The following is a 57671-nucleotide window of genomic DNA, read 5'->3' as shown; positions in this document are numbered from 1 at the left end:
CCGATCAGCACGGTGTTGTACGGCTTCAGCGTTTCGCGCATGGCCGTCAGCTCATTAAGTGAAGCCGTAGCTGGCAGCCAGAAGTGTTGCACGGGTGCGTAGTCGGCTACCATGCGCTGGAAGAATGTGGTGTCTTTGGTGCCGATGGTGAGCGTGGCGAGCCGTAGCGTGTCAAGGCGCTGCAAGGGCAGCAGCTTGTTCTGGTTGCGCAGCAGCGTCACGCTTAGCTCCGAGAGGCGGCGCGTGAGGTAGTTGGCGTGGGGCGTGTTGAGGTCTTGGTAAAGGTTCTTGAGATTGATCGGCTTGTAGTGATTCAACCCAGCCCACTGCTTCAAGGCCAGCACTTTGCGGCAGCGCGTGTCAATCTCTTCCTGGTTGATCAGACCTTTGTTGATGGCTTCGCGCACCATGCGCAAGGCCAGCGGAATGTTGCGCGAAAACTCCAGAATATCGTTGCCGGCCAAAATAGCCCGCACATCCGCGTCGCCGGGCGGGTACTTGCTGATGACGCCTTTCATGTTCATGGCGTCGGTGAAGACCATGCCTTCAAAACCTAGCTTTTGCTTCAGCAATCCCGTCACGATGGGCTTGGAAAGCGTGGATGGCATGCCCGTGCTATCGAGCGCCGGAATGTTGAGGTGAGCAATCATGACGCCACCCAGCCCGCGGCGCATCAGGCTGCGGAAGGGAAATAGCTCCAACGTATCAATGCGGCGCTGATCAACGCGGATGAGTGGCAGGGCTAGGTGCGAATCGGTGTCGGTGTCGCCGTGGCCGGGGAAGTGTTTGGCTACGGCCAGCACGCCCGCATCCTGCATGCCTTTCATGTATTGGTAGCTTTTCTCGGTCACGTTCTCGCGGTTTTCGCCCCACGAGCGGAAGCCGATAACCGGGTTGTTGGCGTTGTTATTCACATCGACCACCGGCGCGAAGTTGACGTGCATGCCGAGGCGCTTGAACTGCCGCGCGATTTCCTGCCCCATCGTGTACAGCAGCTGGTTGTCGCGGATGCCGCCCATGCTCATCTGGTACGGGAAGCGCGTGGTGCTGTCGAGGCGCATGCCTACGCCCCATTCGCCATCCATGGCCACCAGCAGCGGCACTTTGGCCTGGCTCTGGTAGCGGTTCACCAGCTTGCTTTGCCGCACGGGGCCGCCCTGGAAGAAGATCAGTCCGCCTACGCCGTACTGCTGCACCAAGGTCGAAACGGAGTCTTCGTCGATGCGCTTGCGGTTGGAGTAGGCCGCTACCATGAACAGCTGCGCCACCCGCTGATCAGGCGTGAGCGTCTTCATCACCGAGTCAACCCAGTGCGAGCTAGCTAGCTGTGGGGCGAAGGGCACCGGACCATTTTTCGGTTTGGCAACCGCCGCTTTTGCTTTCGCCGCTTTGCTACGCGCACTTGCCGACCTAGGTGCCGGCTTGGCAGCCGTTGTCTGCCCACGATGGGCGACTGTATGAGCCGTTTTCTTTTTTGGAGTTTGCTTTTTGGATCGTTGAGCTGAGCTGAGAACAGCACTCAACAGAATCAGCAAAAGCAGGAAAGAGGAGAGGGAACGAGAGAAAGACAAGGCAGTTCGCGGTGTTCAGGTAGTGTGAATTGCGAAAATAGCCTAATTACAGGGAAAGGTTAGAAAAAACGTAGGAACGCGCCACGGCGCGTTCGTCGTTGAAAGGTCCGCGTTGAACAGTCTTTCATGTAAAGACAACCAGCTTCAAGCGGCCCGGACGACGAACGCGCCGTGGCGCGTTCCTACTTGTTCATTTGGTTGAAAAACTCGTCCAGCTCTTGGCGGGAGGCGTTACGTCTGGTTTCCGAAGTGCCATAGCCGACTTCCAGCTCACCGGCCGCTACGCGCTGCATAATAGAATCGGCAAAGTCATTGAGCGGCGCGCCCCAGGTGTGCAGGCCGGCGCCACCTAGGTCGGTGTTCACGGCTGGCGGCACGATTTCAATCACCTGAATGCCGGTTTGGGCCAGCTGGTGGCGCAACGACAGCGTGAACGAGTGCAAAGCCGCTTTCGTGGCGCTGTACACTGGCGCGAAGGCTGCCGGCGCAAAAGCCAGCCCCGACGAGACGTTGATGATAGCCGCATTGGGCTGCTCCCGCAGCAGCGGAATGAAGAGCGTAGCCAAGTGAATCGGTGCATCGAAGTTCGTGGCAATTTCCTGGCGGTGGCCGCTCCAATCCTGGGCGTGTTCGTCGTTGGCGAGGTGCATTCGGCGCTGAATGCCGGCGTTGTTGACTAGCACGTTGAGCTGCGGAACTTCGCGTTTAACCCATTCAAACAACGCCACGCGGTCGGCTTCGTCGGCTAGGTCGCAGGCGTGGGTGCGCAGGTGCGGGTATTGCTGCTGGGCCTCTTGCAGCTTCTCGACGCGGCGGCCGCAGATGATAACGTCGCTGCCGGCTTTCAGAAAGCGCTCGGCCATTGCCCAGCCGATGCCGGAGCCGCCCCCGGTAATGAGAACTGTGTTTCCTGCTAGGTTCATAAGGTGGTATTCTGAATAAATGAGGGGAAAATGTAATACGGTTTACAACTAGCAAGAAGTTGTGGTTGCTGGCCGTGCTGAAAGCTTGCGTCAATAAACTCGAATCTAGGTTCAGGCGAGCAGATGCTTCATTCACAGGTCTATCGTGAATAAGGTTACCTCAGCGCGCGGGCCAAGCCGGATGGGCAGCACGCTGGTGCCTACCCCTTGCGAAACGTACAGCGGCGGTTGTTGCGCGGTGTACCAGCCCGCTACGTAGCGGCCGCTGCCCGGCGGCAAGTACGGCGCGAATCCTAGGAAGGTGACCTGCCCACCGTGCGTGTGGCCGGCCAAAACCAAGTCGATAGGGGGTGCGGCGTGATACTGCGTCACAATGAAGTCGTAGTACTGCGGGCAGTGCGTGAGCAGCAGGTGGTAGTCGGCGGGTTGGTAATCGGCGATGGTTTTAGCGTAATCGGCCGCGCCGCCAACGAGGTCGTCGGTGCCGGATATGGCAATGCGCTTGTTTTGGAGCAGGAGCGAAGTGGTTTGGTTCACCAAAAGCTGGCAGTTGTGCCGTGCATACACTTGGCGGAGCTGTTCCAGATCGACGTGGCTCCAGTAGTCCCAATTACCTAGGACAGCAATTTTTGGTATGGTGGCATCCAGCAAACCGAGCAACTCATCGAGGTTGCCAAGCTTAGTAGCATCATCCAACGAGTCGCCGGTAAGCACCAGCAGATCCGGGTGTAGCTGGTTGATTCGCTGACACATCCGCCGCAGCCCGAAATGCACTGACTTCAGGTGCAAATCAGAAATCTGGACGATCTTCAAGGTCGCAGTCGGTTGGGGGTTCTTGCGAAGCTGGAACGTGGTGAGCTTGATAAAGAAACCGTCGAAGAAAACGGTACCTGCTGCGCCAATCGTCGCCAAAGCAGCTAGGGTGTGGCGCAAAAATCGGCGGCGGGTTTGAAGCATAGTAGGGCCGCTTGGCTATTCTACAGCTTCCAACTGCGTTTGCAGGCTCATTTCCAGCCGGTCCAGCTCTAGCTGCACCCGCCGGATAGCCTCGGCGCTGAACTTGCCATCTTTGTGCAGGTGCACCAGCAGCGCGCGTTGCTGATTTGTCACTTCAATACGGTTTTGCAAAAACTCCTCAAAGCGGTTCTGGTCCGAGTTGTCGTCATTGGGGTCGGCTGCGCCGGATACGCTTTCATGCAGGCGGTTCACGCGTCGTTCCACCATTTCTTTCAGCTCCAGCAACGTCGCGTCGTTGGGCTCGTCGGCTAGCTTTTGCTCGACAAAAGCCAGGGCGCTGTTCTCGATTTCCAGCCGGAGCTGCTGCTGCTCGGCTATCAGCTTCTCCTCCGGTTCCTGCACGTTCAGCCAGCGAATAAACCAGGGTAGCGTGAAGCTTTGCAAGACCAACGTCACCAGAATAACCACGAACGTGATGAAGAGTAGCACGTTGCGCTGCGGGAAAGGCTGGCCGTTCTGTAAAGCCAGCGGCAACGCCAGCGCCGTCGCCAATGACACTACGCCGCGCATCCCAGCCCAAGAGGTAATAAAAAGGCCTTTCAGATCAAGCTTGTGCGCGCCACTTTTGTTGCGTAGCCGTCTGAGAAACAGCAGGAAATAGGCGCTCGGAAAAACCCAGACGATGCGGATGATAATTGCCACGGCGCTTACCAGCAGGCCGTAGCCAATGAGCGTGGAAAGGCTAGCTTGCTCGGAGCCTTCCAGGATATGCGGTAGCTCTAAGCCAATGATAATGAACACAAAGCCATTGAGCAGAAAGCCCAGCACGCTCCAGAAGCTGCGGCGCTGCAAGCGCGTGTTGGTCTGGTAAATTTCGAGGGAGCGCCACGAAACGACCAGCCCCGTGAACACCACCGCCAGCACGCCGGAAGCCCCAAAGTGCTCGGCCCCGAGATACGCCAAGTAAGGCGCCAGCAGCGTGAGCGTGGTGGCAATGGTCGCATCGGCCACTTTCGTCTGCACCCACGAAATAGTGTAGCCAATACCTAGCCCAATGAGAACACCGCCGCCCGCCACAAGCAAAAATTGCAGCCCGGCGTCCCAAATCGCGAAGCCGCCACTCACTACGGCTGCCACCGCGTAGCGGTACGCAATCAGGGCGGAAGCATCGTTCACGAGGCTTTCGCCTTCCAGAACCGACGTGATTTTCTTCGGCAAACCTAGCCCTTGCGTGACGCTGGTAGCGGCCACCGCATCAGGCGGCGACACGATGGCCCCGAGCACGAAAGCCAGCGGCCAGCTAAAGCCCGGAATAAAGTAGTGCGCTACGCAGGCCACCACCGTGGTGGTGAAGAAAACCAGCCCGATTGCCAGCAGCGAAATCTCGGCGCGGTTGGCTTTGAAGTCGTGCCACGATACGTTGAAGCTAGCCTCGTAGAGCAGCGGTGGCAGGAACACCAGAAAGATAATGTCGGGGTCGAGGGCTACACTGGGCAGCCCCGGGATAAACCCAATGACCAAGCCGGCCAGCACCAGCAGCACCGCATACGGCAGCCGAAACCGGTGCGCAATAGCCGAGAGCACAGCCATTACTACCATCAGCAGCAACACAATTTCGAGGTTCTTCATGCTGCCGAATACGCAATTGCGCGGCTGCAAGGCTAACCTGCCCATAAGCTGGCATTGTTCTGGTGCTCGGTTTTGCCGCGCCGACCGGGTCGCGCTGCTGCGCAAAACCTAGGTTTCTGCAGCGTTCAGGAAACCTGGGTCAGCTACTTTTGCGCCGCCAGCCATATGGAGCCGGCACGAATGCGCGTTATCAACTCTCGAAACCTTTCATTCTAACGAATCCTAGCCTTGACTATCAACACCATCCGCTTTGACTTTATGCCGTTGCTAAAACGCTGGGGAAAGTGCGCCGCGAGCGGCTGCGCTGCCCTGGTTCTGCTGCTCACGCTCAGCCACGCGGCGCAGGCTCAGTACCAGGTGCGCGGCGTGACCTTGGACAAGGAAACCAACCAGCCGCTGCCGTTCGTCAGCATTGCCGTGAAAGGCACCACGATGGGCACGGCCAGCAACGAAAACGGAGAATTTAGCCTGAACCTACCTTCGCTGCCGCGCACGCTGATTGTGTCGGAAATCTCGCACGTGCGCGATACGGTGCGCGTGACCAGCGGCGACAAACCGCTGCAGATAGCTTTGGCTTCGGCTTCCATTACGCTGCCGGAGGTGAAAGTCGGTAGCTATGCCTTCCAGCTCGCCGACCGCGCCTACGAGCAGATGCGCAAAAACTACAGCCAGAAGTTCTACGGTAAGGCCTTCTATCGGCAGGTGACGCGCATCGACAACGAGCCCACCGAGATTCAGGAAATGGTGTGGAACGTGAAGTCGAACAACTCCCGCATCGAGGGTACCAGCATTGCGCAGGGGCGCTACGCGGCCAAGCAGGCACTCATGAGCTTTAAGGATTTCTCCTTCTACACCAAGGTGTACGGGCTCTACGATCCGGCCATGGACAGTACTACTTCGTTGTCGCTGCTGAGCCCGAACACGGTAAAGAATTACTACCTGGAGATTGTGGGGATTCTGGAAAGAGGGGAGGGCGGCATCGCGGAAATCTCGTTCGAAACCCGGCCGGAGGTGAAGAATTACTACGCGAAAGGGACGATCTGGATCGACGTGGATACCTATAAAGTAGAGCGCTTCCGCATGACAACCCCGAATTTTTCGGGGCAGTCGAATAATCCGGCATTCAAGTTCAAGGACAAGGAGATGCAGATCGACATGACATTCCAGAACACGCCGGACGCTGCTTCGCCCCTCGATCATATCAAGACGACCCTGAACTTCGTGATTGAGCGGCCCGGCCAGACGCGCACCAAGATGAACGTGTCGGCCTTCACTTTCTTCTACGACACCAACCAGACGCCCACCAACATCGAGTACGCCCGCGCCTCGCGCGACACCAAAGACCTCGACGACATCCGAAGCGTGAAGTACGACCCCGAGTTCTGGGCCAACAACGCTGTAGTAAAGCGCACGCCGGTGGAAGATGAGGTCATTAAATCATTCGAGCAGAAAGGCGCTTTCGGCACCATGCTCCCGCCCAAGCCCGCGAAGGCGCCCACCCGGAAATTGCAGTAGAACATGTAGCGCGAAGCGGGAGCTTGGCTAACGCCTTCCTACGGTTCGCGCTACATTTCTTCAGGGCGCTGAGTTGTATAGGCAGCGGTAGCGTACGAAATTGCGCCTCTATACTTTGTGCTTATGAACTCCTCTCTGGCTTATTTGCTGCTTTTCTTACTGCCACTGAGTGCATTAGCACAGAAAACTTCGGTTACGTCAACCCAGAAGAAGCCCGCAGGAAAGCTAGCTCCTAAGCCGCTGTACCAGGACCCGGTTTATGACGGCGCCGCCGACCCGGTTATTATCTGGAATAAGAAGGCGAAAAAGTGGTTTATGCTCTACACCAATCGCCGGGCAACAGATAGCACCGCCAAAGGCGTGACGTGGGTGCACGGCACGCGCATCGGTATTGCCACCTCGCGCGACGGCGCCCACTGGACCTACCGCGACACGGCCAATATCGACTACCGTCCGAAGGCTGGCTACACGCACTGGGCGCCCGATGTGGTGGAAGATAAAGGCATCTACCACATGTTCCTGACCTACGTGCCGGGCGTGTTCACCGACTGGAATCATCCGCGCAACATCCTGCACCTGACCAGCAAAGACCTGCTCAATTGGCACTACGAAGCCACTTTGCCGCTGGCCAATGACAAGGTCATCGATGCCAGCGTGTATCAGATGGTGAACGGAATGTGGCGCATGTGGTACAACAACGAGAAAGACGGGAAGTCCATCTACTACGCCGACAGCCCCGACCTCTACCATTGGCAGGATAAAGGCCTGGCGCTCAAAGAACGCGGCGAAGGTCCGAAAGTATTCTGGTGGAAGGCGCAGTACTGGATGATTATTGATAAATGGCAGGGCCTGGCAGTGTACAGCTCTACCGACTTGGTCAACTGGAAAGCGCAGCCTGAACGCCTGCTGGAAGCGCCCGGCACCGGCCGCGACGACCAGGCCATCGGCGGCCACTGCGACGTGGTGGTGAGCGGCGACCGGGCCTACCTCTACTACTTCACCCACCCCGGCCGGGCAAAGGCCAAACCCGCCCCCGAAAACAGCACCGCCGCCAAACGGAGCGTGATTCAGGTAACGGAGCTGCGCTACCTGCGGGGAAGAATCACCTGCGACCGGAACGCGCCTACCTACGTGAAGCTGCTGCGCCCGGAGAAGCAGATAAGCGGTTATTAGCCTCAAAATCAAAAAGCTAGGTTGGCGATAAAGGCGAACGAGCAGGATTGGCGCGATTTTGATATAGAAGCGCTCGACATGCTTTATCCTTTATCCCCAGCGATGGAACAAGATTACGACAATCCTATTGCTCGCTTTCAGGTGGGTCAGCCCATCATCTGTGTGAATGCCAAGTGGCCGACGATGGTTGCCACTGCCAACTTACAAGTACCTGCGTCGGGCGCCGTGTACCACATTCGGGCTATCGAGCCAAAACCCTGGGGGTTCGGCTTGCTCCTGGCAGAAATCAGCAACCCTATTATGAAGCTTAGCAGCGGCCGCGTCGCCGAGCCCAGCTTCGACGAAGACCGCTTTATGCCCGTTTTAGATTAGTCTGTATAACCTAGGTTGTATAAACAGTAAATAAAAAGAACATCATTCCGAGGCCACGAGGAATCTCGCGTGCAACGGTAATCCTGATAAGTGGAGTTACTACTGCACGCGAGATTCCTCGTGGCCTCGGAATGACGTTCTTTATAATAGGTTGGTTTAAAACAGACTACGGATTCGTAGACCACATGCCGGCTTCCTTAATGAAGATGCGGCGGTTTAGCTTGAGCTGAGCGATGATGAACTCGGCCAGATCTTCCGGCTGCATCACTTTCTCGGGGTTGCCATCGGTAAGCTTGTTGCTGATAGCTAGCTCCGTAGCTACCGTGCTGGGCGTGAGGGCACTTACGCGGATGTTGTGCTTGCGCACTTCCTGCATCAACGATTCCGTGAGGCCCATAACCGCAAATTTGGAGGCGCTGTAGGCGCTAGTTACGGCCGCGCCACGCTGCCCGGCAGTGGAGGAGATGTTGATGATGTCGCCGGTCTGGCGCTCAATCATCTCCGACAGCACGGCCCGCGTAGCGTAGTACACGCCCATCAGATTCACCTGAATGATCTTCTCCCACTCGGCCGGCTCCATTTCCAGGAACTTGCCGAAGGTGCCGATGCCAGCGTTGTTGATCAGAATATCAATCGGACCTAGGTTCTGCTTGACCTGCTCAACTGCTTGGTTTACAGCTTCTATGTTGGCCACATCAGCCGTTACAATAGCGGCTTTTACTCCTAGCTTTCGTACTTCGTCGGCTACTTCGGTCAGCTGGCTTTCGGTGCGGGCCAGCAGGCCCACGTTCACGCCTTCGGCAGCGAGTGCCAGCGCCACGGCCCGCCCGATGCCTTTGCCGGCGCCCGTTACCAAGGCATTTTTGCCTTTTAGTGATTCCATATTCTGTTTTGGTAAGTCTTAAAACAGGCTTTACAACCTGGTTTGTGCGCGAAGGTTTATCAGGATGTAGCGCGAAGCTCCTGCTTCGCGTATCGTTGAACGACAATCGCTGCTATAACCTAGGTGCAAGTCGTGCAACGATACGCGAAGCAGGAGCTTCGCGCTACATGCTAACGGTGCGCGCTATATTCTTACAAGCCAACGGCGGTTTTCAACGCATCACCTAGGTGCTCGGCCGCGCCGGTGTCGCCGTGCACGATGGCGGAGGCTAGCTTGGGCGCGTACTTCATGGCCACTTTCGCGTTGAAGACCAGCACTTCCGGGTCCGTAAGGGCTTCTATCACCACGGGGCGCGTGGCTTGCAGGGCTTTTTGCCACGCGGCTTCCACCTGATCGGGGCTGTCGATGCTGATACCAATAAAGCCCAGCGACTCCGCATACTCGGCGTATTTGAAATCGGGCAGGTCCTGCGACTCGTGGAACTTAGGCTCGCCCTGCATCAGGCGCTGCTCCCAGCTCACGAAGTTCAGGTCTTTGTTGTTGAGCACCAAGATGATAATCCGAGGGTCGGCCCACTGGCGCCAGTAGCGCTGAATGGTGATAAGCTCCTCATTACCATTCATCTGCATGGCACCATCGCCGGCGAAGGCAATAGCGAGTTTATCGGGGTGCGCAAACTTAGCGGCAATGGCATACGGCACCGCGCAACCCATCGTCGCCAGCGTACCCGACACCGAAAACTTCATACCCGGCCGCATTCGAATGTGTTGCGCCATCCAACTGGAGCTGGAGCCGGAGTCGGCCGCCATGATAATATCATCAGGTAGCAGCGGCGAAAGTTTCTCAAAAACCAACCTAGGGTTAAGCGGATCAGCTTCTTCCGCGGCCGACTTTTCGATCAGCTGCCACCACTCCCGCACATTCGCCTCGATCTGCTCGCGCCACGAGCGGTCTTCTTTGCGTTTTAGCAAGGGCAATAAGGTGCGGAGTGTTTCGGCGCTGTCGCCGGTGAGCGGCACCTCCATCGGGTAGCGAATGCTCAGCATCCGGCCATCAAGGTCAATTTGCACGCCGCGGGCCTGGCCTTCTTTGGGGAGGAATTCGGCGTACGGAAAGCTCGACCCAATCATGAGCAGCGTGTCGCAATTCTGCATCATCTCGTGCGAGGCATTGGTGCCGAAAAAGCCAATGGAGCCGGTTACAAAAGGCAGCTCATCAGCCAGCACCGATTTACCTAGGTAGGCTTTCGCCACACCCGCACCGAGCACATCGGCTACTTGCGTCACTTCCTGCTCAGCATTCTTGGCACCGATGCCGATGAGAATAGCCACCTTCTTGCCGGCGTTCAGCACGTCGGCGGCTCGTTGTAAATCAGCGTCTTGCGGCAGCACGCGGGGCGTTAAGTAGCCAATGCCGGAGTGAATCGTCTGGTGCTCGTGCTTGGGCTCCTCGTAGGTTAGCTCCTGCAAATCGTTGGGCACGATAACGCAGGTAACCGTCCGCTCGGCCTTGGCAATGCGCACAGCCCTATCGACTAGGTGGCGCACCTGGCTAGGTTCGGTGGCCATCTGGATGTATTCGCTGGCTACGTCTTTGAACAACGACATCAGGTCAACTTCCTGCTGGTCGCTGCCACCCAGCGAGGTCCGTGCTTTCTGGCCCACGATGGCCACCACCGGCTGGTGGTCGAGCTTGGCGTCGTACAAACCGTTGAGCAAGTGAATGGCGCCGGGGCCGGAAGTAGCCATGCAAACGCCTACTTCGCCCGTGAATTTTGCGTGAGCACACGCCATGAGCGAGGCCATTTCCTCGTGCCGCACCTGAATAAATTCGACCTTGTCCTTAGCCTTGCGCAAGGCGCCCATTAGGCCATTGATACCATCACCCGGATAGCCAAAGATTCGTTTAACACCCCAATCCGACAATCGCTGAATCAGGAACTCGCTTACCATTTGTGACATGAGAAAAGCGCTTTTGGGAGGTTTTAGTTGAAAGTGGAGGCAGTAGCTGGTTCGCTGTCAGTCAGGTAAGCTACGAACCAGAGCCTACGGCCCAGCCTACGAAGAGTTAGACCAGAAGCTAGGTTATCTTGGCGAAGCTCGACGGTATAGCTTGCCTGCAAAAAGCTATTTGTAACATCTGGTAACCCAAGCATAACCGCCAATCCTACTTTGGGGCGCTACGGATTGACGCCGCCGGCTTACCTTCGCTTATGGCTTATTCTCTTTTGCTGTTCGATTATGATGGTACGCTGTGCGATTCACGCCAGGCCATTTATCACAGCCTTCAACAGTTTTTCCTGACGTACAACCTGCCCACGCCGCCCGAGGCGGATGTTCAGCGCACCGTCGAAATGGGGCTGTCGGCGCCCGTGACGCTGCAAGTGCTACAGCCCACGGCCACGCCCGCGCAAATAATCGAGTGGGTTCCGATCTACCGCGGCATCTATGCCGAGCAGGGCGAGCCTTTGGTGAAGCCGTTTCCGGGTGCCCAGCAGGTGCTGGCTCAGGCCGCCGCGCAAGGCTTTACGCCGGTGGTATTCAGTAACAAAGGCAGCCGCGTGCTGGAAGCTTCGTTGGAACGCTTTGAGATGCTGCCGTTTATATCGTTACTGATCGGCGACGGCAGCTACCCCGATAAACAGCTGGAGCTGAAACCTAGCCCTATGATCTTCCAGCAGATCATCCAGCCGCACTTTCCCGAGGTGCCGCTCGACGAGATACTGATGATTGGCGACACGCAGTCGGACCTGCTGTTTGCCCGCAATTGCGGCATTGATTCGTGCTGGGCCAGCTACGGCATGGGCGATGCCGCCGAGTGTCGGGCGCTTGGGCCAACCTACGAAATCAGTGGGCTGGCCGAACTAGACGCGGTGCTGCAAGGCAAAACGGTTTCGTAGAAACCTAGGTCATGCAACCGCAAGCGCTTGTTAATAAGCCCGTAACGGAGTGGAGTGAGATTGAGGTAGCCACCGTGCGCGGCAAGTCGGCGCTGATTACCTGCAAAAATATTCAGCCGCTCAAGATTCTGAACCCCGGCTCGGTGGCTGCGGGTTGCTACGTCGTGCTGTCGAGCTACGGCGGCGGCATGGTAGCCGGCGACAAAATCTGGCTGCGGCTGCATTGCCAAGCCAATACCCGGCTGTTGCTCAGCACCCAGGCCAATACTAAGATTTTTCGGTCGGTAGATGGCGCCGTGGCCGAGCAGGTGCTGGTAGGCGAGCTGGTCGGCAACGGGCTGGCCGTGGTATTTCCCGACCCGGTTGTGTTGCAGGAAAACAGTCGCTACCGCCAGGTGCAGCACTGGAACCTAGGTCCTGGCTCTTTGCTGCTGGTGGCCGATTGGCTGCACTCTGGCCGCATGGATAGCGGCGAGAAATTCGCGTTCGACTCCTATTGTTCGGAGCTGAAAGTCAGTGTTGCCGGTCGCCCTGTCGTGCTCGACCGGTTCGTATTCAACCCCGACGAGCACATCGCCACGTCGCCGGCCAACTTCGATCAGTACCAAACGGTGTTGTCGCTGTACTTGGTGGGCAACCCGGATGATGCTCGTTTCGTGTTACTTGCGGAAGCCCTCATGGCGCTCAAGATGCCGGAAAGCACCGAGCTGCACTTTCAGATGACGGCCAAAGACTACCTCGTTTCCGTGTCGAAGGTGAAAGAGGGTGTGTACCTGGCTCGCGCTTTGGCCAAGAGCCGACTGGCGCTTGATCCGCTCATTAGCCAGCTTATGCAAGCGCTGGCTCGGGAGGAGTTGTTTGGGTACAATCCTTTGAAAAGGAAGTATTAGCAACGTAGGGAGGAAGCTGGCAAACAGCTTAAGCAAAGCGGAGTGTTGGTAGAGATTCCCGCCCAAAAAGCTAGCGCCAGAACGATGTAGAGACGCAATATTTTGCGTCTCATCGTTGAACGATGGTATTATCTATAGTCTACTAATCACCTAGAATGACCTAGGTAAACAACATCAGCAACGAGAGACGCAAAATATTGCGTCTCTACACTCGCCGACGTTCTAAGCCACTCCCATTCTTGCGCTTCCGGTGTTAAGCTGGGCGAAGGCGATACTTATCTCACGATCAATCTCTTGCGTAATGAGTAGGCGCTCTTCGTGCATGGAGGTGCGGTAGGAGCGAGCCGCGGGAGTTTCCGGCGAGGCTTCCCACTGCGACAGCGCCGTGAGGGTGCCGATGCGCTGGATGGAAAGCGCAATACGGTGGTGAATGGCCTGCCACACGGCCGGTCCTTGCTCCGGTTCGTGTTCCAGGGCCAGTTGCAGATCCAGGATGCGCATGGACACGGCGGCCAGCCGTTGAAGCTCCAACTGATCCTCCGCCGAGAAGGCGCGGGCCTTCTGGTCAATCAGGCACAACACGCCAATGGGCTGGCCGGCCACCGTCTGGAGTGGGTGACCGGCGTAGGCTCTTACGCCGCGTTCTGCCAGCAGCTCGGGGCGTACCCAGGAACAGGGAAAAAGCTGTAGATCAGGGAGAACCGTGGTGCCGGGCTGGTACACTGCGGTGGCGCAGATACATTCTTCGCGAGGAAGCGAAGCGGCCAGGTTCGGCAGCCCGGTGGTGCCGGCATGTATGACGTCATCGGCATCTACCAGGGAGAGAAGCACGGTGGGCGCCAGGAAGATCTTGGCAGTTAAGCGGGCAACCTCCTGATACACTTGCTGGCGGCTCTGCACCATCGCCTGGTAGGGGCGTAAGGCTGATAAGCGCTGCTTCTCAGTGTCGGACGATGAAACTCCTTGCAATAGCATAGGCACGAAATGCAATTTTGCTATTAAAATATGAAAACCTTTTAACAGCTAAGCCCGTATAACGCGCCGCCATTTTCGGATTCATCTGCCACAAAATTCGCGCCTATTACAGATAAGCTCAAGCGCTAAGTGCTTAAAAATGTGTTTACTATATAGTATTATGCAGTAAAAAAGCTCCGTAGAAATAATCTACAGAGCTTATGCTTGGTTCGTTTTGGGACAGGGGTATGCAGGCCTCTTACCGCCTGTCTTCGCGCACCGACTGCAAGGCGCGTTCTTTGGCCGTCTTAATATGGTCGATAATGGCCTCCAGATTGAAGCCGTGCAGGGCGCGGGCAAAGACAAAAGGGCCTTCGCCCCGCATCTTTTTCGAGTCGCGCTCCATCACACCTAAGTCGGCATTGACCATCTCGGCCAAGTCTATCTTGTTGATAACCAACAAATCAGCTTGCGTAATGCCGGGCCCGCCCTTGCGCGGTATCTTGTCGCCGCCCGATACGTCGATGACGTAGATGGAGTAGTCGACCAGCTCGCGGCTGAAGTGCGCGGCCAGGTTGTCGCCCCCGCTTTCCACAAACAGGAAATCGAGTCTATAATTGAAGCGCTGCATGAGGCCTTCCAACGCATCCATATTCAACGAAATATCTTCCCGAATAGCCGCGTGCGGGCAGCCGCCGGTTTCCACGCCCACAATACGGTCTTCACTCAGGGCGCTGTTGCGGATCAAAAATTCGGCGTCTTCGCGGGTGAAGATGTCGTTGGTCACCACACCTAGCTCGTGGTCGTTGCGCATCCGCTCGCACAGGGCTTTCAGCAGCGCCGTTTTGCCGGTGCCCACCGGCCCACCGATACCCACGGTAAAAGCGCGCTTGCGAAAGTTGCGGTAGGAGGGCAGGCGGCGGGTTTCCCGCTCGTTGTAGTCGCCGGGCGACTCCAGCACCTCGTGGGAGTGACCGTGCAGCAGCAAAGCTAGCTTGTCGACAAAAGCCATCTGTCTGAAATTTTGAGTGTTGAGTTTTGAATGTTGAATTGGGCTAAATAGAGCACCGCGCCTTCTGCGTCTCCTCTGCGGCTTCTGCGGGAACCCTCGTCAGAACGTCAGTGAACTGCTTAATTCTGAAAGAGTTTGGAATAAATATCCTCGTGGAAAACCTGCGCTGTATCCAGCAAAAAAGCCGACCTCGAAGCCTCCAGGTACTCTTTGGCAGAATAGCGAGCCAGCAGTTCTTCAAAGATGGAGTAGAAATCGTGCTGCAACTGATGGCCAGCCATTGGCCCCACAAACCCTAGCCGGATGGCCGCGCTGAGCTGGTCGCGCAGGGCCATGTGGAGGAACATGGTTTGCAGATTGGGTACAGAAAAGCCAGCGCGGGTCAGACCCAGGGCAAATACCAGGGTGAAATGTAGCGGTAGCTGTTTGTCTGAAAACCAACCACCTAGGTTCCGTAGCTGCGCCGCGGGGTAAAACGATTCGAGCAGCTTCAGCCAGTTTTTGCCCTGCACAAGACTGGCCCGATGGATCGTCGGCACGAGTAGCATGGCGTCGTACGCTTCCACGATGTCGCGCAGCTCCGGACCTAGGTCGGATGAACCTGGCTTTCCGCACGAATTAATAAACGGCAGCTCCATGCTGGCAACTTGCTGCAAGTAGGAATACAGGTAGTTGCGCAGCCCAAACGGCGTCTTGAGCAAACCAAAGGTGATGCTGCTCTCCAACCCATAGGAATACGCAAACGAGCCCGTCGGAATGGCCGAGTCGACGAGGTGAAGCAGGCGAGCAAATTGGGTCATAAGGCGGTCGTAGCGCGAAGCTCCCGCTTCGCGCATCGTTGAACGACTGAAGCTAGGTGCCGTTCCAACGATTATCGTTCAACGATGCGCGAAGCGGGAGCTTCGCGCTACATTGTTCTAAAACAGATTATACAACTGCCCCAGCGGCAGCTTCGTGGCTGGCTCACAGGTCAGGTGCACGCCGTCGACGGTCACTTTGTACGTCTCCGGGTCAACTTGAATGTTGGGCAAATAGTCATTCAAGGCCATATCCTTCTTTGACACGCTACGGCAGTTTTTAACGCCTACTACTTGCTTCTGCAAGCCATAATGCTGCTGCACGTGTGCCACCGCTGCCTGCGAGACAAAGATCATCGAGGTCTTACCAATCGCTGGCCCAAACGAGCCGAACATGGGCCGCGAAAAGTACGGCTGGGGCGTCGGGATGGAAGCGTTGGCGTCGCCCATTTGCGACTGCACGATGATGCCTCCCTTGATAATCATCTCGGGGCGCGAACCGAAGAAATGCGGTTTCCACAGCACCAGATCGGCTAGCTTACCTAGCTCCACGGAGCCGATTTCCTCCGAAAAGCCATGGGCGCGGGCCGGGTTGATGGTGTACTTCGCCACGTAGCGCTTCACCCGGAAGTTATCGGCTTGGCCGTGGGCATCTTCGGGGAGCAGGCCGCGCTGCTGCCGCATTTTGTGGGCCGTCTGCCAGGTGCGCGTCAGCACTTCGCCCACGCGGCCCATGGCCTGCGAATCGGAGCTGATAATGCTAAGCGCACCTAGGTCGTGCAGAATATCTTCGGCGGCAATCGTCTCGCCGCGGATCCGGCTTTCGGCGAAGGCCACGTCTTCGGGGATGTTGTTGTCGAGGTGGTGACACACCATGAGCATGTCGAGGTGCTCGTCGATGGTGTTCACCGTAAAGGGCCGGGTCGGGTTCGTAGACGACGGAATAACGTTCGGCTCCCCGCAGATTTTGATGATGTCAGGGGCGTGGCCGCCGCCGGCGCCCTCGGTGTGGTAGGCGTGAATCGTGCGGCCTTTGAACGCGGCAGTAGACGTTTCTACAAAGCCGCTTTCGTTCAGCGTATCGGTGTGAATGCACACCTGCACGTCGTACTGGTCGGCGATGGTGAGGCACTGGTCGATGGCTGCGGGCGTGGTGCCCCAGTCTTCGTGCAGCTTGAAACCTAGGGCACCAGCCTCTACCTGCTCAATCAAGCCTTCGGGCTTGGAGCTGTTGCCTTTGCCTAGGAAACCGAAGTTCAACGGGTAGGCTTCCGTGGCCTTCATCATCATCTCGATGTAGAATGCGCCCGGCGTGCAAGTAGTGGCTGTGGTGCCCGCCGCCGGCCCGGTGCCGCCGCCCACCATCGTCGTGACGCCGGAAGCTAGGGCCTCGTTGATCTGCTGCGGACTAATGAAGTGAATGTGGCAGTCGATGCCGCCGGCCGTCAGGATCTGGCCTTCGCCGGCTACCACTTCTGTCGTGACGCCCACCACCATGCCGGGTGTCACGCCGGGCATGATGTGAGGGTTGCCGCCTTTCCCAATCCCGCTGATACGGCCGTTTTTGATGCCAATATCGGCTTTGTAAATGCCAGTATAGTCAATCACTAACGCATTGGTGATGAGCATATCCAGTGCATCGGCCTGCGACACGCCCGCTGCCTGTCCCATGCCGTCGCGCAGAGTTTTGCCGCCTCCGAACTTGCACTCCTCCCCGTAGATGCAGTAGTCTTTTTCGACTGCCACGATCAGGTCGGTGTCGCCGAGGCGCACTTTGTCGCCTACCGTGGGGCCGTACATATCGGCGTAAGCGCGCCGGTCGAGGGGGAGAGACATAGGCAATGTGTTTTCTTTCTGCGTCTGAAAGCAATTAGATGATTGTTCAATTCAGTAATTATAACCGATGTTACGCACTGCATTGGCTGATTGCCTAAAAGAGTTCTTTTCGAAGTAGAAAAAGCCGCTTTCCTGCACGTATGAGCTATGAGTATGTAATATCAGTTAGTAATTTTAATGATCTAAGCTTGCCTATTTTGATAAATTTTGTTATAGATAATATAAAGTATATTAATGATAAAACCTACTATAATAATATTAATTGAATACACAAAAGGATTGTATTCTCCTTGCATACTCGCTTCTTTCATGTTCAATATCCATGGTAGAAAGTCATTTTTAATTGATTTAAATGAAGATGGTTCTAATATCAATCTTTCACAGAGAATGAGTATATTGACCAAGTATAATAACCCAAATCCTAATTGAACTCTTTTTTTGTATAACGCAACCCTAACAAATAGAATTAAAGATAAAAATATTAATAAAGGGCTAAACAAAAAAAATAAAACTTGAACCATAGCCGCGTCTGATATATCAAGCAGAACTGTGTTTAGATCGGTAATCAGCATTGCCTTGTTATTTCAATTAGATGATTGTTTAATTCAATATTTATAATAACTCTATTTAATTCTCTAATTTGGGACTAGCACCACTGAGTCCAGCGAATAGAAGAATCAATCCACAGGCAATGATTGATAGCATCACATATATTAAGCCTAGGTAATTACTTCTTTTTATGTAGCAGAAAACAAAGCCACTGATACATAAGGTAAAAACAGGTAGGCTCCATAAGGCCAAAGCTTCATTTATCTCAAACCAGCGATTAGGTTGTTGTTCAATTCTAGTTAGCCAAGCTAGGATTGGGAGAAAGTAAAAAACGCTTACTGCTAAAACTAGAGGTGTAATCCAGGTGTAGAACGTGCTAATCAGTTTGGATCGGTTCATAACTTGATTAATTATCGAGCTAACTTTTCCATTGCCGCTGCTTTATTCTCCTCTCCCAACTTACCATCAATCAACCCATTCCCACCATACACAATCTTTTCTCCAGCTAGCGCTACCAGCGTCACGCGCTTCCGCTCGCCGGGCTCGAAGCGCACGGCGGTGCCCGCCGGGATATTGAGCCGGAAGCCGTACGCCTTTTCGCGGTCAAATTGCAAGGCTAGGTTCGTCTCGAAGAAGGGGTAGTGCGAGCCAACTTGCACTGGCCGGTCGCCCATGTTGACCACTTCTAGCTCCACGGTGGCGCGGCCTTCGTTCAGGATGATGTCTTCGCTACCGAGCAGGTACTCGCCGGGAGCGGCGTTGATGAAGTTATCGGGTGAGGGCGTCTGCGGCTTTTTGGTGAGGCCGGAGCCGTAGAGAGCTAGCTCGGGCGAGCCTTCTTCGCGGCAAATGGGGTGGTGCACGGTCACGAGCTTGGTGCCGTCGGGGAAGGTGCCTTCTACCTGCACTTCCACCAGCATGTCGGCCACGCCCTCCAGCACATCCTGCCGACCTAGGATCTTCTTGCCTTTGTCCATGAGCACCGCCACCCGCTCGCCGTCGCGGATAAACTCCAGCAGCTGCGTCGCGAGCAGCGCCACGGCTTCGGGGTAGTTTAGCCGCAGGCCGCGGGCATAGCGCTTCTGGGCCACGAAGCCGGCTTGGTGCAGCACGAGTTTGTCGAGGTCTTTGGGCGAGAGATGCATTTTGGAAGTGTTGAGTGGTGAGTTTTAAGTGTTGAATGATAATCAACGAATTCGAAAATGCCTATTTAGAACGTCCTGCTGAGCTGGCCGAAGCATCTCTCCCGCTTCGCCAGAGCGGCGCGGTAAGCTCGTTCAATAGCCCAGGGTTTAAACCCTGGGCTACGGAGCGGAACAAGTTATACAATCAGCAGAGAGGCAATGAAGCGGGAGAGATGCTTCGGCCAGCTCAGCAGGACGTTCTTTAGTAGCCTAGCTTTCAAAACTTAACATTCGCATAGACCATCCAACTGCCGTAGCCGATGCTGAGCAGGGAGGAAATGACAATGACGGTGCTGGTGAGCACCCGGCTGATGCGCATGCGAGGCGTGAAGGGAATATTCATGAGGGCCGCCGCCCCAAACATACCTACCACCGAACCTAGGCCGAAGACTAAAATATAGGCAAGAGCTTGTAGCGGATCAGGTAACTCGCTCATTACCAATAATACTAAAGCTCCGCTGCCTGCCAGTCCGTGCAACAACCCAATGGCGTAGGCAAAGCTGTGCTGGTACTTCACCTGCTGACCTAGGTTGAAGTTGGCTTTGTTTGTGAGGCGCCCGATGCCCATCGTAATCAAAAGCAGGCCTACCGCCGCTTCAAAGTAGCCGCTTTGCAGAAAGGTGACTTTGCCCAGCATGATAATGCCTCCGAAAATCACCAGCGTGGTGGTGTGGCCTAGGCCCCAATACAAGCCATCCTTCACCGCCAGCAGCATGTTGTCGCGCTTGGCGACGAGCTGGCTTACGGCGAGCAAATGATCGGGCTCGAAGGCGTGGCCCATGCCGACTACGAACGCAAATAGAATGGGTAGTAAAGCCTGCATGCAGCGGAAAAAGCGAAAGTCAGTGCGGCTAAATATAGGAGATGTTCGGGCAGAATGGCTGCTATTGAACGAGGTAGGAACGCGCCACGGCGCGTTCGTCAGCTGCGCCGCTGGAACGATGGGCGGACGCTTGCCACGGGTCGTTCAACGATTGAACGCGCCGTGGCGCGTTCCTGCAAACCCAGAAAAAAACAATAAAACAACCTTCAAAAACACGTTAGAGACTGTAGTTGTGTTTCTGGTAAATATCTTAAAAACAAACACTTGCTTAAATAAAAATCCACTTTTGAAATAGTAACAATAAACAGAAATGATTTTCGACTCCAACGCAAACGTGGGTAGTTGCAACACGAAATTCTGCCTCATGTGTGCTGAGGCGCTCAAGAATTCAATCGAAACCCACTGCTCTAGTACAACCGCCCCGACGCTTAGCACCGCTTCAGCTTCGGACCACAGTAACAACCTTCATGATCCTAAATAAATACAGCCGCATCTACACGCAGGACGACAGCCTGCCGGCTTCACAGGCCATGCTCATCGGCTCGGGCCTGTCGGATGACGATCTGCGCAAGCCATTTGTGGGCATTTGCTCCACCGGCTTCGAGGGGAACACCTGCAACATGCACCTCAATGGCCTGGCTGATGATGTGAAAATAGGGGTGGCCGCGCAGGGTTTGGTCGGGCTGCGGTTTAACACGATCGGTGTGAGCGACGGTATTACCAACGGTAATGCGGGTATGCGCTTCTCGCTGGTGTCGAGAGAAATTATTGCCGACTCGATTGAGGCCATGGCCGGCGCGCACTATTACGATGCGCTGGCTTGCGTGGTCGGCTGCGACAAGAACATGCCCGGCGCCCTCATCGCTATGGCTCGCCTCAACCGGCCGGCGCTGATGGTGTATGGTGGCAGTATCCGGGGCGGGGAGTTTAAGGGGCAGAAACTCAACATTGTATCCTGCTTTGAGGCTTACGGTAAGAAAGTAAACGGCCAGATTTCGGACGAAGATTATAAAGGCATCATCCACAACGCTTGCCCTGGTCCGGGGGCATGTGGGGGCATGTACACGGCCAACACCATGGCGGCTGCCATCGAGACCCTAGGTCTGAGCGTACCGGCCTCGTCGTCGTTGCCCGCTGATAGCCCAGCCAAAGTGCAGGAGTGCCTCGATGCCGGCGTGTACCTGCGCCGCTTGTTGGAGCTGGATCTGAAGCCCCGCGACATCCTAACGCGCGAAGCTTTCGAGAATGCCATGGTGGTTATCACCGTGCTCGGCGGCTCGACCAATGCCGTGCTGCACCTCATTGCCATTGCTCACGCGGCTGGTGTGAAACTGACGATGGAGGACTTTCAGGCCGTGAGCAACCGCGTGCCAGTGCTAGCCGACCTCAAGCCCAGCGGCAAGTACCTGATGGAGGATCTGTCGAAAATAGGGGGCGTGCCGGCCGTGCAGCGCACCTTGCTCGACTACGGTCTGCTCAACGGCGACCTAATGACGGTGACCGGTCGCACGCTGGCCGAAAACCTAGCCGACGTAAAGCCCCTTGGTGCTGAGCAAGATTTGCTGCGTCCGCTGGATAACCCAATCAAAGCGGATGGCCACATTCAGATGCTGTATGGCAACCTCGCTACCAAGGGCGGTGTGGCAAAAATCACGGGCAAAGAGGGCTTGCGGTTTGAAGGCCCCGCTATTGTGTTCAACTCGGAAGAAGAACTGAACCAGGGCATTACCGACCACAAGATTCAACCGGGTCAGGTCGTCGTGATTCGCTACGTGGGGCCGAAAGCAGGTCCGGGCATGCCGGAAATGCTGAAGCCAACTTCGGCCATCATGGGCGCCGGCCTCGGCGACAAAGTAGCGCTGATTACCGATGGTCGCTTTTCGGGTGGCACGCACGGCTTCGTGATTGGCCACGTTTGCCCCGAAGCCTACGACGGCGGCGGCCTAGCCCTGGTGCAGGACGGCGACTGGATTATTCTCGACGCGACCGAGAACACCATTAATGTGCAACTCTCCGACGATGAGCTAGCTGAGCGCCGCGCCGCTTGGCAACGTCCGCCGCTGCCGGTGCGGCAGGGCGTGCTGCTCAAGTACATCCGCACCGTGAGCGACGCCAGCCACGGCTGCATTACCGATTTACTCGAAGAAGATTATGTTAACGAAAGAGCAACCATCCCCAACCTTGCTTGAGCAAGCCCCCAAAACCATTTCCGGCGCCGAAGCAACCTTGCTCGCGCTGCTGGAAGAAGGGGTGGACACGATCTTTGGGTATCCGGGTGGGGCCATCATCCCCATCTACGATGCGCTATACGACTTCAAAGAGCAGCTAAACCACGTGCTGGTGCGGCACGAGCAGGGCGGTATTCACGCGGCCCAAGGCTATGCACGTTCGTCGGGTCGGGTAGGGGTGGTATTTGCTACCAGCGGCCCCGGCGCTACGAACTTGGTTACGGGCCTAGCTGACGCTCAGATTGATAGCACGCCGCTGGTATGCATCACAGGGCAGGTGTTCGCGCACCTGCTCGGCACCGATGCGTTCCAGGAGACTGACATCATTAACATCACGACGCCCGTTACGAAGTGGAACTACCAAGTAACGGATGCAAGCGAAATCCCCGAGGCGCTAGCCAAGGCGTTCTACATCGCCCGCAGCGGCCGTCCCGGTCCGGTGCTGATTGATATTACCAAGAACGCCCAGCAGCAGAAGTTTGAGTTTCCGGGCTACACGCCTTGCTCGCACATCCGCAGCTACCGGCCCAAGCCCATCGTGCGACCCGAGTACATTACGCAGGCGGCGGCGCTCATCAACCAAGCCCAGCGGCCGTTTGTGCTGTGGGGTCAGGGCGTTATCCTAGGTGCAGCGGAAAAGGAATTTCAGGCATTTATCGAGAAAAGTGGTATACCGTCGGCTTGGACCATCCTAGGTGATAGCGCTATTCCAAACGACCACCCGCTGAACGTGGGCATGCTCGGCATGCACGGCAACTACGGCCCGAACGTGCTGACCAACGAGTGCGACGTGCTGATTGCCATCGGTATGCGCTTCGATGACCGCGTAACCGGCCGCCTCGATAAGTACGCTAAGCAAGCCCAAATCATCCACCTCGACATCGACCCAACCGAAATCGGGAAGAACGTGGCCGTGACGGTACCAGTGTGGGGCGACTGTAAGGAAACCCTGCCGCTGCTCACCGAGCTGGTCGAAGCCAAAACGCACGACGAATGGCTAGGTCGCTTCCGCGACTACCTAGCGCAGGAAGTGGAAGCTGTCATCCAAGAAGAGCTGTTCCCGACTTCGGAAGAGCTGACCATGGGTGAAATCGTGCAGCAACTCAACGAGTTGACGGGCGGCGAAGCCATCATCGTGACCGATGTAGGCCAGCACCAGATGGTGGCCTGCCGCTACGCCAACTTCAAGAAGACGCGCAGCAACATCACGAGCGGTGGCCTAGGTACCATGGGCTTTGCCCTGCCTGCTGCCATCGGCGCCAAGTTTGGTGCACCCGAGCGCCCAGTAGTTGCCATCATTGGCGACGGTGGTTTCCAGATGACGATTCAGGAGCTAGGTACCATCATGCAAACGGGCGTTGATGTCAAGATCATGATTTTCAACAACCAGTTCCTCGGTATGGTACGCCAGTGGCAGGAGTTGTTCAACGACCGGCGCTACTCCTTCGTGAACATCGCCAGCCCCGACTACGTGACGGTGGCCAGCGGCTACGGCATCGCCGGCCAGCGCGTGGCCGAGCGGGCCGACTTGCGCCCTGCTATTCAGCGCATGCTCGAACACCCCGGCTCGTTCCTACTGGAAGTGATGGTAACTAAGGAGAACAACATCTTTCCGATGGTACCGCAAGGATGCAGCGTAGCGGAAATCCGCCTGCGCTAGAACGGCCCGGTCCGACGCCCTAGGCGTCCGACCGGTTGCCGCTAGAACGACGCGATTGAACTACCCGCTGCACCTAGCTTACGCAGACGTCAGCACACGACAACCGGTCGGACGCCTAGGGCGTCGGACCGGAAAACGACGAAAGACTTTATTGTATATGAGTCATCAACCCATTGACCGGCAAGAATATAACATCACAGCCTACACGGAAAACCAGGTAGGTCTGCTGAACCGCATTGCCATCATTTTCTCCCGCCGCAAGATCAATATTGAAAGCCTGAACGTCTCGCCTTCCGAAATCGAAGGGATTCACCGCTTCAATATTGTGATTCACGAAACGGAGGAGGTCGTCGCGAAGCTAGCCGGGCAGATCGAGAAGCAGGTGGAAGTACTGAAGGTGTACTACAACACCAACGACGACGTGATTTGGCAGGAAATGGCGCTCTATAAAGTGCCTACCGACATCATCGCGGAGAAGGCGTTGGTAGAGCGCCTGTTGCGCGAAAACGGCGCGCGGGCGGTAGTGATTCGCAAGGACTACACGGTGTTCGAAACCACCGGTCACCGCGAGGAAACCGACAACCTTATTAAGGTGCTCCAGCCTTTCGGTCTGATTGAGTTTGTGCGCTCGGCCCGCATTGCCATCATCAAAGGCAGTGAAGGCTTCAATCGCAAGTTGCGCGAGTTCGAACGGACGGAGCCTAGCCCGGAAGTGGCTGAGAACGAGTACCTCAACAGCCGCGACAAAGTATTCACGATGTAACCTGCTGTAGCGCGGACTTTAGCTACGCTGACTTTCAGTTGTAGTTCGCGCTGCTGAAGCAACAACAATCGTTCTGCGCGGACTACAGAGTCCGCGCTACACTGAAAATCAACATTCAACCTTTACCTTTTAACCTTTCCCAATGGCAACCATCAATTTTGGCGGCGTAGAAGAAAACGTAGTTACCCGCGACGAATTCCCTTTAGCAAAAGCGCATGAAGTTCTGAAAGACGAAACGATTGCTGTCATCGGGTACGGTGTACAAGGCCCCGGCCAGGCCCTGAACATGCGTGACAATGGTTTCAATGTGATTGTGGGTCAGCGCAAAGACTCGGCTTCTTGGGAGAAAGCCGTGAGCGACGGCTGGGTGGAAGGCGAAACGCTGTTCTCAATCGAGGAAGCAGCCGACCGCGGCACCATCATCTGCAACCTACTGTCGGATGCCGGCCAAATTGCCCTGTGGCCCACGCTGAAAGAGCGCCTGACCGCTGGCAAAACGCTGTATTTCTCGCACGGCTTCGGCATCACTTTCAACGACCAAACCAACATCATCCCCCCAGCTGATGTAGACGTAATTCTGGTGGCTCCCAAGGGTAGCGGCACTAGCCTGCGTCGTCTGTTCCTAGCTGGCGGTGGCCTGAACTCGTCGTTCGCTATCTTCCAAGATGCTACGGGCAAAGCCTACGAAAAGGCAGTTGCTATGGGCATCGGTGTTGGCTCGGGCTACCTGTTCCAAACCGACTTTAAGAAAGAAGTTTACTCCGACCTGACCGGCGAGCGTGGCGTGCTGATGGGCGCCCTAGCTGGCATCATCGAGGCGCAATACCAAGTATTGCGTCAGCGCGGCCACTCGCCTTCGGAAGCCTTCAACGAAACCGTAGAAGAGCTGACCCAGAGCCTCGTGCCGCTGGTAGGCGAAAACGGCATGGACTGGATGTTCAGCAACTGCTCGGTAACGGCCCAGCGCGGTGCCCTCGACTGGAAAGGTCGTTTCCGTGACGCCACCCTGCCCGTGCTGAATGAGCTGTACGACAGCGTAGCCTCTGGCGAAGAAGCCCGCCGCACCATCGAGCGTGGCTCGACCCCCGGCTACCGCAAAGAGTTGGAAGCCGAACTGAAAGAAGTACGCGACTCTGAGTTGTGGCAGACGGGCGCCACAGTGCGCCAGCTCCGCTCGAAAACGGAGAACGTAGAAGCGTAAGTAGAAGGGGAGCTAGCACTAGAAAGCTAGCTCCCCTCCTTTTTTAAGAAGGAGTTGGGGGTGGTTCAGCTAGAGCTAGTCTTTGTTCAACGACAAGGAACCACCCCCAACCCCTCCTTGAAAAAGGAGGGGAGCTGTTAGTTCTGACCTAGCTTCTTCAAAATAGTAACCCCATGGAAAACGAAGTAGCCCCGGCAACAGCTGCCGTTAGTTTGGAGCAAGTAGAGACGGCAGCGCGGCTGCTAAAAGGCGTCATTTACAAGACGCCTTTGCTGCAAAACCTAGGTCTGTCGCGTACCTACGAGGCCAATGTGTACTTGAAGCGGGAAGACCTGCAAGTGGTGCGTTCCTACAAGATTCGGGGCGCCTACAACAAGATGGCCACGTTGCCACCAATTGCCGGCGCCCGCGAAATTGTGTGCGCTAGCGCCGGCAACCACGCTCAAGGTGTCGCCTATGCCTGTCACTCGCTCCAACTGCCGGGGTATATTTTCATGCCGGCCAACACACCGGCGCAGAAAGTTGACAAAGTTCGGCTGTTCGGCAAAGACCAAGTGGAAGTGGTGCTCACGGGCAATACCTTCGACGAGGCTTTTCAAGCGGCCAAGAAGTTCTGCGACAGTCGCGGCAGCACGTTCATTCATCCCTTCGACGACCCCGCCGTGGTAGCTGGGCAGGCTACGGTAGGGCTGGAGATTTTGAAAATTGCTACCGCGCCGATCGACTACTGCTTCATGCCTATCGGGGGCGGTGGCCTAGCTTCGGGCGTGGCCAGCGTGTTCAAGCAAATGAGCCCGCACACCAAGCTCATCGGGGTGCAGCCGGAAGGCGCGCCTTCCATGCACAAGGCCTACTACGACCGGCAACACGGCGCCCTCACCCAGATCGACAGCTTCGTAGACGGCGCTGCCGTGAAGTGCCCTGGCGTATTGACTTATGAAATCTGCCGTGAACTGCTGGATGAAATCGTGCTGGTGCCGGAAGGCCTTGTTTGCCAGGATCTGCTGAAGCTTTACAATGAGGAAGGCATCGTAGTGGAGCCAGCGGGCGTGCTGAGCATCTCGGCCCTGAGCCAGTACAAAGACGAAATCAAGGGCAAGAATGTGGTGTGCGTGGTGAGTGGCTCCAACAACGATATCACCCGCATGGAGGATATCAAGGAGCGGGCGATGAAGTACCAAGGCTTGAAGCACTACTTCATGGTGACCTTCAACCAGCGCCCCGGTGCTCTGCGCAGCTTCGTGAACAACGTACTTCTGCCTGAAGACGACATCATCCACTTCCAGTATATCAAAAAGAACAACAAGGAGAAAGGCCCTGTTTTCGTAGGTATCGAAGTGAAGCAGCCCGGCGACGTGGAAGGTATTAAAGCGCGGATGCTGGAGGAAGGCTTCTCGTTTGAGTACCTGAACGGTAAACCCGATTTCCTGGCGCTGCTGGTGTAGCTGGCTAGGGCCTGGGCTTAAGTTTGGACAGTCCTGCCGCGCTCAGCGTGGCAGGACTGTTCTTTTTAACCCGATGGAACGCGCCACGGCGCGTTCCATCGTTGAACGATGCGTCGGCGTGGCGGATTGGCGCGGGGCGGGTTCGTTCTGGCGTCAGCAACGACGAACGCGCCGTGGCGCGTTCCTACATGTGCAAATAGCTAGGGCAAACTACTTAGCTTTAAGCTCCACAACCTACCTCTAGCTTACATGAAAAGACTGGTCCTCATTGGGGCACTTGCCAGTTCCTTACTGGCCGCTTGCAATCAGCAAAAACAAGGAGAGAACGGCGCAGCCGACGGTGATGCGAAAGCGCAAAACCTAGGTAAGCTGTTTGATGCTTATTGGGAGAAGCACAACCAGCTCTTCCCCTTCGACGCGACGGCGCAGGGGGATAACCGCTACAACAACCTGCTCCCCAACGACCAGACGCACGCTTTCCGCGATACGCTGCGGGCGTACTATCAAGGCTACCTTGATAAGCTGAATGCCTTCGACCGCAATACTTTATCGGAAAACGACAAGATCAGCTACGATATCTTTCAGTATGAGATGCAAAGCCAACTAGCCGGGCTGAAGCTGAATACCTGGATGATGCCGTTTCAGCAGTTTTGGGGTTTGCCGATTAGCATGGGGCAATATGGCTCGGGTGCCAACATTCAGCCTTTCAAAACGGCTAAAGACTACGAAAACTGGCTAGGTCGGGTGAAGAGCTTCCCGGTGTGGGCCGATTCGGCTATTGCCAACTTCCGCAAGGGCATGGCCGCGGGCGTGGTGCTGCCAAAAACCTTAGTGACGAAGATGATTCCGCAGATGCAGTCTTTCGTCGTGCCGGACCCGACCCAGAGCCTGTTCTACGACCCCATCAAGAACTTTCCCAAGGACATTTCCGCCGATGACCAAAAGCGCCTGACTGATGCTTATAAGCAGGCCATTATGGCGAGTGTGGTGCCCACGTACCAAAAGCTAGGTGCTTTCCTGAAAAACGAGTACTTGCCGAAAAGCCGCACCAGCACGGGCATTGCGGCTATTCCGGGCGGCAAGGAAGACTACATGTATTACGTGAAGTACTATACCACTACTGACAAGACGCCGGAGGAAATCTACGAGACGGGCGAGAAGGAAGTGGCGCGTATCCGGGGCGAGATGGAGAAAGTGAAGGCGCAGGTCGGCTTCAAGGGTGATTTGAAAGCCTTCTTCGAATTTATGAAGAACGACAAGCGCTTTATGCCCTACAAAACGCCGCAGGAGGTGCTCAACGCTTTCGAGGACATCCACAAGCGCATGGAGCCGAACCTAAAAAAGATGTTTGGGCAGGTGCCGAAGACGCCATTTGAGATTCGCCAGACGGAAGCGTTCCGCGCGGCATCGGCGTCGGCGGAGTACAATCAAGGTGCGCCGGACGGCTCACGGCCGGGGATTTTCTACGTGCCGATTCTGGATGCCAAGACATTTAACACGACTTCGGGCATGGAGTCGCTGTTTTTGCACGAAGCCATTCCGGGCCACCACTACCAGATTTCGCTGCAACAGGAAAGCAACGACTTGCCGAAGTTCCGCCGTTTCGGCGGCTACGGCGCCATGGTCGAAGGCTGGGCTTTGTACTGCGAATCGCTGGGCAAAGAGCTAGGTCTGTACACCGACCCGTATCAGTACATGGGCGCGCTCGGCGACGAGATGCACCGCGCCATTCGCTTGGTAGTCGATGTGGGGATGCACACCAAAGGCATGACGCGCGAGCAGGCCATTAAGTACATGATGGACAACGAAGCCATCAGCGAGCAGGGCGCCACGGCCGAGATTGAGCGCTACATGGCCATTCCGGGGCAGGCGCTTTCCTACAAAGTAGGCGCGCTCAAGATTCGGGAATTGCGCAGCAAGTACCAGAAGGAGCTAGGTGCCAACGACCAGGTTCGGCTGCGCGAAAAGTACCGGAATCAGTCAGGTGAACATTTCAGCCTCAGTGCTTTCCATGATGAGATGTTGAAAGACGGGGCTATGCCGCTTTCGGTACTGGAGCGCAAGATGAATACTTGGGAAGTAGGGCAGAAATAGCTTTGTGGTACCGGGCAGACTTAGGTTTCCGCAGAAGGCGCTGGAGGTCCGTTGAACAACTCAGCGCCCTCTGCGCAGACCTCTGCGGGAACCTAGGTCTGCCTTTAAACTGAACCTCTCTATGTTTCGAGTTTATTTCCTGAGCCTGGGTCTGACCTTAGCAGCAGCTTTACCAAATCAAGCCCAAATGGCAACCCCAGCTGCCGCGCCCCTCGACGTAGCCGCCGTGGATGCCGTAGTGGCGCGCACGCTTAAGGCGTTCGATGTGCCGGGCATTGCGGTGGGTGTGGTGAAAGACGGGCAAATAGTGCTGGCCAAAGGCTACGGCGTCCGTTCCCTGAACACGAAAGCGCCAGTAGATGCCAACACGCTGTTCGGCATTGCTTCTAATACCAAAGCCTTTACCGCGGCGGCGCTCGGCTTGCTGGTTGATGAGGGCAAGCTGAACTGGGACGATAAGGTGACGGATTACATCCCCGAGTTCCGGCTCTACGACCCCTACGTGACAGCCGAGTTCACCATCCGCGACCTGCTCACGCACCGTAGCGGCCTAGGTCTGGGCGCGGGCGACCTGATGTTCTTTCCCGACTCAACGGACTTCACCACCAAAGACGTCATTCACAACCTGCGCTACTTCCGGCCGGTGTCGTCGTTTCGCAGCCAGTATGCCTACGACAACAACCTCTACATCGTGGCGGGCGAGATTGTGACGCGAGTAGCCGGGCAACCCTGGGCCGACTTTGTGGAAGCGCGCCTGCTCAAGCCGCTCGGTATGACGCACAGCGCCACCAGCTTTTCGCGGCTGCCCGACGCCAGCAATGTCATTGATGCCCATGCCGTTGCCGATGGCAAGGTGCAGGTGGTGCGCCGCGACCTAGGTACGCTGTGGGCGCCGGCGGCCTGCATGTATTCCAGCGTGGCCGACCTGAGCCTGTGGGCCAAGATGCTGCTCGGCGGACCGGGCGCGCCGCCTTCGCTGCTTAGCGCCAAGGTGCAGCAGGAAATGTGGACGCCCCAAACCATTCTGCCCCTGAGTCCGGCCCCGACGCCCTACAACACGCACTTTTCCGCCTACGGGCTAGGTTTTTTTCTGCGTGACGTGCGCGGCTACAAAGAGGTGTCGCACACGGGCGGCGAAATTGGCATGGTGACCAAGATGACGCTGCTGCCGGAGCTGCACCTGGGCATCATCGTGCTGACCAACCAGGAAGTAGGCGCCGCGTTTACGGCCGTCACGAATGCCATCGAGGACCACTACCTAGGTCTTTCGGGCCTCGACCGGGTGCAGGAAATGGTAGACCGCCGCAAGAGCAGCGAGTCGGATGCGGATAAGGTGCTGGACGCTGTGGGGAAGCAGGTGGCCGTGGCGCAGAAGGCAGCAAAGAAACCTGACTACTCGCCGTATGTTGGCCGCTACCGTGACCCGTGGTTAGGAGAGGTGATTATCTACACGCAGAGCAAGGGTTTGTGGTTGAAGGTATTACGTTCGCCGCGCCTGACGGGGCAGCTGCTGCCCTACCGCGGTAGTACCTACGTAGTGCGTTGGCGCGAGCGAAGCTTCAACGCCGATGCTTACGCCGCCTTTACCCTGGACGAACAGGGCAATGCGACAGGGATGAAAATGAAGCCAATTTCCCCGCTCACTGATTTTAGCTACGATTTTCAAGACTTGGATTTTCAGCGCCTGGCGGCCGATTTAGCACGCTAGCATTTGTCAGGTGTTAGTTGTCAATCTTATATGCCTAAACCTAGGTGTTAGATGGCAACGGTTAACTGTTGACTGATAAGTTGCGTTAAGGGAGTTACTCTTTTCACAAGAACATAACGCTGAATTATATGGCAACTAAATTCTGGCAAGCGGTGGGGCTGGGTGTGCTGGCCGGCATGCGCAGCATGACGGCTCCGGCCCTGCTCAGCCACACGCTGGCAAAGAACCCTTCCAAGAAGCTCCGTAAGTCGCGGTTGGGCTTTCTCCAGTCGCCCACAACGGCTACCGTGCTGAAGGTGATGGCCGGGGGCGAAATGATCGGCGACAAACTGCCCAACGCCCCCGACCGGACGGTGCCGCCCGTGCTGGGCGGCCGAATTTTATCCGGCGCTTTGGTGGGCGGTGCTACCTACAAGGCGGCCGGTGGCAAGCTGTTGCAGGGGGCACTGCTCGGCAGTGCGGCGGCGGTTGCTGCTACGTATGGCATGTTGGCGCTCCGCAAATACCTGGGCAAAGCAACCGGCCTGCCCGATACCGTCTGGGGGCTGACGGAAGATGCTACCACCGTAGGGAGCGGCCTGGCGCTGCTCCAAAACCCACCGTACGGGGCCGATAAGAAAGCCCGGCAAGCCAAGCGCAAAGCAGTGAAGCAAGCTCCGAAGCGGACACGAAATTCGCCGGCTTAAACGTTAGCTCGCTTCTATGACACTGACCAACTCCGAGCTGGCCTTTGTGCTGGGCCGGCTCTTGCTGGGCATCAACTTCCTGGGCCACGGCTTGGTTCGCATTCCGAAGCTAGGTGCCTTTCGCGCCGGGCTGGTGAAGCAGTTTGCCGCCACCTGGCTGCCCACTACGCTCGTCGAATTATTCGCCACGGTGCTGCCGTTTCTGGAGTTCGGAATTGGGTTGCTGCTGGTGCTGGGGCTGTTTACGCGGCCCGTGCTGACGCTCGGCATGTTCCTGCTGATGGCTTTGGTATTTGGCAGCAGTCAGCAGGAAAACTGGGACGCGGTGGGCACGCAGATGGTGTATGGCATCTTCTTTATCCTGCTGCTGCGCCACGCCGAGCACAACCGCTATTGCCTCGATGCGCGGCCAGGGGTGTAGGATAAACAGTTGACTAATAAGCCAGAAAGCCGGCGCAACCTAGGTTGCGCCGGCTTTCTGGCTTATTAAAGAGTAGCGTTGGGCTATTGCTGCGTCGACTGCTGCGCCGGCGATTTCACGTCGTTCTGATTGCCGGAGCCGGTGCCGCCCGTGTTCTTGGAGCTAGGATCGAGCGAGGTGCTGTTGCCCTGCGGCGTCATGGAAGTAGAGCTGTTGCCGCCGGGCGCATTTTCCAGGCCCGCGTCAGCCGAAGTTTGCATGTCGGCGGCCGAGCCTTTGCCGGCTGGCGGCTGCACGTTCTGGCGGTAGTTGATGCTATCGGCGTAAATCTCCATTGTGCGGGCCGGCGGGGCGGCGCTTACGTCAAAATCGTTTACGCGCTGCGGATCGACGCCGGGGGTATAGCGAGAATCGCAGGCAGAAAGCGTGGCCGTAGCACCGAGCAACAAGGCGAGTAGTAGGTTAGGCGTCTGTTTCATTGAGGAGAGCATGGTTGATAAAGGAGGGAGAGCACAAACGCTTGTACGGAAAACTGAGCAAAAAGAGGCAGCGACCTGAATTTTTCCCTCAAACAGTAGGCGTCGCGCCGTACAGCGTCCTGCTTACCTTTGGCTTATGTCGATTTCAGCCCTGATGAACTGGAGCGGAGGCAAAGATTCTGCCCTTGCTCTGTACCACATTCTGCAAGACCCGCATTATGCTGTGGCGCAACTGCTTACCAGCGTAAACGCCCACCACCAACGGGTCTCAATGCACGGCGTGCGTGTGTCGTTGCTGGAAATGCAGGCCCAGCGCATCGGCCTGCCGCTCATACAGCTAGCCCTGCCCGAGATGCCTGCCATGGACGATTACGAGCGCCTGATGACGGCCACGCTGGCGCCCTTGCAGCAGCAAGGCATCACTCATGCCATCTTCGGCGATATTTTCCTGGAAGACCTGCGCACCTACCGCGAACAGCAGCTGGCGAAGCTAGGTATGCAGGCCGTGTTTCCGCTGTGGCAGCGCCCCGGCGCCGACATCCTGCGCGAGTATTTAGACCTAGGTTTTCAGGCGGTAGTAGTGTGCGTGAACGAGCAGCACCTGGATGCCAGCTTCTGCGGCCGCCTGCTCGACCACGACTTTCTGCGCGACCTGCCGTCTGGCGTCGACCCCTGCGGCGAGAACGGCGAGTACCACAGCTTCGTGTTCGATGCGCCGTACTTCAGTGCGCCCATTGCTTTTGAACGAGGCGAATTGGTGCGCCGAATCTACGCATCGCCGACTGGCAGCGCCGCCGAAGCCAATGCGCCCGATCCGTTTGCCGCCGGCTTCTGGTACTGCGACCTGCTGCCAAAAGCATAGCACATCAATAAATCACAGCTTCCAGGTCATTCCGAGGCCGGGCGCGCCTTGCTGCCAAGTAGGCATAATGTTCATGCCGGTGGGCATGAGCGGCTTGCGGCCCCAGCGGTTGCGATGGGTGAGGTAGCCTAGGTGGGCGGAAAGGATGCCAAAGCCGGCACCCGCTACCACGTCGCTTTGCCAGTGCTTGCTGTTGATCATGCGCAAACCGGCCACGCTGGTCGCAATAGCGTAGGCGCCTATGCCATACCACTGGCTTTTATCCCGAAACTCGTTGTGCACGATGCTGGCCGCCAGAAACGCCTGCGCCGTGTGGCCCGACGGAAACGAGAGCATGTCCGAATTGTCGGGGCGCCGAATTTTGGTCAATGACTTCACAATGAAGGTGCTGGAGAGCATGATCAGCTCACTTTTCAACACCACTAAGCCAATGTTAATCTTGTCGTTCTTCGACTCGACGCCAGCTAGCAGCACGCCGCCTAGCTCCAAATACGGCGCAATAATCAGGACGTCATCGAGGTGAGTGCGGAAGGTAGGAAACAGCTTGTGGATGTCTTTATTTGCCTGATAGCTGCTGTAAAAGCCATTGCCGTTGATGCAGGTAGCGCCGTAGGTGATAAGCACCGCCGGCACGATGGTGGCTCTCACCAGCTTGCTCTTGTACCACGGTGCCCGAGCTACGGGCGACGAAATGCCGCTGGGATTCTCGAACTTGTGCGTAGTGTCGGTAGCAGCTGGAACAGTAGGCGTTACCTGGGCTAGGGTGGGGGTGAAAGTAGCTAGCCACAGCGCGGCGCCCACTAAACTCCGGGATAAAAAAGTACGCATAGGTAGAGGTGTTTTCTTCAGAGAAATAAAGACCAATCTGCTGTCACATTCTGGCGTGACAACTCAGATTATCAAGCTTAAACGGGAGTTCCAAAGAAAATCTGCCTTAGTTGAGCTTGTTATTACGTAATTGTTAAGCTGGTATTATACCTAAATAATTGAATTTTAGTTAGTTGCTGGGTTGAAAACTGGTGATAAAATCAACGAAAATTAAGTTTGCCAAACCGAGGTTAGCCGCTACGGCTTCAGAAAGTGCCACTTTATTCACCTGTTGTCTGCATCCTCTGGATTTTGAATACAAAAATGGCTGGACAGCATTGCTGTCCAGCCATTCATTGCACAAGCGGAACCTAGGTCGGCTTACGCCTTGGCTTTCTTCAGGCGTTGCTGCTGAGCAGGATGGTCCTGCGTGGCCAAGGCATAGGTCAGAAGCCCAACCACGCCGATTGTTAGTAGGACGCCAGATAATGGACTAGATACGGGTGGCGGCACGGCTATCACGCCGGTTTCGTCGGCGAGGGCGGGCTGGGGCACATAGCGGCCTTGGGCGGGTTTGGCTTGCTGATCGAAGTGCTGCACGAGCTGGGTGAGCTGGTCGCGCAGCTCCTGGCCGTGCATCGGGATGCCGTGGCCAGTGGCGGCTACTTCGGGCTGCAACGCGGCCAGGGCTTGCACCGAGGCGCGCGCTTGCTCCCAGTCGCAGGTGAAATAAGCGGGTGGCCCATGTACTTCCTGTTTCTGCTGCCACACGGCCATCGCTGATTCCTGCTTGGTCGTTACGAAAGCATCGCCGGCCAGCAAGGTGCGGTCCGACTCGCGGAAGAAGGAAACGTGGCCCGGCGCGTGGCCCGGCGTCGCAATCCAGCGCCAGCCATCCAGGCCGGGCATGGTGCCATCTTCGGGCAGCGGCTTCACCCGGTCACCTAGGTCGATAGGGCTTTTCGGATACAGGAACGACATTGCGGACATCGCGCCGCCGCCCACACTCGGGTCGGGTGGCGGATACGACGAGCGGCCCGTCAGGTAAGGCAGCTCCAGCGGGTGCGCGTACACGGGCACGTCGGGCCAGCGCGCCATCAGCGTGTGCAGGGCGCCAATGTGGTCGAAGTGGCCGTGGGTGAGCCAGATGGCCGCCGGCGGATTGTCTTCCCCAAACAGGAACGCGGCCTTGTCGAGCACTTTCGGAGCCGAGCCCGGCAAGCCGGCATCGACCAGCACCCACGGACCCGCGGGCGCTTCGGGGTCGCGCACATAAAAGAGGTTGACGAACACATTGCGCAGCCCCCATACGCCCGGCACGACGTGGTACAGGGCGGGCGTGCTGCCGCGGGTAGCATGGTTTTGTTCAGACATAGGATCAGGTGTTAGGAAGGAGGTAAGAGTCAGGTAAAGTGTTGAAGCCTGTTGTAAGCGTACCTTGGCTTTTACTGAAGAGTTGGCGAAAAAGGTATTGTCGACCTTGCTCTCTATTGCTGAGGGGCTTGCCGCGCCAGTTCCGTTTCGCAGCTGCACAGCACCTCGCGGGTAGGAGGAACAACCTTGTAATCGGGCAAGGATATTTCCTTCATGTAAATCACGTCGAGGCGGCGCAGAAGCTGATCGGGGTGCTTTTCCTGCCAGATGCGCAATAGGTAGTTGCAGTAATACGGGCGCATGTAGGCATTGGAAACGAACAGGTAATTCTCCGAATACTTGCGCCAGCGGTCGTTCTTAAACAGCGCCATCACCGATTCAGGCTTGTCGTAGGTCACGGTGCGGCCCTTGCGGTTCAGGTCGATGTGCTGGCCGTTCTTGGTGGTGGCGTCCAGAATGTACCAGCCATCATCTTTAAACACGGCCGGCGCAAACATGCCCCAGTGCTGATCGGTGCGAAACAAATAGCCAAACCACCGGATCGGCTCTCTCATGTACCATTCGGGCTTGGCAATGCTGTCGAGGTTCCACCAGCACACGTACACCAGCAAGAGGCTCACAAAGGCTTCGCGCATAATCCGCAGCCGGCGGTTCGTGTGGCTTGAGCGGTGCCAGCTGGCTTCAACCCGAAACTGAAAAGGCAACCGACGCCAATGCTCTAGGCTAGGTCGCCACTGCGCCAGCCGCGGCCCCAGCCGCTGCGCCCGCGTGCGGATGTGCCGGTCGAGCCAGTTCATCGTCCAGGGCGGCAGTAAGCCCAGCACCGAGGCCATGTTGATGAGGTAAAACAAACCCACAAACAGCGTGAGGCTGATACCGATGTGGAAGGAGTAGAGCACGCCCACGAATAGCAGTCGCCACCACTTCACGCCAAACGGGATGAAGAGCACAAAGGGCAGCAGCATCTCGGTGTAGTACGTGGCGAAGGTGAGAAAGCGCATCGTGTTGTAGTGCTGATACAGCAGACGGCCGCCCGGCATCAGCAGCTGGTCGAGGCTGAGCGCGTAGTAAATGGCGGTACCTTCCTTCGACCACTCGGGCGCATTCTTGAGCAATGCCGTACACCAGTACACGAGGCAGAGCTGCACGATGTAGGCCACCGTAGCGGCGCTGAAATACTGGTAGTCGAGCGGCTCTTCCTTGCCCTTGGCATCCAGGGAATACAGGCGGCCCCAGGGCAGAAAAATACCCCAGAACAGCAGCATCCGCATCAGATCGTCGCCGCCCTGTCCGATGAGCGGGTTGCGGTTTTGCAACGACACCAGCAGCAGCCACGAGATGATGGTCATCAGGCGGGTGCGGTACCCGAGCAGCAGCGCCACGGCCGCGGCCGCGGCCAGCAGAAACAGCAGCGCTTCGCCCTGCCACAAGCCCGTGATGGCGTGAAACGAAAACTGATAGGGGTTCCAGCAAAACTGGTAGAGCACATTCAGGGGCAGCACCCCTAGGTTGGCATAGTGCGCTTCCAGATCGGTGCTGCGAATAGCTAGGTCTGTCAGAACAACGGCGGCTACCGCGATACGCATCAGCGCCATGGCCCGCAGATCGAGCACAAACGGACGCCGTAGAAAAGCTAAAAAAGCTAAAATTCGGGGCATAGGCAGCCGCGACGGTAATACGTGGAACAAAAGAAGGCGGAAAAGCAAGTCACTCCGCAAGAATGACCGGCCTTTCCGCCCTCAGACAAGATATTACGGAACGTTGTCCGGAGCAGGCTTAGCGCGTCGTCGAGCCGCTGGTGCTACCCGACGTAGTGCCGCCGCTGGTGCGGGTCGAGCGGGTAGAGCGGGTCTGGGTGCGGCGCGTAGAGCGCGTCGAACTGGTGGTCGAGCCCGAGCTCTGGTCGATGATGCCGTTGGTCGTAGCGCCGGTGGTGCCGGCTGTGGTGCCGCTCGAACCAGCCGTGGTGCCGATTCCAGCCGTAGTGCCGGCCGTGCTACCGAAAGTAGTTGAGCCCGTGCCAGCCGTCGTGCCTACCGTAGTAGCGCCTGCGGTGGTGCCGGCTGTTGTACCAGCCGTGGTGGTGCCGGCCGTAGTCCCGAGGCCACCTGCAGTCGAGCCCGATGTGGAGCCAACCGTAGTGCCGTAGCCCGTAGTAGAGCCTACCGTAGTAGTGCCGCTGGTAGTACCACCCATGGTGCCGGTAGTGCCGGTGGTGGTTTGAGCGAAGCTGTTACCGGCACTGAATACGAAGGCAGTCAGCGCTAGGGTTCCGAATACAAGACGTGTCTTTTTCATGGCAGTTGAAGTTAATGGAAGGAGAGACAGCGCTGATGCGCAAGGGCTTGTACGGAGAACTCAGGATTAGGTATACAAAATCGGTTTAAGACAAATACGGGTTTCTTAAACGAATGTCCTGCACAAGTCAGCAATGCCTAGGTATTTTTACGTACTAAAACAGCTCAGGTCAGTCCCTGGTGTAGGATTGGCCTGAGCTGTTCTGTGTAGCTAAGATGCTAGCTTAAGCAGCGGTTTAGGTGGTGCTGCCGCCGGTGGTAGAGCCAGCCGTAGAACCCGTTGTGCCGCCCGCACCGCCGGTGCTGCCCGCCGTAGAGCCGCCTGTGGTAGCGCCGGTACCGGCTGCTCCCGTAGTAGAAGCATCACCGGCGGTGCTGCCACCTGTGGTAGTGCCGCCAGCCGTCATAGAGCCGCTAGCATCGCTGCCGGCCGTGCTGCCGCCCGTAGACGACATATCTGAAGAGCCCGAGCCGCTCATGGCGCCTCCCGATGAATCGGATGACATAGCGCCGCTGCTGGCGTCGGAAGAGCCGGCGTCAGAAGAACCTTCGGTAGAGCTGCCACTGGTAGAGCCGCCTTCCGAACCGCTATTGTTGCCACCACAGCTGCTCAGAGAAAGCGAGCCGGCCAGCAAAGCAGCCAGGATCATTATTGAATTCTTTTTCATACGAGGTTAAAAGAGGAAAGAATGTTGGTGAATGGGATAGAAGATGAATTCTGTCCGCTTACGTAACAAGTTTAGAATGAGTTAATGACGAGCTTAGAAATACCAAAAAGTAATTCGGGAGACCTAGGTTTAAAGCAAGCTATCCGACGCCGCTCCGTGTGAAGGAGCCCGCTACCGGACAGCTACTAAAAACATAATGTGTGACAATAGCTGCGTTACTTATTAGGTAGTGCCACCGCCACCGCCGCTAGTGGAACTACCGCCGGTTGAGCCGCTCGTGGAGCTACCGCCAGTCGAACCACTGGTCGAACTACCACTGGTCGAACTACCACTGGTGGAGCTGCCGCTGGTGGTACCGCTAGTTGAACTTCCACCAGTTGAGCCACTGGTCGAACTACCACTGGTAGAACCACTGGTCGAACTACCGCTCGTTGAACTGCCACTGGTAGTTCCTGAAGTGGTGCCGCTGGTCGTACCTGAGGTCGTACTTGGCGTGCTGTTATCGTCGTCATCATCGCAGGATACTACGCCTAACGATAAACAGAGTAAGGCGGCTGGTATAGCCGTTAGCCATCTTTTTTTCATGGGGGTGTAAGCTTTTTAGGGTAGTAGTACAATTCCCCGTCTATACGACCTTGCTCACGCTGCGAATGAAGATTGACATAGTGAATAAATACTGAATTTATTCAACGAGTATTTAGTAGATATGCTGATGAATTTTATGGATTAAACTTAAGTTAGTCAATATGTTATATAACATTCTGTGGTATATGTTTGCTGCTTTATAACTTGGTATAGTAATATTGACAAGCTATTCTAGAGGAATGCAAAGCAGACCTGGATAGAAGGCTTCTGATTGAAGCAGCAACAACTGCGCAACAACAATTGCGGCTTGTGCAATGTATTATGGGCAACTGCCCGCTAGCCCAAAACTTCAGCCTGCTATGTCTGCTCAGCCCGCTACTATTCTCTTCGACGGAGTTTGCAACCTGTGCAATGGCTTTGTGCAATTCGTCATCCGCCACGACCCGGCGGGGCGCTTTCACTTTGCTTCTTTGCAATCGGAAGCAGGCCGGGCGCTTCTAGCCGCGCATGGCATCCGGGCAGTAACCACCGACCCCGAGAGTGTGGTGCTGATAATCGGCGGCAAGGCGTATTCACACTCTACGGCCGTGTTGCGCATTATGCGCGGGCTAGGTGGAGCATGGGCATTTCTGTACGTAGGCATGCTGCTCCCGCGCTTTGCCCGCGATGCCGCTTACCGCTTCGTCGCCCGGAATCGTTACCGCTGGTTTGGCCGCGAAGAAGCCTGCCTGTTGCCCACGCCGGCGTTGGCTCAGCGCTTCCTGTAACCTAGGTTGTCGGCGACGCACCTTTCTCTGCCGTGCCAAGCAGCTGCTTCAGCAGCTGCCCCAAGCTAGGTTGCTGCGCGCCCAACACCCCGAAAAAAGTCGCGTCAAATTCCTCCAGCGCCCAGGTTGCCTGCACCAGCATCTTCGTGCCGGCCGGTGTCAGCTCGATGGCTTTGGCCCGTGTATCGTGCTCATGCTCTGTGCGCACCAGCAGGGCTTTGCCTTCCAGGGTGCGCAGTAGCTTGCTGGTCATCATCTTGTCGATGCGGGCGTGCTCGGCCAGCGCCACCTGCGTCACCGGGGCCGACTGCTGCCCCAATTGGTACGCCGAGGCCAGTACCACAAACTGCGCGTGCGTAAGCCCGAACTGGTCCAATGCTTTCTTAATCTCCCGCTGCCAAAGGTTGCTGGCCTGCCACAGCAGAAATCCAGGACTATCATCAGGACTTGCAAACGTGAAAAGCGAGTTGGCAGCAGCCATAGGCGAGTCAGAAATTCAAAAGCCTATTCTACGCAATCCGGTAAAATAAGGGAGCAGCTCTTGGGCGCTGCCGGAAGCCCACGCGCCTGATCCAGGCGTCGCCACGATGTTCTGCCTTGCCTGACGCTAACTCTTAAGCAAACTTTAGGAACCTAGCCAAAACCAGAAGCTAGGTTCCTAAAGTTTGCTCCCGACCTACAACGTGTTGTCTGAATATTTACTTTCGGGTCTTGGCTAACTCCTGCCCGGCACCACAAAGCACAGCAGGCTATTTACTTCGTGACTCGCGAAAGTATCCGGTCTTTGAGGGCCAAAAGCTTCGCAGAGTTTAGTAATCACAAATATAGTAACTACGATTATTATAACAAAAAGCTTCGTTTCTGCGCTTCAGGAGTAGTTATTGTCCATTCATCTTATTTCCTGCTTGCATGAAAGCGCTTCGCCTAGACGGTATCAATCAGCCCTTAACCTTACAAGAAGTGCCCACACCTATACCTGGCTCTGGTGAGGTTCTAGTGCAAATTCACGCGGCAGCCCTCAACCACCGCGACGTCTGGATTCAGAAGGGGCAATACGCTGGTCTGCACTTCCCCTGTATCCTAGGTTCCGACGGTGCCGGTGTCGTAGCGAGCGTAGGCGAAGGCGCCGATGCTGCCCTGCTTGGGCAAGCGGTGCTCATCAACCCAGGTCAGAATTGGGGCGGCAATCCGCGGGCACAAGCCAAAGATTTCACCATTTTGGGGTTGCCGGAACAAGGCACATTTGCCCAGTACGTGCGCGTTCCTGCCCGTCATGTGCGTCCGTTGCCCGCGCATCTGAGCTTCGAGCAGGCCGCCGTTTTGCCCCTGGGCGGTGTCACGGCGTACCGGGCGATCTTCACGCGGGCTGGTCTGCAAGCCGGTGAGCGGGTGCTCATTACGGGTATTGGCGGCGGCGTTGCGCTGTTAGGCTTGCAAATGGCAGTGGCCCGCGGGGCAGAAGTCTGGGTTACGTCGGGCTCAGCCGCCAAGCTGGAAAGCGCCCAAAAGCTAGGTGCCCGGGGAGGCGTCAACTACAAAGACGACAACTGGTCCGACAACCTACTGAGCGAGGTGGGTGCGCCTTTCGACGTGGTTGTGGATAGCGCTGCCGGGCCCGGCTTCAACTCCCTGCTCGATGTAGCTGCGCCCGGTGGCCGTATCGTGTTCTACGGCGCCACCCAAGGCAATATTCCAGAGCTAACAGCCCGTAAAATCTTTTGGAAGCAGCTCTCTGTGCTAGGCTCCACCATGGGCACCGAGCAGGACTTCGCCGATATGGCTCAATTGATCGAGGAAAAGCAGATTGTCCCCGTAATCGATGAAGTATTTCCCTTTGCTGAAGGAGAAGCTGCGATGCGCCGCATGGCCAATGGCGAGCAATTTGGGAAGCTTGTGCTGCGAATTACTGAAGAGGAATAATCGATAAAATTATATTTACCGGGTGGTGAAAAGTGAATCTAAAAGCTAGGTTAGCTGTTACTATAACAGACAAGTTTATACTAGTAGAAGCCCGATAAACTGATGAAAAACCCAGCTGAGTACCTCGAAGGTCAAGTTTTTGAAGCACGTCGTCCGCGTCGGGAGCTACAGCCGGTAGTAGCATACGTCGATGCCTTGCAAGCACTGGAAACGGCTTTGGCTGACGCGGAAAAATACAAGTACTTGCTGATGCGTGCCTTGCGTCGCCACACCGACGACACCGCTGTAGTACCTATGCAAGCCAGCACTGCCGACGCTACCGTACGGCCGCTTTATCCGGATCTGGCTGCCTAATACAACTACTTGGCTTACACTTGCTCAACACGCAGAATAATTAATTCGCTCTGAAGCGAACCCTAGTACGTTCCAACACAAACGGCCTGCTTGTATAGCAGGCCGTTTGTGTTGGAACGTACTAGGGTTTGTACTTAGTTGATAATTAACTTTTGCGTGCTTACAGATTTGTCATTTTTAATAACGACGACATAAACACCTTTTATTAAATGGCCAATATCGAGTTTGTTGGTCTTGCCTCTTAATAAAGAGGTCAGCACTACTTTGCCATTCATATCCTGAATAGCTAGCTCATGTGATGCAGCCTCACTCTCAATTATCAGATAGTTATTCGCTGGATTTGGATAAATAGTAACGGCGGAGTTTTGTTGGCTGGCTTTGTTCTTCAAAACAGATGAAGATTGGTCGAAAGCTATATCCAAGTAGCGCAGCCTATTTTTCAGCCAAGTAGTAGTATACGGTATATCAGCCTCATTATAGGTGAATTCCTGCCAGATAGTGTGTTCTCTTTCATACACATTGTTTTTCAACAGATAATCGTGGTTGGCTTGAAATTTAGCTAGGATATGATCTTCTGTGAGCACTGTAGATCTTAGCTCATCCCACCGGCTATATAATGTTTCATTGAATCCCTTGTAACTGTTGTCTTTCGTTAATCTTTTATAAAGACCGTAGCACAGGATATCATTGGTGATATTTATATATTGGCCTTGCCAATCTGTTCCAAATACGCCGTCCAAATCCCAGGGTACATAATAGTAAGGCTCGCCGGTTTTGTATTTGGCTAGGTATATGTTTTTGCCAGTGTTATCAGTAGCGCGTATTAGATTCAGAAAGATATAATAGTCTACTGCATTTTTAAGATTGAAGCGCTTTTGGTACTGGCTATAAAAATCCTGATTGCTGCTATTTTCAACAAAGCCTACGAAATCGTACAGGTTGGACCAATCAGTTTTTTCTTCAGGGTGTTTATACTCGAAGCCGCCCCAGGTTAGGCTCGTGTTATCAATAGCAGGAAGGCCCGTGAACATAACAGCAGGCCCCCAATCACCGCCCTTGTAAAGTTCTCCTACAATTCCATTATTATATTTTTTTAGCTTTAATTGTTTTCGGTCAATTCGCTCGCTGAGCGCGTAAACGCCTTTATATTCATCATTCAGGAAAAGCTCAACATAGGCCATGTCAATGCCATTTTTAGCGTCTGGCTCTTTATCCTTGTAATAAATCTGATGTATCTCTTGCCATAGCTCATGAGAAGCTTTATTTCGGTTGCGCAACGGCTCATTATACATGGCTTGCAAATTCCACTTATTGTCGTTGCGCAAGTTCAGCAGGCTCATGTCCTGCGTTTCCGCGCCGGTAGTATCCTGCCACAAGCTTAACTCATACGACTTCTTCGGATAAGTCTGCGACCACCCTCCACGTATTTCTATACCTAGGTTGGATTTCGTAACGGCGCCATTGGCTTCAGACATCCGGAATTTAGCGTAGATACTCGGCGAATCTATTATTTCATTCTTGGCATCAATATGAATAATTGGCAGTTCAGTGAAATAAATAGTATAGCTCGAATTATTTAATTCGGCGTGATACGATGATGCCGTGCTTACGCTAACCGGCTGCTCCTGAAGCACATAATATGCGTCAAGGGCAAGGTGGGTTTTTGCAGCAGTAGATGCTGCGTTGATTTCAGAAGCAGATTTGTTGATCAGGATCAGCTTATGTGCTTTATCAATGTGATAAAAGCTAGGTGCAACCGTAATGGTATCACCCGCTGTTGCTTTTGTAGTGGCACAAACAAGCGCAAACACCAGGGAAGCCAGATAGTTAATTTTAGGAGAGAGCCGAAACATAAATTGAGGTAGTGGATTGTGTATGAATCTGTCGTTTAGAAAGGATGCTTGCATGGCGCCCAGCGCCTACATAGCCGGGTGGCGTAAGGCCTACTAATTTGTTAGGCGCAGTAATTGCATCAGGGCAGCCTCTTCGCTGCCCGAAAATTATCGCCCGTAAAAAATAACTTGTAGGAGTGCTGTTAAGCGGGTTCTGTTAGTTGTTCACCAGTATGAGTTGTTGTGCACTAAGCAATAAATAATTGGATAGAGAATAACTGGATAGAGAATCTGCCGAGGTAGAATAGGTATCTGTAAAGCGGGTGCGAATAACGGCTGAAAGATTTAATATAAGCTATTTTATATTAAAATTCTTTAATATATAGTACTTTTCACTGGAATAAATCAATGCGTTTGCTTCATTTTTCCGCCTTGCGGCTGATTTTGGTTGTTTTTCTCTGTAGCACGGCGCTGCGTAGCCACAGTCAGCGGTTTGCCGCCATCGGCGATTATGGCTATGCCGGGCAGCCGGAGAAGGACGTGGCAGACATGGTGAAGGGGTGGGAACCGGAGTTTATCATTACCCTCGGCGACAACAATTACAACGTAGGTGACTCCGCCACCATCGACCAGAATATCGGGCAGTACTACCACAACTATATCTATAAGTATCGGGGACGCTATGGGCCTAGTGCTTCTTTCAACCGTTTCTTCCCGTCGCTTGGCAACCACGATTACTACACCCGCAACGGTGAGGCGTACCGGGACTACTTCACGCTGCCCGGCAATGGACGCTACTATGATTTTGTGCGCGGCGACGTTCACTTGTTCGCCCTCGACAGCGACCCCAAGGAGCCGGATGGCGTTAATGCTACGTCGGTGCAGGCACGGTGGCTGAAAGAAAAGCTAGCTGCTTCTACGGCGCGCTGGAAGGTTGTGTATTTGCACCACGCTCCTTATTCGTCGGGCGCGCACGGCAACACGGAAGAGCTGCAATGGCCCTTCCGCGAGTGGGGCGCCTCGGTCGTACTCGCCGGCCACGACCATCATTATGAGCGCCTGTTAGCCGACGGACTCCTGTATTTTGTCAATGGCTTGGGAGGACGCAGTATCTATGGGGTCAGCAAGCAGCGTGTACCCGAAAGCAAGGCTATTTTCAACGCCGACTACGGTGCCATGCTCATCAATGCTACGCCCGATAGTCTGGCTCTGCAATTCTTCACGCGCAAGAAGACGCTGATTGATTCTTATGTGATCCACCGGGAAATCAGCGCAGCACCAAAGCTATATCCAGTCAGCCCTAATCCGGTGGAAGATGCCGCAATGATCGAGTTTTCCGTCCCTAAGCCGATGGCGGTCCGGCTGCGAATTCTTAATACCCTAGGTCAAGAAGTTCTAAGCTTACACGAAGGCTTGGCAAACACGGGCTGGCATCGGTTTACCTGGCAGCGCAGCGGGTTACCAGCCGGCTTATACTATGTGCAGTTAGTTGGCAAAGGCTTCTCGCAGGTGATGCAAGCGATAGTATTGTAACCTAGGTTTACTCGTAAAGGGAACAGGCCCGTTGAACGCTCAGCTAGCGTTCAACGGGCCTGTTGCTGTTAAAACGAGTTTAAATGTCGCCTAAGGCTTACATATAAGCGCCCGGCACCAGATAATTCTGCACGTAATCCTGAATCCCATCCTCCAAACGGGTGAAAGGCCGGTCGTAGCCGATGCTGCGCAGCTTCTGCATGTCGGCCTCGGTGAAGTACTGATAGGTGTCGCGAATGTCTTCGGGCGTGTCTTTGAAGCGGATGTCGGCCGTGCGGCCCAGGGCGTCGAAGGTGTTCAGCGTCAAATCAAGGAAGGTGCGCGCTTCGCCGGTACCTAGGTTGTAGATGCCCGAATGCTGGCGATTGTGCATCAGGAAGTAGCACACTTCCACCACGTCTTTCACGTACACAAAATCCCGCTTTTGCTCGCCATCGGCGAAGTTGGGATTGTGCGAGCGGAACAGCGTCATCGAGCCTGTGTTGCGAATCTGCTCGAAGGCGTGGAAAATCACGGAAGCCATCCGGCCCTTGTGGTACTCATTCGGCCCGTACACGTTGAAAAACTTCAGCCCCGCCCAGAAAAAAGGTTTTTCAACCTGATTGACTGCCCAGTTGTCAAAGTCGTTTTTCGATTCGCCATAAGGATTTAGCGGCCGTAGCAGCGGCAGCAGCGCATCATCGTCGGAGTAACCTAGGGTGCCCGAGCCGTACGTGGCCGCCGACGAAGCATATACCAGCGGCAGTTGGTATTGGCAGCAAGCCTGCCACATCTGCTTGGAGTAGTTCAAGTTGAGCAGGTCGAATATCTCGTGACTCTGCTCCGTGGTATCGGTGCGGGCACCTAGGTGGAAGATAAACTCCACTTCCTCATGGTTTTGGGCCAGCCAGTCGAAGAACTCATTCCGGTCGACGTAGGCGCGCAGGTGCTTGCCTTTGAGGTTAGCGAGCTTGCGCTCCACGGAGAAATTGTCCACCACCACGATATCATTGAAGTTGGCGGCATTGAGGCGGGTAACAAGGCAGCTGGCAATAAAGCCGGCCGCGCCAGTAACAACGATCATAGAGCAGAGCTGATTTTTGCCTAAAGGTACTTCACCGAAGTCAATGCGCCTCTACGCTACCTAGGTCTTACCTCGACCCTGTCCGGCGCACCGTTCTTTGTATATTTGCGGCGCAAAAAGAATTGATGTGTTCGGGTGCCGCTGAGGTAAACAGCTTGCGTGTCAACGTTTGTTGGCTGCCAGTCTGAATCATTCCGACACGAATCAGCGCATCCGCACATCTGCCAATCAACTCATCAACAATGATCTACGTCAGCCGGCAGGAGCACTTCAATGCCGCTCACAAGCTATATAATCCTAACTGGTCAGAGGAGCGCAACCGGGAGGTTTTCGGCCCTTGCGCCAACGTCAACTGGCACGGCCACAACTACGAGCTGATCGTGACGGTGAAAGGCCAGCCCGACCCCGAAACTGGCTTTGTCGTTGATTTAAAGCAGCTAAGCCAGCTTATTCGGGAGCATATCACCGATCAGGTCGACCACAAAAACCTTAATCTCGACGTGCCCTTCATGCAAGGCAAGCTGGCCAGCACCGAACACTTGGTGGTAGCCTTCTGGGAAATCCTGCAACGCGAGCTACCTAGCATTTCTACCGCCCAGCTCCACTGCATCAAGCTCTACGAAACGCCGCGCAACTTCGTAGAATATTACGGCGAGTAAATCATTGATCATTTATCAATTAACATTTACCAGCTTCTTCACTCATGACGTAAGAACGCTGCTGAAAGTGATCTGATAAATGATAAAGGTTAATTGATAAATGATCAAATGAAGTATTACCTGATTGCAGGGGAGCGTTCCGGCGATTTTCACGCATCGCATCTGATGCACGAGCTACGCCGCGAAGATGCCGCTGCTGAGTTTCGGTGCTGGGGTGGGGATATGATGGCCGCCGCAGGAGGTGAGCTGGTGCACCACTATCAGGAAATGGCCATTATGGGCTTTCTGGAAGCGGCCACCAGCATCCTAAAGTTTCGGCGCTATCTGAAGGAGTGCCAGCGGGACTTACTAGCGTATCGTCCTGACGTGCTTATTCTGGTCGACTATGCCGGTTTTAACCTGCGCGTAGCCAAGTTCGCCAAAGAACACGGTATCAAAGTGTTCTACTATATCTCGCCCAAAATTTGGGCCTGGAATCAGAGCCGCGTGCATAAGGTGAAGGCCTTGGTCGACCGTATGTTCGTGATTCTGCCGTTCGAGTCAGAGTTCTACCAGCGCTTCGGCTACGGCGTCGACTACATCGGCAACCCCACCGCCGACGCAGTAGCGGAGCACAAGGCCAACGACGATTTTCGCACCCGCAATCAGATTCCGGCCGATAAGCCCATCATTGCGGTGTTGCCAGGCTCGCGCAAGCAGGAAATTGAGGCCATGCTCTATGTAATGCTGTCCATTCTGCCGCCTTTTCTGGATTACCAGTTCGTCATTGCGGCCGTTTCCAACTTGGATCCTAACTACTACCAGAACTTCCAGCGCGGCCAGAATATCAGCATCGTTTTCGACGAAACGTTCGATCTGCTCTCGCACGCCGATGCGGCTATGGTCACGAGCGGCACCGCCACACTCGAAACCGCTCTTTTCGGGGTGCCACAAGTGGTTTGCTACCGCACCAGCGCCGTGTCTTATCGGGTAGCTAAGGCGCTTATTAAGGTGCCTTATATTTCGCTGGTGAACCTGATTGCGGGCCGGGAAGTCGTGAAAGAGCTGATTCAGGGCGAGTTCAACGCCCGCAACCTCGTCACGGAGCTTAAGAAGATTACGGTTGATAAGGAATTCATTGCTCAGCAAAAGGCCGGTTACGCTGAACTGCGGGAAAAGCTAGGTCGCCAGAACGCCGCCAAAAAAGCAGCGAAGCTGATGGTAGGGTATTTGACAACGTAACTACATACACATAGACCTAAAAAGGAGCGGGCTGGCAGAATATTCTGCCAGCCCGCTCCTTTTGACTTTGTTAGAGAACTTACGCTGCCCGCAACTGCTTCAACGGCGACTTCTCAAATTTACTCTGTGCATAATCCAAGTCAATCACGAAGTCCTTAACCCCTACTTCAGACGGCATCTCGAACATAGCATCCGTCATGATGCTTTCGCAAATGGAGCGCAAACCGCGGGCACCTAGGCGGTACTCATCGGCTTTCAGAACAATGTATTCCAGCGCTGATTCGGTGAAGGAAAGGTTAATACCTTCCATCTCAAACAGACGCTGGTATTGCTTCACGATAGAGTTCTTCGGCTCCGTCAGGATCTTACGCAGCGTAGCGTGGTCGAGTGGGTTGAGGTGCGTAAGCACGGGCAGGCGGCCAATCAGCTCCGGAATCAACCCGAAAGCCTTCATATCCTGGGCCGTGATGTAGCGCAGGAAGTTCTTGGTGTCAATCTGATCTTCCAGCATCGTCTTGGCAAAGCCCATCGGCTTGGTATTCAGACGGCTCTTGATGATGCGCTCGATACCTACAAAGGCACCACCGCAGATGAAGAGGATGTTTTCCGTATTCACCGCAATCATCTTCTGCTCCGGGTGCTTGCGGCCGCCGTTCGGTGGCACGTTCACTACGGTGCCCTCCAGGAGCTTCAGCATGGCCTGCTGCACACCCTCGCCGCTCACGTCGCGCGTGATGCTCGGGTTGTCGCTCTTGCGCGCAATCTTGTCGATTTCGTCGATGTAAACGATGCCACGCTCTGCGGCTTCCACGTTGTAGTCAGCGGCTTGCAGCAAGCGGGCTAGAATGCTTTCCACGTCTTCGCCTACGTAGCCGGCTTCGGTAAGCACCGTGGCATCGGCAATGCAGAAGGGAACTTGCAGAATATTCGCCAGCATCCGGGTCAGGAACGTTTTGCCGGTACCCGTTTCGCCCACCATGATGATGTTTGATTTCTCAATCACCACATCGTCCTTCATCGGCTTCTGCATCAGGCGCTTGTAGTGGTTGTATACCGCCACCGACATCACCTTTTTAGCCTCATCCTGGCCTACTACATACTGATCAAGGTACTCCTTCATCTCGCGAGGCTTCACGAGGTTGAACTTGGGCGCTTTGGTGTTCGAGCGAATCTTGTTCTCCTCGTTTAATATTTGCTGGGCCTGACCGACGCAACGCTCACAAATGTGGGCGTTGATGCCGGAAATCATGACCGAGACGTCTTTTTTGCTCTTGCCGCAGAAGGAGCACGTGATATCTGCCATTGCTAGGTATCTCTCAGAATAGGGTAGGGGAGCCGCTCTCAAAAGGGAAGCAGCCTCAAAGGTACGAAAACGCAAACGCCGTAGGTAGGCAAAAAGGTTGCCAGCTGCACAGCTTCTATCTAAAAGCAAAAAAGCCCCTGTTTGGTTGCTAAAACCAGACAGAGGCTTTTAAATACTAAACCGTAAGAAGAACCTAGGTCCTGCAACCTAGGTCCAAACGGACCTTACAGCGGCTTGCGCTCCAGTACTTCATCGATCAGGCCGTATTCTTTGGCCTCATCGGCGCGCATCCAGTAGTCGCGCTCCGAGTTGTCGTAGATTTCCTGGTAGGTTTTGCCAGTGTGCTGTGCCAGAATGTCGTACAGCTCTTTCTTCAGCTTCAGGATCTCACGAGCCGTGATTTCAATGTCCGTCGACTGGCCTTGTGCGCCACCCGAAGGCTGGTGAATCATCACACGAGCGTGGGGCAGCGCCGAACGCTTGTCTTTGGCACCACCAGCGAGCAGTACAGCGCCCATCGAAGCAGCCAGACCGGTGCAGATAGTAGCCACATCAGGGTTCACGTACTGCATCGTGTCGTAGATACCTAGGCCTGCATACACTGAGCCGCCGGGCGAGTTGATGTAGAGCAGGATATCTTTCTTCGCATCAGCCGACTCCAGGAACAGGAGCTGAGCGGTGATGATATTGGCAATATAATCGTCTACGGCCGTACCCAGGAACACAATGCGGTCCATGATCAGGCGCGAGAAAACGTCAATCTCAGCAAAGCGCGTGGGGCGTTCCTCGATAACGGAGCGCGTCATGCCCGTAGGCAATATCAAGCCATTACGAGTCTGACCCTCTACGTGTTGAATGTATTGGTCTACGCCCAGTCCGCTAAGACCCTGGCCTTTTACGGCAAACTTGCGGAATTCTTGTTTATTCAGCATGACAGAAAATGTGGGAGAAGTGTTAAGAGCTAAACCGCCGGGCAACAAAAAAGCCCTTGTGGCAAGTAAGGGCTTTTTTGTGGGTTACAAAGTCGAACAGTTAGCTATTAGCTAGCCGCCTGACTCCGGAAGTCCTCAGCCGAAACCGGCTTTTCATTAACAACAACTTTGCCGCGCAGGTTTTCGATTACCTTTTCTGCCAGAATGGCTTCATACTCGTTTACGTAATTTTTGCCGTTCTCCTGACGCAGGTAGTTGTCGGCAAAACTCCGCACCGATTCGCGCAGCTCGTCGGTCATTTCCATGTTGAACTGACCTAGGATCTTCTGCATCGTACGATCAACAATCTCGTCGTTCGATACCTTTAGGCCTTGCTCCTCAACGACTTTGTTGCGGATCATCGACCACTTCAGCTCCCGCTCATAGTCGTCGTAGTGCTCATCAACCTGCTCAGCCGTCAGCTTGCCTTCGTTGGCACGCACCAGCCACTTTTTGAAGAACTCCTTCGGAACCGTGATGTTGGTGTTGTTCACCATCTGGTCCACGATCTGACGGTTCATTAGGCCTTCCGACTCGCGGTCGTAGTTCTCCTGAATCGTCGTGCGGACTTTCTCATCGAAGTCTTCTTTCGAAGTCACGATGTCTTTGCCGAACACTTTATCGAACAGATCCTGGTTGAACTCGGGCGTCGTAGTGCGGTTGATTTTCTCAACCGTCAGCACGTAGTCGCCTTCTACGTTGGCAGCTTCGTCCTTCGACAAGCCCGAGAAGTTAGCAATATCCGAAGCATCACCAGCGAAAGCATCCTTCAGGTCGAAGGTGATAACATCGTTGGGCTTCACGCCGATGAACCGCTCTGCGCCGTTCTTTACTTTGTTGGTTGGCAGCAGCACAACCTGGCCTTCGCCCTCTGCATCAGCCTTTTTCAGCTTACCGTAGAGGTAGTCACCAGCTTCAGATTCTTCCGGGTTGGTGCTTTCGCCAAACTGCCGCGCAATCTGGTCGTGGGTTTCTTCTAGCGTCTTCTCATCAACCGTTACCTGCGAACGGTCTACGGTAATAGACTGATCAGCAGGAAGCTCGAAATCGGGCAGCAAACCTAGCTCGAACTGGAAACTGAAGTCTTTCTGCGTGTCAAAATCAACTTCCGTTGGCAGCGGCAGCGGCTCACCTAGGATTTTGATGTTGTTCTCTTTGATGTACCCATCAACAGACTTACCGAGCAAGCTGTTGATTTCCTCCGCCAAAATCCCTTTGCCATACATCTTGCGCACCAGCGTCACGGGCACTTTGCCGGGGCGGAACCCTTTAATCTGGGCTTTCTTGCTGTACTCCTTCAACTTACTCTCCACGGTAGGCGCGTAGTCAGCTTCCGTCAGGTTTACTGTCAGGATGGCATTAAGTTGATCTTCGTTTTTATCGAGAGTAATGTCCAAAACGAGTGGTCGGTTAAGGGTAAATGAAAGTAGCCTGCGCTTGACCTAGGTCAGATTGCTGCGCCAAAAGCAGACTGTGGGCTAAAAAGAAACCCCCAACGGTTGGGTTGAGGGCTAATTCGATTGTTGGTACTAAATACCAGAGAAAAATAATAAGTGCGGATGGAGGGACTCGAACCCACACGCCTTGCGGCACCAGATCCTAAGTCTGGCACGTCTACCAATTTCGCCACATCCGCTTCAAGGCCAACTGCCTCGGGGCCGCAAAACTACAAAACGAGTTTTAAAATCCAAGCAAGTAATTCAATGTAGTTGCTTAATTGATTCTGTGAAAGATGTAAAGCGTTGATGGATAATTGAATAACTTTTGAATTCCGGGTGAAAAGGCGAGGCGACTAGAAAATGTTAGGTGAATTTCTGTCAAACCTTTTCTAGGCACCCATATGTTATAAACCTGTCAGCAGCCCGGAAAAAGCCCTTAGGCTTCGTACTTTAGCAGATGGTGATTGTGATGCTCTGGTCTTGCCCCGCCTATTATGCCTACTTTGATTGACCCTGAAATAGAACGCAACGAGATTTTGCGGCAGTATCGCCGCTTACTCCGTACCGCGAAGCCTTACCTCTCCGGCAACGACGCCAAGCTGATTAAAAAAGCGTTCAATACGTCGCTGGAGGCGCACAAAGACATGCGCCGCAAGTCGGGCGAGCCTTACATTTTACACCCATTAGCTGTCGCGCAGATAGCGGTAGAAGAAATTGGCCTAGGTACCACCAGCATTGTCTCGGCGCTGCTGCACGATGTGGTGGAGGATACGCCGTGGGAAATTGCAGATGTAGAGCGGGAGTTCGGTCCTAAAGTCGCCCGGATTATCGACGGGTTAACTAAAATTTCCGGCGTATTCGAGTACGGAACTTCAGAGCAAGCCGAGAACTTTCGCAAGATGCTGCTCACGCTTTCGGAAGATGTGCGCGTCATTCTCATTAAGCTAGCTGACCGCCTGCACAACATGCGCACGCTCGACTCGATGCCGCGCCACAAGCAGCTCAAAATTGCTTCCGAAACCATTTATCTTTACGCACCGCTCGCGCACCGCCTAGGTCTGTATGCCATCAAGACGGAGTTGGAGGATCTGTATCTTAAGTACACAGACACAGAAGTATACCAAGAGCTGGTAAATAAGGTGCGCCAGAGCCGCAGTGCCCGCAACCGTTTCATCAAGGATTTTGTGACGCCTATTGATGAAGAGTTGCAGGCGCAAGGTTTCCAGTTTGAAGTAAAAGGGCGGCCTAAGTCCATTTACTCTATTTTGCGCAAAATGCGCAAGCAGAACGTAACCTTCGATGAGGTCTATGATCTATTTGCTATCCGCGTCATCCTCGATGTGCCGCCGGAGCAGGAAAAAGCTGCATGCTGGCAGGTATATTCCATCGTCACCGATTTTTACCAGCCTAATCCTGACCGTTTGCGCGATTGGGTAAGTACGCCGAAAGCTAACGGCTACGAGAGTCTGCATACCACAGTCATGTCGCGCACGGGGCAGTGGGTGGAGGTGCAAATCCGTTCGCGTCGCATGGATGATATTGCCGAAAAAGGCTACGCGGCTCACTGGAAATACAAAGATGCCGGCACGGCACAACCTGAATCAGGTTTAGAAGCCTGGATTGCCAAAGTGCGTGAGATGCTCGAAACCAATAACTCCAGTGCCCTGGAGTTTATGGACGAGTTTCGGCAAAACTTATTCGTTAAGGAGGTTTACGTCTTCACGCCGAAAGGCAAGCTGATCATCCTGCCCGAGCGCTCCACCGCCCTGGATTTTGCCTTTGAGATTCACACGCACATTGGTTTGCAATGCCTAGGTGCCAAGGTGAATCAGAAATTGGAGCCGCTCAGCTACCAATTGCGCAATGGCGACCAGGTCGAGATTATTACTTCTCAGAAGCAGCGCCCTACGGAGGAATGGCTGCAATATGTCATTAGCTCCAAAGCGCGTTCCAAGATCAAAGAGTTCCTGCGCGACGATAAGCGCAGCAAGGCCGAAGATGGGCGCTTCCTGGTAGAAAAACGCTTGCAGCTGCTAGGTGTTGAGTACAATCAGGAAAACCTGAACCGACTGCTCGCGCACTACAACATCTACAACCTGCAGGATTTCTTCTACCGCCTAGCTATCGGGCAGATTGATGGTCGGGAAATCAAGGAGCATCTGTTTGACCCTGCCACGCCCGCACCGCGTCTGCCTTCTCCCTTAGAACCTAGGCCTTTCGATCATGAAGTGCAGAAGATTCGCGGGGTAAATGCCAACATGCTGCTGATCGGGGAGAAGACCGACAAGTTCGATTATACCATTGCACCTTGCTGCAACCCGATTCCCGGCGACGATGTGTTTGGCTTCGAAACGGAGGAGGGCATTGTGATTCACCGTACCTCTTGCCCGAAAGCCGTCGAGCTTATGTCGAACTACGGCAACCGTATCGTGCGAGCTAAGTGGACCGAGCAGCTGGAGCTAGCTTTTCTGGCGGGCATTCGCATCAAAGGCTCCGACCGGGTTGGTTTGGTGAATGATGTCACCCGCATCATCTCCAACAGTCTCAAGGTCAATATGCGCTCCATCACGGTCGACTCCAACGATGGCATGTTTGAAGGCCAGATCGTGGTGTTTGTGCACGATACGACCCACTTACACAAGCTCATCCAGCGGCTTTCGAAGGTGGATGGCGTGTTGCTGGTAGAGCGGTTTGACACCTAAAGTTCTTTTCCGCTCAATAAAGTTTTAAGTAGTACAAAACCCGATAGAAGATAAGAGCGCAGCTAGGTTAAGAACCTAGGTTGAAGCGTACACAGCAGCCGCTGACGTAGTTATAAACTACTAGGGTACTTATCTTTGTTACTCCTTATATATAAGGTTGCAAAATGCTTGATAAAGAAAAGTTTGAGGAAGTGAAGAAAATCTTCACCGCCTACCTTGAGAATAAAGGCTTGCGTAAGACTTCTGAGCGCTACGCCATTTTGGAGGAAATCTACTCTCGTACCGGGCACTTCGACGTAGAAGAGCTATACGCCGGTATGAAAACGCAAGGATTGCAGGTAAGCAGAGCAACGGTCTACAATACGCTGGACTTATTGGTCGAACATGGCTTGGTAAGCAAGCATCAGTTTGGCCGCAACCTAGCTCAGTATGAGAAGTCATACGGCTACCGGCAGCACGACCATGTAATCTGTACAGAGTGCCATAAAGTGGTTGAGTTCTGCGACCCGCGCATTCATGGCATCCAAACAATGGTCGGCGACCTTTTGAATTTCCATATCTTGCACCACTCTTTAAACCTTTACGGCGTATGCGGCGACTGCCGCGCCAAGGCCATTGCCCGCTCTCTGAATGAAAACTGATTCCACCGTCCAAGACGGTATTCTCTTCGTGCGCTTCGCCGGCGACTTAATCGGCAGCCCCGATTCTCAGCAAATCCTTGATACGGTCAACAACCACTTAGGCGAATCTGTCCTGAATTGTGCCATCGACCTATCGAATGTTCGTTACATCAACAGCACTGGAATAGGTGTTCTGGTTTCTCTCCTGACCAAATACCGGAGTCGGGGTGGGGAATTGGTGCTCATCAATCCCGCCGAACACCCACGCAAGATGCTAGCTCTCACCAAACTCAACGCCATCTTTACGATTGCGGACGATGAGGCAGCCGCTGTTGAACAATTAAAAGCCGTAAGCTAATGCCAGTTGACGTACTAGTCGGATTACAGTGGGGAGACGAGGGTAAAGGAAAGATTGTTGACGTATTGGCTCCTACCTATGATGTAGTGGCCCGTTTTCAGGGTGGCCCCAATGCGGGTCATACGCTCACGTTTGGGGGTACAAAACACGTACTTCATCAGGTACCATCCGGTATTTTTCATCCCCACATCATCAATGTAGTCGGCAACGGGGTCGTTCTGGACCCCGTCATCTTTTGGGGTGAGTTGGAGAAGCTTACCGCGCGCAACATTGATTGGGCGCAGAATCTCTATATTTCTAAAAAAGCGCAGCTTATTCTGCCTTCGCACCGTGCCCTCGACCGAATCTCGGAAGAAGCTCGTGGCGGCAGTAAAATAGGCTCCACGCTCAAAGGTATCGGCCCAACTTACCAGGATAAAATTGGTCGAAGCGGCCTTCGAGTAGGCGATATCCTCCTACCTAGCTTCTCCGAGCGTTACGCTGAAGTGGTTGCGCGTCATGCCAAGCTTGCCGCCTTCTATGAGCGCGAGTTGGAAATAGAGGCACTTGAGGAAGAGTTCTTTGCCGCTATAGAAAGGCTGCGTAGCCTTCAACTCACCGATACAGAGTATCTGCTGAACGACATGCTGCGCCAAGGCAAGCGTATTCTAGCAGAAGGTGCGCAAGGATCTTTGCTGGACATTGACTTCGGTACCTATCCTTTTGTCACTTCATCCAGCACGGTTGTCGCTGGTGCTTGTACCGGCCTAGGTATAGCCCCACGGCACATAGATAAAGTATACGGCATTAGCAAAGCTTACTGCACCCGCGTAGGGAGCGGTCCTTTCCCCACCGAGCTTTCCGATGAGGTAGGAGAGAAGATCAGGCAGGCAGGTCGGGAGTTTGGCTCCACAACAGGCCGTCCTCGTCGTTGTGGCTGGATTGATTTACCCTCTCTTCGCTATAGTATTATGCTGAATGGTGTAACAGAATTACACCTGATGAAAGCGGATGTCTTGGATGAGTTTGACGAGATTAAAGTCTGTACCCACTATCTCACCGCTGATGGACAGCAAACCAATCAGTTTTTAGATGGTGATGACCTGCAAAGTGCCACTCCTGTATACGTCACATTGCCTGGTTGGCACACCGACCTGCAAAGTGTCACAGATGTGAATGCTCTGCCAACTGAACTACAATCGTATGTTCAATACTTGGAAGAACAGTTAGAAGTCCCTGTCCGCATTGTAAGTGTTGGTCCTGATCGAACTAGTACCCTTCATCTAAACTAAAGTGAATTGGAACTGAACAGATGGTGTGTAGATCACAACGCATTGTCTGTTCAGCTCTAATCCAAGACAAGACTTTAGAGAAGAAAGAGTAACGTAGATTGAAATAAAATTTGTTTGTTTTTGGTTTTCACTATCTAATGCCTACTTTTGCACTCCCAAACTGAAACGCGGTGAGGGAACAGGCAAGGGTATTGGCTGCCACTGGCACCTAGACTCTCAAAAAAGTTTTCTGTGTACTTGACACGAGGCAAAAGCCGGTAGTATCTTTGCAGCCCGCTTCGAGTGGAAGGGGGGTAGAAGACGAAGGAGAAAAAAAGTTTTACTGCTTGGTTGTTTTTCTAACTAAGTTTTGTACCTTTGCACTCCCAAAACGAACCAAGGCTTCAAACGGAAGCAAAAAAGGAGGGAGTAGC

Annotated in this window: 50 protein-coding genes and 1 tRNA gene (1 of these 51 running past the window's edge); 26 read left to right on the top strand and 25 right to left on the bottom strand. The window is 54.8% G+C overall.

Annotated features, from left to right (window positions below):
- The 4 genes from IEX74_RS00255 to IEX74_RS00240 form a co-directional block, all read right to left on the bottom strand.
- On the bottom strand, nt 1-1571 hold the 5' end (the start) of the coding sequence (locus IEX74_RS00255; RefSeq protein WP_229755054.1) for a serine hydrolase domain-containing protein. Its footprint begins 1576 nt before the window's first position; only the first 1571 of its 3147 coding nucleotides appear in the window; the start codon lies at nt 1569-1571; its stop codon lies off the left edge, out of view.
- Between the two features lie 182 nt (nt 1572-1753).
- Nucleotides 1754-2494, bottom strand: coding sequence for an SDR family oxidoreductase (locus tag IEX74_RS00250; RefSeq protein ID WP_188809830.1), 741 nt, complete (start codon nt 2492-2494; stop codon nt 1754-1756).
- 132 nt (nt 2495-2626) lie between these two features.
- Nucleotides 2627-3451, bottom strand: a complete 825-nt coding sequence (locus tag IEX74_RS00245; RefSeq protein ID WP_188809828.1) for a metallophosphoesterase — start codon at nt 3449-3451, stop codon at nt 2627-2629.
- A 15-nt stretch (nt 3452-3466) separates the two neighbouring features.
- Nucleotides 3467-5080 carry a Na+/H+ antiporter gene (locus IEX74_RS00240; protein ID WP_188809826.1) on the bottom strand — a complete coding sequence of 538 codons (1614 nt, stop codon included), beginning with the start codon at nt 5078-5080 and terminating at the stop codon, nt 3467-3469.
- Nucleotides 5081-5338: 258 nt separating this feature from the next.
- On the opposite strand from IEX74_RS00240, the gene IEX74_RS00235 reads away from it, so the two are divergent.
- The 3 genes from IEX74_RS00235 to IEX74_RS00225 all read left to right on the top strand — a co-directional run bounded on the left by IEX74_RS00235 (nt 5339) and on the right by IEX74_RS00225 (nt 8140).
- On the top strand, nt 5339-6595 hold the full coding sequence (locus tag IEX74_RS00235; protein ID WP_188809825.1) for a carboxypeptidase-like regulatory domain-containing protein: 1257 nt from the start codon (nt 5339-5341) through the stop codon (nt 6593-6595).
- Nucleotides 6596-6718: 123 nt separating this feature from the next.
- A complete protein-coding gene (locus IEX74_RS00230) occupies nt 6719-7768 on the top strand; it encodes a glycoside hydrolase family protein (RefSeq protein WP_188809824.1) in 1050 nt (349 codons plus the stop codon).
- A 102-nt stretch (nt 7769-7870) separates the two neighbouring features.
- A complete protein-coding gene (locus IEX74_RS00225; protein ID WP_188809823.1) occupies nt 7871-8140 on the top strand; it encodes a hypothetical protein in 270 nt (89 codons plus the stop codon).
- Between the two features lie 166 nt (nt 8141-8306).
- On the opposite strand, the gene IEX74_RS00220 is transcribed toward IEX74_RS00225, so the two are convergent.
- Both IEX74_RS00220 and IEX74_RS00215 read right to left on the bottom strand, forming a co-directional pair.
- Nucleotides 8307-9023, bottom strand: coding sequence for a 3-ketoacyl-ACP reductase (locus IEX74_RS00220; RefSeq protein ID WP_188809822.1), 717 nt, complete (start codon nt 9021-9023; stop codon nt 8307-8309).
- Between the two features lie 191 nt (nt 9024-9214).
- Nucleotides 9215-10984 (bottom strand): thiamine pyrophosphate-requiring protein, encoded by a 1770-nt coding sequence (locus IEX74_RS00215; protein WP_188809821.1) that lies wholly within the window; start codon nt 10982-10984, stop codon nt 9215-9217.
- 251 nt (nt 10985-11235) lie between these two features.
- On the opposite strand from IEX74_RS00215, the gene IEX74_RS00210 reads away from it, so the two are divergent.
- A complete protein-coding gene (locus IEX74_RS00210; RefSeq protein ID WP_188809820.1) occupies nt 11236-11922 on the top strand; it encodes an HAD family hydrolase in 687 nt (228 codons plus the stop codon).
- 11 nt (nt 11923-11933) lie between these two features.
- A complete protein-coding gene (locus tag IEX74_RS00205; protein WP_188809819.1) occupies nt 11934-12812 on the top strand; it encodes an urease accessory protein UreD in 879 nt (292 codons plus the stop codon).
- A gap of 222 nt (nt 12813-13034) precedes the next feature.
- On the opposite strand, the gene IEX74_RS00200 is transcribed toward IEX74_RS00205, so the two are convergent.
- The 6 genes from IEX74_RS00200 to IEX74_RS00175 form a co-directional block, all read right to left on the bottom strand.
- Nucleotides 13035-13787 (bottom strand): GAF domain-containing protein, encoded by a 753-nt coding sequence (locus IEX74_RS00200; protein WP_188809818.1) that lies wholly within the window; start codon nt 13785-13787, stop codon nt 13035-13037.
- A gap of 238 nt (nt 13788-14025) precedes the next feature.
- Nucleotides 14026-14778, bottom strand: coding sequence for an urease accessory protein UreG (gene ureG / locus IEX74_RS00195; RefSeq protein ID WP_188809817.1), 753 nt, complete (start codon nt 14776-14778; stop codon nt 14026-14028).
- A gap of 119 nt (nt 14779-14897) precedes the next feature.
- The gene (locus tag IEX74_RS00190) at nt 14898-15578 is read right to left on the bottom strand and encodes an urease accessory protein UreF (protein ID WP_188809815.1); all 681 of its coding nucleotides are present in this window, start codon (nt 15576-15578) and stop codon (nt 14898-14900) included.
- A 117-nt stretch (nt 15579-15695) separates the two neighbouring features.
- On the bottom strand, nt 15696-17411 hold the full coding sequence (gene ureC, locus IEX74_RS00185) for an urease subunit alpha (protein ID WP_188809813.1): 1716 nt from the start codon (nt 17409-17411) through the stop codon (nt 15696-15698).
- Nucleotides 17412-18370: 959 nt separating this feature from the next.
- Entirely contained in the window at nt 18371-19105 is a 735-nt protein-coding gene (locus IEX74_RS00180) for an urease subunit beta (RefSeq protein WP_188809811.1), read from the bottom strand.
- Between the two features lie 256 nt (nt 19106-19361).
- On the bottom strand, nt 19362-19967 hold the full coding sequence (locus tag IEX74_RS00175; RefSeq protein ID WP_188809809.1) for an urease accessory protein: 606 nt from the start codon (nt 19965-19967) through the stop codon (nt 19362-19364).
- 467 nt (nt 19968-20434) lie between these two features.
- Here IEX74_RS00175 and ilvD point away from each other — a divergent pair, with 467 nt between their 5' ends.
- The 9 genes from ilvD to IEX74_RS00130 all read left to right on the top strand — a co-directional run bounded on the left by ilvD (nt 20435) and on the right by IEX74_RS00130 (nt 32173).
- Nucleotides 20435-22156 carry a dihydroxy-acid dehydratase gene (ilvD, locus tag IEX74_RS00170; protein ID WP_188809806.1) on the top strand — a complete coding sequence of 574 codons (1722 nt, stop codon included), beginning with the start codon at nt 20435-20437 and terminating at the stop codon, nt 22154-22156.
- Nucleotides 22119-23855 (top strand): biosynthetic-type acetolactate synthase large subunit, encoded by a 1737-nt coding sequence (ilvB, locus tag IEX74_RS00165; RefSeq protein WP_188809804.1) that lies wholly within the window; start codon nt 22119-22121, stop codon nt 23853-23855. Before ilvD ends, ilvB begins: the two co-directional genes overlap by 38 nt.
- 157 nt (nt 23856-24012) lie before the next feature.
- Nucleotides 24013-24618, top strand: a complete 606-nt coding sequence (ilvN, locus tag IEX74_RS00160) for an acetolactate synthase small subunit (RefSeq protein ID WP_188809802.1) — start codon at nt 24013-24015, stop codon at nt 24616-24618.
- A 142-nt stretch (nt 24619-24760) separates the two neighbouring features.
- Nucleotides 24761-25819: a ketol-acid reductoisomerase gene (gene ilvC, locus IEX74_RS00155; protein ID WP_188809800.1), complete on the top strand. Its 1059-nt coding sequence runs from the start codon at nt 24761-24763 to the stop codon at nt 25817-25819.
- 173 nt (nt 25820-25992) lie between these two features.
- The gene (ilvA, locus tag IEX74_RS00150) at nt 25993-27264 is read left to right on the top strand and encodes a threonine ammonia-lyase IlvA (RefSeq protein ID WP_188809798.1); all 1272 of its coding nucleotides are present in this window, start codon (nt 25993-25995) and stop codon (nt 27262-27264) included.
- A gap of 249 nt (nt 27265-27513) precedes the next feature.
- A complete protein-coding gene (locus tag IEX74_RS00145; RefSeq protein WP_188809796.1) occupies nt 27514-29358 on the top strand; it encodes a DUF885 domain-containing protein in 1845 nt (614 codons plus the stop codon).
- 121 nt (nt 29359-29479) lie between these two features.
- Entirely contained in the window at nt 29480-31066 is a 1587-nt protein-coding gene (locus IEX74_RS00140) for a serine hydrolase (RefSeq protein ID WP_229755053.1), read from the top strand.
- 128 nt (nt 31067-31194) lie between these two features.
- Nucleotides 31195-31752 (top strand): DUF4126 domain-containing protein, encoded by a 558-nt coding sequence (locus IEX74_RS00135; RefSeq protein WP_188809794.1) that lies wholly within the window; start codon nt 31195-31197, stop codon nt 31750-31752.
- Between the two features lie 16 nt (nt 31753-31768).
- On the top strand, nt 31769-32173 hold the full coding sequence (locus IEX74_RS00130; protein WP_188809792.1) for a DoxX family membrane protein: 405 nt from the start codon (nt 31769-31771) through the stop codon (nt 32171-32173).
- A gap of 83 nt (nt 32174-32256) precedes the next feature.
- Here IEX74_RS00130 and IEX74_RS00125 read toward each other — a convergent pair whose 3' ends face one another.
- The gene (locus IEX74_RS00125) at nt 32257-32652 is read right to left on the bottom strand and encodes a hypothetical protein (protein WP_188809790.1); all 396 of its coding nucleotides are present in this window, start codon (nt 32650-32652) and stop codon (nt 32257-32259) included.
- Between the two features lie 136 nt (nt 32653-32788).
- Between IEX74_RS00125 and IEX74_RS00120 the strand changes: the two genes are divergently transcribed.
- Entirely contained in the window at nt 32789-33514 is a 726-nt protein-coding gene (locus tag IEX74_RS00120) for a Dph6-related ATP pyrophosphatase (RefSeq protein ID WP_188809789.1), read from the top strand.
- A gap of 12 nt (nt 33515-33526) precedes the next feature.
- On the opposite strand, the gene IEX74_RS00115 is transcribed toward IEX74_RS00120, so the two are convergent.
- The 5 genes from IEX74_RS00115 to IEX74_RS00095 all read right to left on the bottom strand — a co-directional run bounded on the left by IEX74_RS00115 (nt 33527) and on the right by IEX74_RS00095 (nt 38660).
- The gene (locus IEX74_RS00115; RefSeq protein WP_188809786.1) at nt 33527-34342 is read right to left on the bottom strand and encodes a phosphatase PAP2 family protein; all 816 of its coding nucleotides are present in this window, start codon (nt 34340-34342) and stop codon (nt 33527-33529) included.
- 360 nt (nt 34343-34702) lie between these two features.
- A complete protein-coding gene (locus IEX74_RS00110; protein WP_188809784.1) occupies nt 34703-35695 on the bottom strand; it encodes an MBL fold metallo-hydrolase in 993 nt (330 codons plus the stop codon).
- Between the two features lie 113 nt (nt 35696-35808).
- Complete coding sequence (locus IEX74_RS00105; RefSeq protein ID WP_229755052.1) at nt 35809-37353, bottom strand: HTTM domain-containing protein; 1545 nt, start codon at nt 37351-37353, stop codon at nt 35809-35811.
- Nucleotides 37354-37471: 118 nt separating this feature from the next.
- Complete coding sequence (locus tag IEX74_RS00100; RefSeq protein ID WP_188809783.1) at nt 37472-37993, bottom strand: hypothetical protein; 522 nt, start codon at nt 37991-37993, stop codon at nt 37472-37474.
- Nucleotides 37994-38228: 235 nt separating this feature from the next.
- On the bottom strand, nt 38229-38660 hold the full coding sequence (locus tag IEX74_RS00095) for a hypothetical protein (RefSeq protein WP_188809781.1): 432 nt from the start codon (nt 38658-38660) through the stop codon (nt 38229-38231).
- A 250-nt stretch (nt 38661-38910) separates the two neighbouring features.
- Between IEX74_RS00095 and IEX74_RS00090 the strand changes: the two genes are divergently transcribed.
- Nucleotides 38911-39255 (top strand): hypothetical protein, encoded by a 345-nt coding sequence (locus IEX74_RS00090; RefSeq protein ID WP_188809779.1) that lies wholly within the window; start codon nt 38911-38913, stop codon nt 39253-39255.
- A gap of 349 nt (nt 39256-39604) precedes the next feature.
- Nucleotides 39605-40012, top strand: a complete 408-nt coding sequence (locus IEX74_RS00085; protein WP_188809777.1) for a thiol-disulfide oxidoreductase DCC family protein — start codon at nt 39605-39607, stop codon at nt 40010-40012.
- 1 nt (nt 40013) lies between these two features.
- Here IEX74_RS00085 and IEX74_RS00080 read toward each other — a convergent pair whose 3' ends face one another.
- Nucleotides 40014-40493: a MarR family winged helix-turn-helix transcriptional regulator gene (locus IEX74_RS00080; RefSeq protein WP_188809776.1), complete on the bottom strand. Its 480-nt coding sequence runs from the start codon at nt 40491-40493 to the stop codon at nt 40014-40016.
- 428 nt (nt 40494-40921) lie between these two features.
- Here IEX74_RS00080 and IEX74_RS00075 point away from each other — a divergent pair, with 428 nt between their 5' ends.
- Together IEX74_RS00075 and IEX74_RS00070 are read left to right on the top strand one after the other, a co-directional pair.
- Nucleotides 40922-41932, top strand: coding sequence for a zinc-binding dehydrogenase (locus tag IEX74_RS00075; RefSeq protein WP_188809775.1), 1011 nt, complete (start codon nt 40922-40924; stop codon nt 41930-41932).
- A gap of 102 nt (nt 41933-42034) precedes the next feature.
- Entirely contained in the window at nt 42035-42286 is a 252-nt protein-coding gene (locus tag IEX74_RS00070; protein ID WP_188809774.1) for a hypothetical protein, read from the top strand.
- A gap of 134 nt (nt 42287-42420) precedes the next feature.
- Here the strand turns inward: IEX74_RS00070 and IEX74_RS00065 are convergent, their stop codons facing one another.
- On the bottom strand, nt 42421-44139 hold the full coding sequence (locus IEX74_RS00065; protein ID WP_188809773.1) for a CotH family protein: 1719 nt from the start codon (nt 44137-44139) through the stop codon (nt 42421-42423).
- A gap of 393 nt (nt 44140-44532) precedes the next feature.
- On the opposite strand from IEX74_RS00065, the gene IEX74_RS00060 reads away from it, so the two are divergent.
- Entirely contained in the window at nt 44533-45651 is a 1119-nt protein-coding gene (locus tag IEX74_RS00060) for a metallophosphoesterase (RefSeq protein ID WP_188809772.1), read from the top strand.
- Between the two features lie 97 nt (nt 45652-45748).
- On the opposite strand, the gene rfaD is transcribed toward IEX74_RS00060, so the two are convergent.
- Nucleotides 45749-46714, bottom strand: a complete 966-nt coding sequence (gene rfaD, locus IEX74_RS00055) for an ADP-glyceromanno-heptose 6-epimerase (protein ID WP_188809771.1) — start codon at nt 46712-46714, stop codon at nt 45749-45751.
- 242 nt (nt 46715-46956) lie between these two features.
- Here rfaD and IEX74_RS00050 point away from each other — a divergent pair, with 242 nt between their 5' ends.
- Both IEX74_RS00050 and lpxB read left to right on the top strand, forming a co-directional pair.
- Nucleotides 46957-47373 carry a 6-pyruvoyl trahydropterin synthase family protein gene (locus IEX74_RS00050; protein WP_188809770.1) on the top strand — a complete coding sequence of 139 codons (417 nt, stop codon included), beginning with the start codon at nt 46957-46959 and terminating at the stop codon, nt 47371-47373.
- Nucleotides 47374-47481: 108 nt separating this feature from the next.
- Nucleotides 47482-48594 carry a lipid-A-disaccharide synthase gene (gene lpxB / locus IEX74_RS00045; protein WP_188809768.1) on the top strand — a complete coding sequence of 371 codons (1113 nt, stop codon included), beginning with the start codon at nt 47482-47484 and terminating at the stop codon, nt 48592-48594.
- A 79-nt stretch (nt 48595-48673) separates the two neighbouring features.
- Here lpxB and clpX read toward each other — a convergent pair whose 3' ends face one another.
- The 4 genes from clpX to IEX74_RS00025 form a co-directional block, all read right to left on the bottom strand.
- Nucleotides 48674-49897, bottom strand: a complete 1224-nt coding sequence (clpX, locus tag IEX74_RS00040; RefSeq protein ID WP_188809767.1) for an ATP-dependent Clp protease ATP-binding subunit ClpX — start codon at nt 49895-49897, stop codon at nt 48674-48676.
- A gap of 224 nt (nt 49898-50121) precedes the next feature.
- Nucleotides 50122-50829 (bottom strand): ClpP family protease, encoded by a 708-nt coding sequence (locus IEX74_RS00035; RefSeq protein ID WP_262892020.1) that lies wholly within the window; start codon nt 50827-50829, stop codon nt 50122-50124.
- A gap of 107 nt (nt 50830-50936) precedes the next feature.
- Nucleotides 50937-52265, bottom strand: a complete 1329-nt coding sequence (gene tig / locus IEX74_RS00030; RefSeq protein WP_188809766.1) for a trigger factor — start codon at nt 52263-52265, stop codon at nt 50937-50939.
- Nucleotides 52266-52422: 157 nt separating this feature from the next.
- Nucleotides 52423-52504: transfer RNA gene (locus IEX74_RS00025), tRNA-Leu, on the bottom strand.
- Nucleotides 52505-52801: 297 nt separating this feature from the next.
- Between IEX74_RS00025 and IEX74_RS00020 the strand changes: the two genes are divergently transcribed.
- The 4 genes from IEX74_RS00020 to IEX74_RS00005 all read left to right on the top strand — a co-directional run bounded on the left by IEX74_RS00020 (nt 52802) and on the right by IEX74_RS00005 (nt 57258).
- Nucleotides 52802-55009, top strand: coding sequence for a RelA/SpoT family protein (locus tag IEX74_RS00020; RefSeq protein WP_188809765.1), 2208 nt, complete (start codon nt 52802-52804; stop codon nt 55007-55009).
- 164 nt (nt 55010-55173) lie between these two features.
- Nucleotides 55174-55650 carry a Fur family transcriptional regulator gene (locus tag IEX74_RS00015; RefSeq protein ID WP_188809764.1) on the top strand — a complete coding sequence of 159 codons (477 nt, stop codon included), beginning with the start codon at nt 55174-55176 and terminating at the stop codon, nt 55648-55650.
- Nucleotides 55640-55987: an STAS domain-containing protein gene (locus IEX74_RS00010; RefSeq protein WP_188809763.1), complete on the top strand. Its 348-nt coding sequence runs from the start codon at nt 55640-55642 to the stop codon at nt 55985-55987. The genes IEX74_RS00015 and IEX74_RS00010 overlap by 11 nt, the downstream gene beginning before the upstream one ends.
- On the top strand, nt 55987-57258 hold the full coding sequence (locus tag IEX74_RS00005; RefSeq protein ID WP_188809762.1) for an adenylosuccinate synthase: 1272 nt from the start codon (nt 55987-55989) through the stop codon (nt 57256-57258). The genes IEX74_RS00010 and IEX74_RS00005 overlap by 1 nt, the downstream gene beginning before the upstream one ends.
- Nucleotides 57259-57671: the final 413 nt, after the last annotated feature.

Origin of the sequence: Hymenobacter cavernae (assembly GCF_014641455.1) — a bacterium.
Classification (GTDB): Bacteria; Bacteroidota; Bacteroidia; order Cytophagales; family Hymenobacteraceae; genus Hymenobacter; species Hymenobacter cavernae.
The sequence above is the reverse complement of the archived record's forward strand: the minus strand, read 5'-3'. Positions and strand labels throughout refer to the sequence as shown.

Bases quoted from the DNA above. Each gene is read 5' to 3' on its own strand.
- IEX74_RS00250 (WP_188809830.1), bottom strand. From the start codon at position 2,494: ATGAACCTAGCAGGAAACACAGTTCTCATTACCGGGGGCGGCTCCGGC.
- IEX74_RS00245 (WP_188809828.1), bottom strand. From the start codon at position 3,451: ATGCTTCAAACCCGCCGCCGATTTTTGCGCCACACCCTAGCTGCTTTG.
- IEX74_RS00240 (WP_188809826.1), bottom strand. From the start codon at position 5,080: ATGAAGAACCTCGAAATTGTGTTGCTGCTGATGGTAGTAATGGCTGTG.
- IEX74_RS00235 (WP_188809825.1), top strand. From the start codon at position 5,339: ATGCCGTTGCTAAAACGCTGGGGAAAGTGCGCCGCGAGCGGCTGCGCT.
- IEX74_RS00230 (WP_188809824.1), top strand. From the start codon at position 6,719: ATGAACTCCTCTCTGGCTTATTTGCTGCTTTTCTTACTGCCACTGAGT.
- IEX74_RS00225 (WP_188809823.1), top strand. From the start codon at position 7,871: ATGGAACAAGATTACGACAATCCTATTGCTCGCTTTCAGGTGGGTCAG.
- IEX74_RS00220 (WP_188809822.1), bottom strand. From the start codon at position 9,023: ATGGAATCACTAAAAGGCAAAAATGCCTTGGTAACGGGCGCCGGCAAA.
- IEX74_RS00215 (WP_188809821.1), bottom strand. From the start codon at position 10,984: ATGTCACAAATGGTAAGCGAGTTCCTGATTCAGCGATTGTCGGATTGG.
- IEX74_RS00210 (WP_188809820.1), top strand. From the start codon at position 11,236: ATGGCTTATTCTCTTTTGCTGTTCGATTATGATGGTACGCTGTGCGAT.
- IEX74_RS00205 (WP_188809819.1), top strand. From the start codon at position 11,934: ATGCAACCGCAAGCGCTTGTTAATAAGCCCGTAACGGAGTGGAGTGAG.
- IEX74_RS00200 (WP_188809818.1), bottom strand. From the start codon at position 13,787: ATGCTATTGCAAGGAGTTTCATCGTCCGACACTGAGAAGCAGCGCTTA.
- ureG (WP_188809817.1), bottom strand. From the start codon at position 14,778: ATGGCTTTTGTCGACAAGCTAGCTTTGCTGCTGCACGGTCACTCCCAC.
- IEX74_RS00190 (WP_188809815.1), bottom strand. From the start codon at position 15,578: ATGACCCAATTTGCTCGCCTGCTTCACCTCGTCGACTCGGCCATTCCG.
- ureC (WP_188809813.1), bottom strand. From the start codon at position 17,411: ATGTCTCTCCCCCTCGACCGGCGCGCTTACGCCGATATGTACGGCCCC.
- IEX74_RS00180 (WP_188809811.1), bottom strand. From the start codon at position 19,105: ATGCATCTCTCGCCCAAAGACCTCGACAAACTCGTGCTGCACCAAGCC.
- IEX74_RS00175 (WP_188809809.1), bottom strand. From the start codon at position 19,967: ATGCAGGCTTTACTACCCATTCTATTTGCGTTCGTAGTCGGCATGGGC.
- ilvD (WP_188809806.1), top strand. From the start codon at position 20,435: ATGATCCTAAATAAATACAGCCGCATCTACACGCAGGACGACAGCCTG.
- ilvB (WP_188809804.1), top strand. From the start codon at position 22,119: ATGTTAACGAAAGAGCAACCATCCCCAACCTTGCTTGAGCAAGCCCCC.
- ilvN (WP_188809802.1), top strand. From the start codon at position 24,013: ATGAGTCATCAACCCATTGACCGGCAAGAATATAACATCACAGCCTAC.
- ilvC (WP_188809800.1), top strand. From the start codon at position 24,761: ATGGCAACCATCAATTTTGGCGGCGTAGAAGAAAACGTAGTTACCCGC.
- ilvA (WP_188809798.1), top strand. From the start codon at position 25,993: ATGGAAAACGAAGTAGCCCCGGCAACAGCTGCCGTTAGTTTGGAGCAA.
- IEX74_RS00145 (WP_188809796.1), top strand. From the start codon at position 27,514: ATGAAAAGACTGGTCCTCATTGGGGCACTTGCCAGTTCCTTACTGGCC.
- IEX74_RS00140 (WP_229755053.1), top strand. From the start codon at position 29,480: ATGTTTCGAGTTTATTTCCTGAGCCTGGGTCTGACCTTAGCAGCAGCT.
- IEX74_RS00135 (WP_188809794.1), top strand. From the start codon at position 31,195: ATGGCAACTAAATTCTGGCAAGCGGTGGGGCTGGGTGTGCTGGCCGGC.
- IEX74_RS00130 (WP_188809792.1), top strand. From the start codon at position 31,769: ATGACACTGACCAACTCCGAGCTGGCCTTTGTGCTGGGCCGGCTCTTG.
- IEX74_RS00125 (WP_188809790.1), bottom strand. From the start codon at position 32,652: ATGAAACAGACGCCTAACCTACTACTCGCCTTGTTGCTCGGTGCTACG.
- IEX74_RS00120 (WP_188809789.1), top strand. From the start codon at position 32,789: ATGTCGATTTCAGCCCTGATGAACTGGAGCGGAGGCAAAGATTCTGCC.
- IEX74_RS00115 (WP_188809786.1), bottom strand. From the start codon at position 34,342: ATGCGTACTTTTTTATCCCGGAGTTTAGTGGGCGCCGCGCTGTGGCTA.
- IEX74_RS00110 (WP_188809784.1), bottom strand. From the start codon at position 35,695: ATGTCTGAACAAAACCATGCTACCCGCGGCAGCACGCCCGCCCTGTAC.
- IEX74_RS00105 (WP_229755052.1), bottom strand. From the start codon at position 37,353: ATGCCCCGAATTTTAGCTTTTTTAGCTTTTCTACGGCGTCCGTTTGTG.
- IEX74_RS00100 (WP_188809783.1), bottom strand. From the start codon at position 37,993: ATGAAAAAGACACGTCTTGTATTCGGAACCCTAGCGCTGACTGCCTTC.
- IEX74_RS00095 (WP_188809781.1), bottom strand. From the start codon at position 38,660: ATGAAAAAGAATTCAATAATGATCCTGGCTGCTTTGCTGGCCGGCTCG.
- IEX74_RS00085 (WP_188809777.1), top strand. From the start codon at position 39,605: ATGTCTGCTCAGCCCGCTACTATTCTCTTCGACGGAGTTTGCAACCTG.
- IEX74_RS00080 (WP_188809776.1), bottom strand. From the start codon at position 40,493: ATGGCTGCTGCCAACTCGCTTTTCACGTTTGCAAGTCCTGATGATAGT.
- IEX74_RS00075 (WP_188809775.1), top strand. From the start codon at position 40,922: ATGAAAGCGCTTCGCCTAGACGGTATCAATCAGCCCTTAACCTTACAA.
- IEX74_RS00070 (WP_188809774.1), top strand. From the start codon at position 42,035: ATGAAAAACCCAGCTGAGTACCTCGAAGGTCAAGTTTTTGAAGCACGT.
- IEX74_RS00065 (WP_188809773.1), bottom strand. From the start codon at position 44,139: ATGTTTCGGCTCTCTCCTAAAATTAACTATCTGGCTTCCCTGGTGTTT.
- rfaD (WP_188809771.1), bottom strand. From the start codon at position 46,714: ATGATCGTTGTTACTGGCGCGGCCGGCTTTATTGCCAGCTGCCTTGTT.
- IEX74_RS00050 (WP_188809770.1), top strand. From the start codon at position 46,957: ATGATCTACGTCAGCCGGCAGGAGCACTTCAATGCCGCTCACAAGCTA.
- lpxB (WP_188809768.1), top strand. From the start codon at position 47,482: ATGAAGTATTACCTGATTGCAGGGGAGCGTTCCGGCGATTTTCACGCA.
- clpX (WP_188809767.1), bottom strand. From the start codon at position 49,897: ATGGCAGATATCACGTGCTCCTTCTGCGGCAAGAGCAAAAAAGACGTC.
- IEX74_RS00035 (WP_262892020.1), bottom strand. From the start codon at position 50,829: ATGCTGAATAAACAAGAATTCCGCAAGTTTGCCGTAAAAGGCCAGGGT.
- IEX74_RS00020 (WP_188809765.1), top strand. From the start codon at position 52,802: ATGCCTACTTTGATTGACCCTGAAATAGAACGCAACGAGATTTTGCGG.
- IEX74_RS00015 (WP_188809764.1), top strand. From the start codon at position 55,174: ATGCTTGATAAAGAAAAGTTTGAGGAAGTGAAGAAAATCTTCACCGCC.
- IEX74_RS00010 (WP_188809763.1), top strand. From the start codon at position 55,640: ATGAAAACTGATTCCACCGTCCAAGACGGTATTCTCTTCGTGCGCTTC.
- IEX74_RS00005 (WP_188809762.1), top strand. From the start codon at position 55,987: ATGCCAGTTGACGTACTAGTCGGATTACAGTGGGGAGACGAGGGTAAA.